This window comes from Kitasatospora sp. LaBMicrA B282 (assembly GCF_050325825.1).
Lineage (GTDB): Bacteria > Actinomycetota > Actinomycetes > Streptomycetales > Streptomycetaceae > Kitasatospora.
On the sequence record NZ_JBNQTI010000024.1, the window covers coordinates 1 to 57671 of the forward strand.

General features: G+C 75.9%; 25 protein-coding genes and 2 pseudogenes (1 of these 27 running past the window's edge). 11 read left to right on the top strand and 16 right to left on the bottom strand.

The features are described 5' to 3' along the window. From ACQRUO_RS09690 to ACQRUO_RS09720, 7 genes and pseudogenes are all read right to left on the bottom strand, one after another. A pseudogene (locus ACQRUO_RS09690) lies at nucleotides 1-1411 on the bottom strand (type I polyketide synthase); the annotation flags it as partial. A gap of 148 nt (nucleotides 1412-1559) precedes the next feature. After that, nucleotides 1560-2753 carry a 4-hydroxybenzoate 3-monooxygenase gene (locus ACQRUO_RS09695; RefSeq protein WP_428315359.1) on the bottom strand — a complete coding sequence of 398 codons (1194 nt, stop codon included), beginning with the start codon at nucleotides 2751-2753 and terminating at the stop codon, nucleotides 1560-1562. Further along, entirely contained in the window at nucleotides 2750-5095 is a 2346-nt protein-coding gene (locus ACQRUO_RS09700) for a beta-glucosidase family protein (protein ID WP_428315360.1), read from the bottom strand. Before ACQRUO_RS09700 ends, ACQRUO_RS09695 begins: the two co-directional genes overlap by 4 nt. Continuing rightward, nucleotides 5092-7239 carry an aminodeoxychorismate synthase gene (gene pabB, locus ACQRUO_RS09705; protein ID WP_428315361.1) on the bottom strand — a complete coding sequence of 716 codons (2148 nt, stop codon included), beginning with the start codon at nucleotides 7237-7239 and terminating at the stop codon, nucleotides 5092-5094. Before pabB ends, ACQRUO_RS09700 begins: the two co-directional genes overlap by 4 nt. Further along, nucleotides 7236-8894, bottom strand: coding sequence for an FAD-dependent oxidoreductase (locus tag ACQRUO_RS09710; RefSeq protein WP_428315362.1), 1659 nt, complete (start codon nucleotides 8892-8894; stop codon nucleotides 7236-7238). Before ACQRUO_RS09710 ends, pabB begins: the two co-directional genes overlap by 4 nt. Further along, nucleotides 8891-10240, bottom strand: a complete 1350-nt coding sequence (locus tag ACQRUO_RS09715) for a macrolide family glycosyltransferase (protein ID WP_428315363.1) — start codon at nucleotides 10238-10240, stop codon at nucleotides 8891-8893. Before ACQRUO_RS09715 ends, ACQRUO_RS09710 begins: the two co-directional genes overlap by 4 nt. Nucleotides 10241-10274: 34 nt before the next feature. Then, nucleotides 10275-22715 (bottom strand): SDR family NAD(P)-dependent oxidoreductase, encoded by a 12441-nt coding sequence (locus tag ACQRUO_RS09720; protein WP_428315364.1) that lies wholly within the window; start codon nucleotides 22713-22715, stop codon nucleotides 10275-10277. Between the two features lie 272 nt (nucleotides 22716-22987). Here ACQRUO_RS09720 and ACQRUO_RS09725 point away from each other — a divergent pair, with 272 nt between their 5' ends. Then, the gene (locus ACQRUO_RS09725) at nucleotides 22988-24211 is read left to right on the top strand and encodes a cytochrome P450 family protein (RefSeq protein WP_428315365.1); all 1224 of its coding nucleotides are present in this window, start codon (nucleotides 22988-22990) and stop codon (nucleotides 24209-24211) included. Between the two features lie 149 nt (nucleotides 24212-24360). Here ACQRUO_RS09725 and ACQRUO_RS09730 read toward each other — a convergent pair whose 3' ends face one another. Next, nucleotides 24361-30081 carry a type I polyketide synthase gene (locus ACQRUO_RS09730; protein WP_428315392.1) on the bottom strand — a complete coding sequence of 1907 codons (5721 nt, stop codon included), beginning with the start codon at nucleotides 30079-30081 and terminating at the stop codon, nucleotides 24361-24363. 119 nt (nucleotides 30082-30200) lie between these two features. After that, complete coding sequence (gene zapE, locus ACQRUO_RS09735; RefSeq protein ID WP_428315366.1) at nucleotides 30201-31229, bottom strand: cell division protein ZapE; 1029 nt, start codon at nucleotides 31227-31229, stop codon at nucleotides 30201-30203. A 169-nt stretch (nucleotides 31230-31398) separates the two neighbouring features. On the opposite strand from zapE, the gene ACQRUO_RS09740 reads away from it, so the two are divergent. Further along, nucleotides 31399-32178 (top strand): aminotransferase class IV, encoded by a 780-nt coding sequence (locus tag ACQRUO_RS09740; RefSeq protein WP_428315367.1) that lies wholly within the window; start codon nucleotides 31399-31401, stop codon nucleotides 32176-32178. A 75-nt stretch (nucleotides 32179-32253) separates the two neighbouring features. Here ACQRUO_RS09740 and paaK read toward each other — a convergent pair whose 3' ends face one another. Further along, nucleotides 32254-33591, bottom strand: coding sequence for a phenylacetate--CoA ligase PaaK (gene paaK, locus ACQRUO_RS09745; protein ID WP_428315368.1), 1338 nt, complete (start codon nucleotides 33589-33591; stop codon nucleotides 32254-32256). 398 nt (nucleotides 33592-33989) lie between these two features. Between paaK and ACQRUO_RS09750 the strand changes: the two genes are divergently transcribed. From ACQRUO_RS09750 to ACQRUO_RS09770, 5 genes are all read left to right on the top strand, one after another. Then, the gene (locus tag ACQRUO_RS09750) at nucleotides 33990-34856 is read left to right on the top strand and encodes a DUF4132 domain-containing protein (protein WP_428315369.1); all 867 of its coding nucleotides are present in this window, start codon (nucleotides 33990-33992) and stop codon (nucleotides 34854-34856) included. Continuing rightward, the gene (locus tag ACQRUO_RS09755; RefSeq protein ID WP_428315370.1) at nucleotides 34853-39877 is read left to right on the top strand and encodes a DNA-binding protein; all 5025 of its coding nucleotides are present in this window, start codon (nucleotides 34853-34855) and stop codon (nucleotides 39875-39877) included. Before ACQRUO_RS09750 ends, ACQRUO_RS09755 begins: the two co-directional genes overlap by 4 nt. 127 nt (nucleotides 39878-40004) lie before the next feature. Continuing rightward, entirely contained in the window at nucleotides 40005-41192 is a 1188-nt protein-coding gene (locus tag ACQRUO_RS09760; RefSeq protein WP_428315371.1) for an ATP-binding protein, read from the top strand. Between the two features lie 155 nt (nucleotides 41193-41347). After that, nucleotides 41348-45088 (top strand): vWA domain-containing protein, encoded by a 3741-nt coding sequence (locus tag ACQRUO_RS09765; protein ID WP_428315393.1) that lies wholly within the window; start codon nucleotides 41348-41350, stop codon nucleotides 45086-45088. Between the two features lie 11 nt (nucleotides 45089-45099). Continuing rightward, complete coding sequence (locus ACQRUO_RS09770) at nucleotides 45100-47163, top strand: hypothetical protein (protein ID WP_428315372.1); 2064 nt, start codon at nucleotides 45100-45102, stop codon at nucleotides 47161-47163. A gap of 110 nt (nucleotides 47164-47273) precedes the next feature. On the opposite strand, the pseudogene ACQRUO_RS09775 reads toward ACQRUO_RS09770, so the two are convergent. Beyond that, nucleotides 47274-47987 (bottom strand): annotated as a pseudogene (locus ACQRUO_RS09775) (Gfo/Idh/MocA family protein); the annotation flags it as partial. A gap of 245 nt (nucleotides 47988-48232) precedes the next feature. Here ACQRUO_RS09775 and ACQRUO_RS09780 point away from each other — a divergent pair. Next, a complete protein-coding gene (locus ACQRUO_RS09780; protein WP_428315373.1) occupies nucleotides 48233-49450 on the top strand; it encodes a hypothetical protein in 1218 nt (405 codons plus the stop codon). 115 nt (nucleotides 49451-49565) lie between these two features. Continuing rightward, nucleotides 49566-50615, top strand: a complete 1050-nt coding sequence (locus ACQRUO_RS09785) for an alcohol dehydrogenase catalytic domain-containing protein (protein WP_428315374.1) — start codon at nucleotides 49566-49568, stop codon at nucleotides 50613-50615. A 72-nt stretch (nucleotides 50616-50687) separates the two neighbouring features. On the opposite strand, the gene ACQRUO_RS09790 is transcribed toward ACQRUO_RS09785, so the two are convergent. The 5 genes from ACQRUO_RS09790 to ACQRUO_RS09810 form a co-directional block, all read right to left on the bottom strand. Next, a complete protein-coding gene (locus ACQRUO_RS09790; protein ID WP_428315394.1) occupies nucleotides 50688-51890 on the bottom strand; it encodes a cytochrome P450 in 1203 nt (400 codons plus the stop codon). A 97-nt stretch (nucleotides 51891-51987) separates the two neighbouring features. Then, entirely contained in the window at nucleotides 51988-53103 is a 1116-nt protein-coding gene (locus tag ACQRUO_RS09795; protein WP_428315375.1) for a type III polyketide synthase, read from the bottom strand. Nucleotides 53104-53457: 354 nt separating this feature from the next. After that, nucleotides 53458-54294, bottom strand: a complete 837-nt coding sequence (locus ACQRUO_RS09800; protein WP_428315376.1) for an EamA family transporter — start codon at nucleotides 54292-54294, stop codon at nucleotides 53458-53460. Between the two features lie 226 nt (nucleotides 54295-54520). Next, nucleotides 54521-55744 carry an RNA polymerase sigma factor gene (locus ACQRUO_RS09805; protein ID WP_428315377.1) on the bottom strand — a complete coding sequence of 408 codons (1224 nt, stop codon included), beginning with the start codon at nucleotides 55742-55744 and terminating at the stop codon, nucleotides 54521-54523. Continuing rightward, nucleotides 55741-56112 carry a YciI family protein gene (locus ACQRUO_RS09810; protein ID WP_428315378.1) on the bottom strand — a complete coding sequence of 124 codons (372 nt, stop codon included), beginning with the start codon at nucleotides 56110-56112 and terminating at the stop codon, nucleotides 55741-55743. Before ACQRUO_RS09810 ends, ACQRUO_RS09805 begins: the two co-directional genes overlap by 4 nt. Before the next feature lie 363 nt (nucleotides 56113-56475). On the opposite strand from ACQRUO_RS09810, the gene ACQRUO_RS09815 reads away from it, so the two are divergent. Then, nucleotides 56476-57123, top strand: a complete 648-nt coding sequence (locus ACQRUO_RS09815; RefSeq protein WP_428315379.1) for an Rv1733c family protein — start codon at nucleotides 56476-56478, stop codon at nucleotides 57121-57123. Nucleotides 57124-57284: 161 nt separating this feature from the next. After that, nucleotides 57285-57671: the 5' portion of a low temperature requirement protein A gene (locus ACQRUO_RS09820; RefSeq protein ID WP_428315380.1), read on the top strand. 783 nt of this gene lie beyond the right edge of the window; 387 of the gene's 1170 nt are visible here — the first part of the coding sequence; its start codon is at nucleotides 57285-57287; its stop codon lies off the right edge, out of view.

Below are 57671 nucleotides of genomic sequence, written 5' to 3' on the forward strand. Positions count from 1 at the left end.
GACTGCGCGCCGACAGCGGCAGCGCCACCAGCGGCGCGGCCGCCCGTTCGGCGCGCGCCCCGGGCGGCCCCGCCTCCGGTGCCTGCTCCAGCACCAGGTGCGCGTTGGTCCCGCTGATCCCGAAGGAGGAGACCGCGGCCCGGCGCGGTCGCCCGGTGCTCGGCCAGGCGGTCCGCTCGGTCAGCAGCCGCACCGCGCCCGCCGACCAGTCGACCTGCTCGGTCGGCCGGTCCACGTGCAGGGTCCGGGGCAGCACGCCGTGCCGCAGCGCCTGCACCATCTTGATGACGCCCGCCGCGCCGGCCGCGGCCTGGGTGTGCCCGAGGTTGGACTTGACCGAGCCGAGCCAGAGCGGGGCCGCCGCGCCGCGCTCCGAGCCGTAGGTGGCGAGCAGTGCGTGGGCCTCGATCGGGTCGCCCAGGGTGGTGCCGGTGCCGTGCGCCTCGACGGCGTCGACCTCGGCCGCGGTCAGCCCGGCCTGGGCCAGCGCCTGGCGGATCACCCGCTGCTGGGCGGGGCCGTTGGGCACGGTGAGGCCGCTGCTCGCGCCGTCCTGGTTGACCGCCGAGCCGCGGATCACCGCCAGCACCGGGTGCCCGTTGGCCTGCGCGTCGGAGAGCCGCTCCAGCAACAGCAGGCCCGCCCCCTCGCCCCAGCCGGTGCCGTCGGCGGCGGCCGCGAACGGCTTGCAGCGGCCGTCGGCGGCCAGCCCGCGCTGCTGGCTGAAGTCGACGAAGAGGTCCAGGGTGGACATCACGGTGACGCCGCCGGCCAGCGCCAGGGTGCACTCGCCCTGGCGCAGCGCCTGGGCGGCCAGGTGGAGGGTGACCAGCGAGGAGGAGCAGGCGGTGTCCACGGTGACCGCCGGCCCCTCCAGGCCCAGGGTGTAGGAGATCCGGCCGGAGGCCACGCTGCCCGCGTTGCCACTGCCGGCGTACACCTCGACGCCCTCGGGCAGCACGGACAGGCGCGAGGCGTACTCGTGGTGCATGACGCCGACGTACACGCCGGTGCGGGTGCCGCGCAGCGTGACCGGGTCGATGCCGGCCCGTTCGACGGCCTCCCAGGCGGTCTCCAGCAGCAGCCGCTGCTGCGGGTCCATCGCCAGCGCCTCGCGCGGCGGGATGCCGAAGAAGGCCGCGTCGAACTCGCCCGCCCCCGCCAGGAAGCCGCCCTCGCGGACGTAGCTGGTGCCCTGGTGGTCCGGGTCCGGGTGGTAGGCGGCCGCGGTGTCCCAGCCACGGTCGGTGGGGAACGGGCCGACCGCGTCCCGGCCGTCGAGCACCAGCTGCCACAGCTCCTCGGGGGTGCGCACGCCCCCGGGGTAGCGGCAGCTCATCGCCACCACCGCGATCGGCTCGGCGGTCTCGGCCGCCTGCAACCGCTGCTTGGTCTGGTGCAGTTCGGCCGTCACCCAGCGGAGGTGGTCGAGCAGCTTCTCTTCGTCGGTCATGACGTCCGAACTCCAGTCGATCAAGGTCGTTCGAGGCTCAAGGTCGTTCGAGGCTCTGGGTCGTTCGAGGCTCTGGGTCCATCAGGGGAACGGCCGGCGGGCGGGCTCAGCGGCGGGCCAGGCCGGTGTACTGCTCGGCGAAGGCGGTGGCCTCGGCGGTGGAGGAGAGCAGCCGTTCGAACCGCGCGCCGCGCAGCCGGCGGTCGAAGGCGGACTCCTGCGGGGTGGGGTGCAGCAGGGCGGTCATCGCGGCGGAGAACTCCTGGCCCTGCCAGGCCCGGCGCAGCGCGGTGGCCGAGTAGCCGTCCAGCAGCTCGCGGCGGCCGTGCGCGTACCAGCCGTCCAGGGCCTCGGCGAGCAGCCGGGCGTCGGCGACGGCCAGGTTGAGGCCCTTGGCGGCGCTCGGCGGCACGATGTGGGCCGCGTCGCCGACCAGGAAGAGCCGGCGGTACTGCATGGGTTCGGCGACGAAGCTGCGCAGCGGCACCAGCACGCGCTCCAGGATCGGGCCGGTCGGCAGGGTGCCCGCGCCGCCGGTGAGCCGGCGGTCCAGCTCCTGCCGGATCTCCGCGTCGGTGCGGTGGTCGACGCCCTCGCCGGGCGGCACCGACAGGTAGAGCCGGCTGACGGTGGGCGACCGCATGCTCTGCAGCGCGAAGCCGCGGTCGCTGACGGCGTAGATCAGCTCGGGCGACAGCGGCGGGGCGGCGGCCAGCACGCCGAGCCAGGCCACCGGGTGGTCGAGCCGGTGGCCGGTCAGCTCGCCGGCCGGCACCGCGGGGCGGCTGACCCCGTGGAAGCCGTCGCAGCCGGCGACGAAGTCGCAGGCGATCTCGGTGAGCCGGCCGTCCAGGGTGCAGCGCACCAGGGCGCCGTCGGGCCGCAGTTCGGCGATCCGCACGTCCTCGACGCCGAAGTACAGGCTCTGCTCGGCGGTGTGCGCGGCCAGCAGGTCCTTCACCACCTCCTGCTGGCCGTACATCCACACCGAGGCGCCGCACAGTTCGGCGAACGGCATCCGGTGCGCGGAGCCGTCCGGCAGCCGCCACCGGAAGCCGTGGTGCTCCAGCCCCTCGCGGTCCAGCCGGGCGCCGACCCCGGCCGTCCGCAGGGTCTGCACGGTGCCCTGCTCCAGCAGGCCGGCGCGCACCCGCCGCGCCACGTGCTCCCGGGAGCGCCGTTCCAGGACCACCGACTCGATGCCGCTCAGCCGCAGCAGCCGGGCCAGCAGCAGGCCGGCCGGGCCGGCCCCGATGATGCAGACCGGGGTCCGGCGCGGCGCGGCGGCGGCCGTGCTCACGGCCGTACCTCGCCGGTGGCGGCCACCGTGACCGCCGCGGTCAGCCGCAGGTCGGCGGAGGAGGCGCCGACCTGCACGGTGCGGCGGCCCGGGCCGACCGTCCAGCTGCGGGTGCCCGCGTCCCAGTACTCGAAGCAGCGGGGCGGCAGCTCGACCCGGACCCGGGCGCTCTCGCCGGGCGCCAGGGTGGCCGTGGTGTAGCCGGCCAGCGCCCGCGGGGCCTGCTCGGCGCCGACCTCGGGGCTCGCGCCGAGGTAGACCTGGGCGATCTCCCGCCCGGCCCGCGCGCCGGTGTTGCGGACGGTGAACTCGACCCGCAGGCTCCGGCCGTCGGCGGTCAGCTCCAGGTCCCGGTAGCCGAAGTCGGTGTAGCTGAGGCCGTGGCCGAAGGGGTGGCGCGGCCGGTGGCCGGTCCGGTCGTGCCAGCGGTAGCCGACCAGGATCCCCTCGCGGTACTCCACCCGCCCGTCGGCGCCCGGGTAGCGCAGCGGGTCGCCGGCGACCGCGTGGTGGTCGGCGTCCGCGGGGAAGGACTGGGTGAGCTTGCCGCTCGGGTTGACGTCGCCGAACAGCAGCGCGGCGGTGGCCTCGGCGCCCATCTCGCCCGGGTACCAGACGTCGAGGACGCCGGCGACCAGGTCGTGCCAGGGCATCAGCACCGAGGAGCCGGTGTTGAGCACCACCACGGTGTTCGGGTTGGCCCTGGCCACCTCGGTGACCAGGGTGTCCTGCAGGCCGGGCAGGCCGAGCGCGGGGCGGTCGATCAGCTCGGCGAGCTCGTCGTAGACGAAGACCAGCGCGGCCTCGGCGCCGCGGGCCGCCTCGACGGCTGCCGCGATGTCCTCCTCGGCCTGCTGCGGGGTGACCCAGCCGAGGGTGAGGTGGACCGGGTTGGCCGGCATCGGCAGCGCCGAGAGCACCAGCTCGTAGGCGCCCGGCTCCAGGTCGACGGTCAGGCCGGCGGTGTCGCCGAAGGAGCTGCCGGCGAAGACCCGCGGGTGGCCCTCCAGGTCGATCGCCGCGTAGCCGCCCAGCGCGGTGACCGCGATCCGGTAGCGGCCGGGGGTCGCCACGGTCAGCACGCCCCGGTAGAAGTAGTCCGGCTCGGTGGACGGGCCGGCCGGCACCGCACCCTCGCGGAACGGCGGCTGCAGCGCGTCGGCCGGGATCGGGCGCCCGGCCGGGTCCTCGCCGACCCGGTAGGCGACCCGGTCGGCGCCCAGGCGCTCGCGCAGCACCTCCAGCGGCGTGCGGGAGCTCTCCGGCACCACCAGCGCGCTGCCCACCCCGGCGCTCTTCGGCACCTCGGCGGCGTGCCCGATCACCGCCAGCCCCCGGCCGGTCAGCCGCTGCTCGCTCAGCGGCAGCACGCCGCGCGGGTTGTGCAGCAGCACCGAGCCGGCCTGCGCCACCTCCAGGGCCAGCGCCCGGCCGCGCTCCGGGTCGCGCTCGACGGCCGGGCGCGCGGCGCCGTCCAGCCGGCCGAACCGGGCCAGTTGGCCGAGGATCCGGGCGACCGAGCGGTCCAGCACCTTCTCCTCGATCCGGCCCTCGGCGATCGCCCGGGCCAGCGGCTCGCCCAGGTGCTTGCCGTCGGGCATCTCCTGGTCGAGGCCGCGCTCGATCGCCGCGGTGTCGTGCACGGCGTCCCAGTCGGACATCACCCAGCCCTCGAAGCCCCACTCCTCGCGCAGCAGGGTGGTGAGCAGCGGCCGGTTCTGGCAGCTGAAGTCGCCGTTGACGCTGTTGGTGGCGCCCATCAGGGCGCCGGCCCCAGCGGCCACCACCGCGGCGAAGGCGGGCAGTTCGAGCTCCCGCAGGGTGCGCTCGTCGACCCGCACGTCGACGGCCATCCGGTTCTCCTCCTGGTTGTTCGCGGCGAAGTGCTTGGGCATCGCGATGACGCCCTGCGCCTGGATGCCGCGCACCACGGCGGTGCCGATCGCGGTGACCAGCAGCGGATCCTCGCCGTACAGCTCGAAGTTGCGCCCGCCGTAGGGCTGGCGGAGCACGTTGAGCATGGGACCGATGAGCACGTCCTGTCGCTTGGCGAGCGCCTCGTGGCCGAGGAACTCGCCGTAGCGGTAAGCGAGTTCGTCGTCGAAGGCGCAGGAGAGCGCGATCGGGGCGGGCAGCGCGGTGGTGGTCCTGCGCTTCATCCGCACCCCGGCGGGGCCGTCCGTCATCCGCACCGGCGGAATGCCCAGCCGCGGCACCCCGGGCAGGTAACCCGACTGGCCCAGCCGCTCCGGGTCGTCGCCGCCGTGCACGAAGGAGAGCTTCTCCTCCAGCGTCATCGCGGCGATCAGGGCCGTCACGTCGACGGGCGTCTGCGGGCTCATGCGAGGTCACTTCCGTTCGTGGCGGCGGGCAGGACGGCCTGGAGTTCGGGGGTGCGCAGCGCCCGGGCCGGCGCGTCGGCCTTGAGGAGCATCTCGTCGTACTCCTCGTCGGGGTCGGAGTCGAGCACGATCGCCCCACCGGCGCCCAGCTGCCAGCGGTCGCCGGTGCGGACCATGGTGCGGATGACGATGTTCAGGTCGGCGCTGCCGTTGCAGGCCAGGAAGCCGATCGAGCCGGCGTAGATGCCGCGGGCCCGCTGCTCCAGCGAGTCGATGATCTGCAGCGTGCGCAGCTTGGGCGCGCCGGTCATCGAACCGCCCGGGAAGCAGGCGCGCACGCAGTCGACGGTGTCGTGGCCCGCCTTCAGCGTGCCGCGGATGGTGGAGACCAGCTGGTGCACGGTGGCGTAGCTCTCCGCGGCCATCAGCACCGGCACCTCGACGCTGCCCAACTCACAGACCCGGCCGAGGTCGTTGCGCAGCAGGTCGACGATCATCAGGTTCTCGGCCCGGGTCTTGGGACTGGCGACCAGTTCGAGGCGGATCGCGGCGTCGGCGGCGGGTGTGTCGCCGCGCGGAGCGGTGCCCTTGATCGGCTTGGCCTCGGCCACCCGGTCGCGGGTGATCTTCAGGAAGCGCTCCGGCGAGGAGCATGCCACGGTGACCCCGTCCAGCCGCAGGTAGGCCGCGTAGGGGGCCGGGTTGATCCGGCGCAGCCGCCGGTAGGTGCTCCAACTCCCCTCGGTGGCGGGCACCTCGGCGACGTTGGTCAGGCAGATCTCGTAGCTCTCGCCCTGCCGCAGGTACTCCTGGCCGGCCCGCACCTCGGCCGTGTAGCGCTCGCGCTGCTTGGCCAGGAACGGCTCGACCGAGCCCGCGCCGACCGGCGCCGCGGCGGTGGTCGGGGCCCCGGCGGCCGGGGCGGGCAGTTCGGCCAGGGCGGCGGCGGTCTCCGCCAGCCACCGGTCGGCCGCTTTGCCAGTAGCCGGGTCGGCGGCCAGCGCCAGCAGGTACGTGCGGTCCCGCTCGTGGTCGACCGCCACGAAGCGGTCGGCGAACAGCCAGACGGCGTCCGGGGTTTCGGCGGTGTGCAGGTTCCGGGAGCCGCAGTCGGCCTTCAGCTCGTAGCCGAAGTAGCCGACGTAGCCGCCGGTGAAGTCGAAGGGCAGCGCCGGGGCGTCGACCACCCGGCGGGCCAACTCCCGCTTCAGGTAGTCGAAGACCGACTCGGCGTGGGTGGTCGGGCTGGCGCCGTCGACCATCACCACCTGCTCGCCGACCCGGTAACGCACCGTCTCGGCCAGCGGGCCGCTCGCGTCGCCGAGGAAGGAGAACCGGGACAGGCCCGGCTCGACCCGGGCGCTGTCCAGCCAGAAGGCCTGCGCCGCGCCGGCGTACAGCCGCTCGAAGGCGGCCTCGGTGTCCACCGCGCGGTCCAGTTCGCGCAGGTGCACGGTGTAGTGGACCCGGTCGGCCACCGGCTCGGCGGCGATCGGAGTCGGTTCCGGTCGGGTGCTGGGCCGGCCGGCGCGCTGCGGCGGGACCACGGGTCGGCCGCCGTGGGCGCGGGTCAGGTCGCGGAAGTTCGCCATCATCCGCAGCCCGAACTCGGTCTCGATCGACTCCGGGTGGAACTGCACGCCCCACCGTGGCAGCCGGCGGTGCCGCATCGCCATGATCACGCCGTCCTCGGCCCGGGCGGTGGCCACCAGCTCGGCCGGCAGCGGCTCGGCGACGCAGAGCGAGTGGTAGCGGACGGCACCGAACTCCCGCGGGATGCCGGCGAAGAACGCGTCGCCGTCGTGCGTCACCCGGGCCAGCCGGCCGTGCCGGGGCTCCGGCGCGGGCACCACGCTGCCGCCCGCGGAGATCGCCAGCCCCTGGTGCCCGAGGCAGACCCCGAGCACCGGCAGCTCGCACTGGTCCAGCGCCCGGGCCGAGAGCCCGAAGTCGCGGGCCCGGGCGGGGTGGCCGGGGCCGGGCGAGATCACGATGTTGTCGAACCGGTCCAGGTCGGGCAGCTGTGCCTCGTCATGGGTGACCACGACCGGCTCGGCGCCGTTCACCTGCCCGAGCAGGTGGAACAGGTTGTACGTGTAGGAGTCGTAGTTGTCTATCAGCAGGGTCCGCACGGTCTCACTCACTTCACGCTGGGAACCGGGGACCGGCCGCTGGGCGCCGCGGGGCGCCGGTCGAGCGGGTCGGACCGGTCGAGCCGATGGGGCTGGTCGAGCCGCTGGAACTGGTCGAGCCGATGCAGCTGGTCGAGGTGGTCGAGGCAGTCCTGCGGGCGGTCGACTGCGGTGAGCTGCGCGAGATGGCCGTCGGGGCGCACCAGGGCGAGCAGCGGATCCGGGCCGAGGCTGCGGCGCAGCCGCCCGCGTCCGGCCGCGCCGAGCGTGCCGAGGTCGTGGGTGGCGACCCGGTCCGCCAGGGTGCGGCGGGCGTGGTCGACGGTGCCGCGCCAGTCCGCCGGGCACCGCTCGCCCGGCCAGAGCAGGGCCAGGTGCTCCGCCTGGTCCAGCAGCGGTTCGGCCGGCTCCCGGCGGGTGGCGTGGCAGAGCGGCACCCGGTCGCCGACCGCCGGGCGGCGGCGCAGCGGCACCCGCCAGAGCGGCCCGTCGAGCGGGGCGTGGCTCAGCGCGAGCTGGCTCATCAGCGGCGCGGCCACCGCGCGCAGGAAGCCGGAGCGCTCGGCGGCGCTGATCGCCGCGTCCCGCTCGGCGGCGGCCTGCGGGCTCGGCGGTGCGGACAGCTCCATCTCGGTCCGGATCACGGCCCGGACCTGCTCGACCGCCTGCCGCCGCTCGGTGTCGTAGCCGTCCAGCAGGGCCTGGTCCCACCGCCCGCGGACCACGCCGGCCAGCTTCCAGCCCAGGTTCAACGCGTCCTGCAGGCCGAGGTTGAGGCCCTGGCCGCCGAGCGGCACCACGCTGTGCGCGGCGTCCCCGGCCAGCAGCACCCGACCGGCGCGGAACCGCTCGGCGACGCCCGGGCGCGGGTGGTAGGTGCGGGTCCACAGCGGTGCGCCCAGCCGGTACGGCAGGCTGGCCCGGTCCTCGACCATCGCCTGCCAGTCGGCGAGCGGGCGCGCCGACCAGTCCGCCTCGCCGGGCGGCACGATGGTGGCGAGGCGGCAGATCCCGTCGGGCAGGTGGACCAGCGGCAGCAGGCCGGTGGGCCCGTAGTGGTACTCCACCCCGGAGACCGCGGGCCCCTCGATCGGGAAGTCGCCGAGCGCGATGCCCACCGGGAACGGCAGCCCGGGGTAGCCGATGCCGAGCAGGCGGCGGGTCGCGCTGCCCGCGCCGTCGGCGCCGACCAGCCACTGCGGCGTCACCTCCTCGACCCGGCCGTCCCGGTGGCGCAGGGTGGCCCGGGGCAGCGGGCCGGTGTTGTCGAGGCCGATCAGCTCGGTGCCGCACTCGACCCGGCCGCCCAGCTCGGCGAGCCGGTCCCAGAGCAGGTCCTCCAGCTCGCGCTGGACGATGCCGAGGCCGAACGGGTAGGGCGTGTCCAGGCCGCCCAGCGGCACGGTGCCCAGCCGCCGGCCGCCGGCGAAGAAGCTGACGTCGTGCGCCGGCCGGCCGCGGGCCACCAGCTCGGCCGTGATGCCGGTCTTCTCCAGCAGCTCCAGCACCCGCGGCCAGATCATCACCGCGCGCGAGTGCGGGTCGCTCTCTGCCAGGGACGGCTTGCTGTCGACCAGCCGGACCGGCACCCCCTGCTGCACCAGGTCGCAGGCGAGCAGCGAGCCGACCGCTCCGCCGCCCACGATCAGGACCTCCGCCGTGCTCATCTCGCCACCTCTCGTCCCGCCCGGTCCCGGGCTGCCGTGTCGCGGGCCGCCGTGTCACGGGCCGTCAGCTCTCCGGCCGTCACCGCTCGGGCCGCCGTGTCACGCCCCGCCGCCTCTCGGGCCGGCCGTCCCGGGTGCCCGTGGATCCGTCCCGGGTGCCCCAGGTGCTCCTCGATCGCCTCGGCGGCCGCTGCGGCGCCGCCCGCGGCGCGCAGCTCGCGGCGCATCCGGGCCAGTCGGTCGGCGATCCGGGGATCCCGGCCGACCGTGCGCACCGCCGCCAGCAGGGCGGCGGGCGTGATCGCCGCCGGGTCGAGCCGTTGCCCCAGGGTCAACTCGACCACTCGGTCCGCGATCAGTTCCTGCTCGACCATCTGCGGCACCACCACCATCGGCGTGCCCAGCGCGAGCGCCTCCATGGTGCTGCCCATGCCGCCGTGCGAGACGAAGGCCGCCGCCTGGGCCAGCACCGACAGCTGCGGCACGCTCCGGTGCACCTCGACGTTGGCGGGCAGGGTGCCCAGGGACGCCGGGTCGGTCCGCGCCCCGATCGACATCACCACCGCGAACTCGCTGCCCTCGAAGGCCGCCAGGCAGCTGCGGTAGAACTCGGTCGCCCGGTTGAAGACGGTGCCCAGCGAGACCAGCACCACCGGGCGGTCGTCCGCCGGGCGCTGCCAGCTGCCCTGCGCCTCCCGGCCGCCCAGGCTGGGGCCGACGAAGCGGTAGTGCGGACCGAACGCGGCCTGCTCGGGCTGGAAGGAGCGCGGCAGGAAAGCCAGGTTGAGCTCCTCCTCGAAGTCCATGAACTCCGCGGCGGAGGTGCCCGCCAGCCCGACCTCGGCCAGGAACGCGCCCAGTCGCCGGTCGAATTGGGCACTGTTGGCGGCGTGCGCCGCGGACCGCCCGGTGCGCGCCAGCATCGCGTCCATCAGCGCGTAGCCGCGGCTGGAGGCGAGGCTGGGGAAGAACTGCACCGCCCGGCACCCCCAGCGGCGGGCCAGCGCGCGACCGGCGAACGGCACCGTGTTGTCGTAGACCACCAGGTCCGGTCGGCCGCCGGCGAACTGCCGCTCGGCCAGGGCGATCCGCTCCGCGCTGCCGTGCAGGAAGAACAGCGGCAGCGCGCTCGGGTCGTTGTCGGCGAACGCGCGCGGCGAGCCGCCGGCCGCGGCGGCCAGGTCGTAGCGGCACACCTCCGCGCCCAGCCGGCGCAGCGGCTCGGCGAACTCCCCGGTGGTGAAGTACGTGACCCGGTGGCCACGCGCGACCAGTTCCTCGACGATGCCGAGGGTCGGCGAGACGTGGCCGTGGGCGGCCACGCTGAAGAAAGCGATATGAGCCATCAGTTGTCCTCCGGGAGTCGGCCGGACCGGCCGGTCAGATCCCGATCTCCCCGTCGAGGATGTCGAACAGCTCCTCGTCGGTGACGTCGTCGTCGACATCGGGTTTCGTCGGGCTGCCGCCCAGCTGGGCCAGCAGCGCGCGCAGCCGCTGCTCGGCGTACCGGCCGGTCGCCGAGTCGGCGGCGGCCACGCGCAGGTGTGCCTCCAGTTCGTCGAGCCCGCGGATCACCGGCTGCGCCGGCACGTCGGGCGCCTCGCCGAGCCCCTCGTCGAGGTGCCCGGCCAGGGCCGCGGGGGTGGGGAAGTCGAAGACCAGGGTGGGCGAGAGGCGTAGGCCGGTCTCGGCACCGAGTCGGTTGCGCAGCTCGATCGCCGCGAGCGAGTCCAGGCCCAGTTCGCGGAAGGACCGTTCGCCGGACACCTGCTCGCCGCCGCGGTGCCCCAGCACGGCGGCCGTGGCGGCGAGCACCAGGTCGGTGAGCAGCCGGCGGCGGTGCGCCGGGTCGGCGCCGGCGAGACGCTGCAGGAGCGGGGGGCCGTCGGCCGGGGGCTGCGGCTGTGCCGAACGGTCCGGGCTGGCGGCCGGCGCGGCCGGGTGAGTCGGCTCGGTCGGGTGAGTCGGCGCGGTCGGGTGAGTCGGGGTCGGTGCCGACTGCCGGACGGCCACCAGGGTGGCTGCGCCCGGCGCGTCCAGCGCGCGGTCGAGCAGGGCCAGCGCCTCCTCGTTGGACATCGGCACGGTGCCCTGGCGGGCCATCCGGGCCAGCGCCGCCGCCCCGACCCGGCCTACCATGCCCCGCTGCTCGGCCCACGGCCCCCACTGCAGCGCCAGGGCCGGCCGGCCGAGCGTGCGGCGGTACTCCGCGAAGGCGTCCAGGAAGCCGTTGGCCGCCGCGTAGTTGGCCTGCGCGGGGCTGCCGTGCACACCGGCCGCCGAGGAGAAGAGCACGAAGGCCGCCAGGTCCGCCCCGGCGGTCGCCTCGTGCAGGGCGAGCACCCCGGCGGCCTTCACCCGCAGGACGCGGGCGAACTGCTCCCGGTCGAGCGAGGTGAGAGGTGCGTCGTCCACCAGGCCCGCGGTGTGGAAGACCGCCGTCAGCGGCCGGTCCGGGCCGAGCCCCGCCACCAGCGCCACCAGCGCCGCGCGGTCGGTGACATCGCAGGCCGCCAGGGTGACCCGGGCACCGAGCGCCCGAAGCCGCTCGGCGATCGGGGCGTGCCGCGGGTCGTCGGCACCTCGGCTGAGCAGCACCAGATCGCGTGCGTTGTGGTGCCGGACCAAGTGCTCGGCCAGCACTGCACCGAGCCCGCCGGTCCCGCCGGTGATCAGCACCACGCCGGCGCCCAGCGGCGAACCCGCGGAGGGGCGGGCGGCGGCGGGGAGCGGTGGGGTGGGGGCGGGCTCCGCGGGGAGAGCCAGGACGGGGTCGGCCGGGAGGACAGGAGCGGGCTCCGCCGGGATGCCCGGAGTGGCCTCGGCTGGGAGAGCGGGGGCGAGCTCCCCCGGGACCGCGGGAGCAGCCTCCGCCGGCACCAGGTGCGGGGTCAGCAGCCGCCCCTCGTGCACCACGACCTCGCGCGCCGCCAGTGGCAGCGCCGCGGCGAGCGCGGCCGGCGATGCCGCGTGGTCGTCGTCCAGCTCGACCACCTGGATCCGGCCCGGGTGCTCGGACTGCGCGGTGCGCAGCATCGCCCGGACTGCGCCCGCCGTGGTGCCCGGCGTCGCGGGCACCACCAGGGTGAGCCGGGCGGTGGGATACAGCTCGCCGCCGATCCACTCCCGCAGCAGGCTCGCCACCCGCCAGACGGCGTCGAGCGCGTGCTCGACCGGCTCCTCGGTGCCGGGGCCCGTCCCCGATCCGCCGTCGTCCGCCTGGGGGGTGGGCGCCACCACATCGCCGCCCGCCCAGGGCCCGTCGTCCAGGTCCAGCAGTTGGACCACCGCCGCGGGCGGCTGCGCCGCGCCGAGCACGGCGGCCAGGTCGCGGTGCCGCTCGACCACCAGCCCGGCGGCGGCCAGCGGCGCGGCCAACGCGGGCCCGGCGGCGCCGAGCAGGGCGACGGGGCCGTCCAGCGGCACGGTCGCGGGGTCCGCCGGGGCCAGGGCCGGCGCGAGCAGCGCCGCTCGGGGGTCGGCCGGGCCCCCCAGCTCCGCCGGGCGCACCTGGCGCAGGGTCAGCGACTCCACCACCGCGACGGTCGCGCCGGTCGGGTCCGAGACGTGCAGGGCCAGTTCGTCGGGCCCGGTCCGGTGCAGCCGTACCCGAACCGTGGCGGCACCGGGCCGGTGGACGGTGACGCCCTGCCAGACGAAGGGCAGCCGGCCTGCGGTGTCCGAGGAGCCGGGCGAGTCGACGAAACCGGTGTGCAGGGCTGCGTCGAAGAGGGCCGGGTGGAAGCGGAAACGTTCCGGCTCCTGCGCTGCGGCCGCCTCCGCCGCCGGTGGGAAGGCCACCTCGGCGAAGACCTCGTCACCGCGCCGCCAGGCGGCCCGCAGGCCCTGGAAGGCCGGGCCGTAGGCGAATCCCATGCCCGCGGCCCGCTGGTACACGGCTGCGGGGTCCACCGGCTCGGCGCCCGCCGGCGGCCAGCTCGCCACTGCGGCGGGCGGCTCGGGCCGCTCCGCGCCGAGGATCCCGGCGGCGTGCGCGGTCCAGTCATCCGCCGTACCCGCCACACCGGCCGGGCGCCCGAAGACGGTCACCGTGCGCCGCCCGTCCTCGTCCGCCGGCCGGACCACGACCTGGAGGTCCACCGCCGCCTCGGCGGCCACCCGCAGCGGCGCCAGCACGGTGAGCTCCGCCAGCCTCGGGCTGCCCGCCTCCTGCCCTGCGTGCAGCGCCATGTCGACGAACCCGGTGCCGGGCAGGATCACGGTGCCGTTCACCACGTGGTCAGCCAGCCAGGGGTGGGTGCGCACCGAGAGCCGCGCGCTGAACAGCAGTTCGTCGGCGTCGGCGCGGCGGATCGCCGTCCCGATCAGCGGGTGGGCGTCCGGGGCCTGGGGCAGACCGGCCGGGCGGGGCCGCGGCCAGTGGCGGTCCGGGCGGAACGGGTAGCCGGGCAGGCCCGCGGCGACCGGGCCGGGGCCGAAGCAGGCGGCCCAGTCGACCTCGATGCCCCAGCAGAACAGGTCACCGAGCGCGGCAGCGAGGGTGCGCGGCTCGTCGCGGTCGCGGCGGAGCAGCGCAGTCGCGGCGATGTCGTCCAGGCCGCCCTTGGCCAGGGCGGTGAGCACCGCGTCCGGACCGAGCTCGACGAAGCAGCTGACGCCGAACTCCTGCGCGGCGCGCAGGCCGTCGTGGAAGCGGACGGCCTGCCGGACGTGACGCACCCAGTAGTCGGGCTGCGTCAACTCCTCCGCGAGCTCGCCGGTGACGTTGGAGACCACCGGGATGCTGGGCTCGTGGAACGTCAACTCCGCGATGGCCGAGCGGAACTCGGCGAGCATCGGGTCCATCAACGGCGAGTGGAACGCGTGGCTGACCGAGAGCCGCTTCACCCGGTGACCCGCCGCACGAGCCTGCTGCTCGACCTCCTCGACCGCCGCCTCACCGCCCGACAGCACCACCGACCGCGGCCCGTTCACCGCCGCCAGACCCACCGCACCGGCGTGCCCGGCCAGCAGCGCCTCCGCCTCCTCCGGCGAAGCCGCCACCGCCAGCATCGCCCCACCCGCCGGCAACGCATCCATCAACCGACCCCGCGCCACCACCAACCGCGCCGCATCCACCAACGAGAACACCCCCGCGACATGCGCCGCCGCAACCTCACCGATCGAGTGACCCAGCAACACATCCGGCCGCACACCCCACGACTCGAGCAACCGGAACTGCGCCACCTCCAAAGCAAACAACCCCGCCTGCGCCCACACCGTCCGGTCGAGAAGTTCCGCCTCCTCGCCGAACACCACCCCACGCACGGACCCACCCAAGTGCCGGTCCAACTCCACACACACCACATCGAAAGCATCCCTGAACACCGGGAACACCTCGTACAACCCCCGCCCCATCCCCACCCGCTGCGACCCCTGCCCCGTGAACAGGAACCCCAGCTTCCCCGGCTTCCCACCCTGACGACCAGTCACATCGACCAGACCAGCGAGAAGTTCCTCCCGACTCGCCGCAGTCACGACCGCCCGGTGGGCGAAGTGCGTGACCCGCCCCGCCAGGCTCCGGGCCACCGCCGCCGGAGTGAGGTCGGCCCGTTCCGCCAGGTGTGTGCGCAAGCGGTCGGCCCGCGCCCGCAGGGCGGCCTCGTTCCGCGCCGAGAGCAGCACGGGCACCACGGGCAGCGCAGGCAGCACGGGCAACACCGCCGCCCCCTCGCCGCCCACCCCCGCGACCGCCGGATCAGGCGCCTCCTCCAGGATCACGTGCGCATTGGTCCCGCTGATCCCAAACGACGACACCCCCGCCCGCCGCGGCACCCCACCCGCCGGCCACGGCCGCTCCTCCGTCAGCAACCCCACCGCCCCCGCCGACCAGTCGACGTGCGGCGACGGCGCATCCACGTGCAGCGTCCGCGGCAACACACCGTGCCGCAACGCCGACACCATCTTGATCACACCCGCCACACCCGCAGCCGCCTGCGTATGCCCCAGATTCGACTTCACCGACCCCAACCACAACGGCCGACCAGCCTCCCGCCCCTGCCCGTACGTCGCCAACAACGCCTGCGCCTCGATCGGATCCCCCAACGCCGTCCCCGTCCCGTGCGCCTCCACCACGTCGATCTGACCAGCCGTCAACTCAGCCTGTGCCAACGCCGCCCGGATCACCCGCTGCTGCGCCGGCCCGTTCGGCGCCGACAACCCGTTCGACGCCCCGTCCTGATTCACCGCCGACCCCCGCACCACCGCCAACACCTCATGACCCCACCGCCGCGCCTCCGACAACCGCTCCACCAACAACAACCCCACCCCCTCCCCCCACCCCGTACCGTCAGCACCCGCCGCGAACGCCCGACACCGCCCGTCCCCCGACAACCCCCGCTGCCGCGCGAAGTCCACGAAGGCGTTCGGAGTCGACATCACGGTCACCCCGCCGACCACGGCCAGCGTGCACTCGCCGCGGCGCAGCGACTCCGCGGCCAGGTGCAGCGCCACCAGCGACGAGGAACACGCCGTGTCCAGCGTCAGCGCCGGCCCCTCGAACCCGTAGAAGTACGACAACCGCCCGGACGCGACGCTCAGCGCGCCGCCGGTGCCGAGGTGGCCCTCCAGGTTCTCCGCGGACTGCGCGACCAGCGCGGTGTAGTCCTGGCCGTTCGACCCGACGAAGACGCCGGTCCGGCTGCCGCGCAGCTCGCCGGGCAGCAGGCCGGCGGACTCGAAGAGCTCCCAGGAGGTCTCCAGCAGCAGCCGCTGCTGTGGATCCATCGCCAACGCCTCCCGCGGCGAGATCCCGAAGAACTCCGCGTCGAACTCCCCCACCCCGGCCAGGAACGCGCCGCCGGAGGTGTAGGTGGTGCCGGGCACGCCGGGGTCGGCGTCGAACAGGTTCGCCAGGTCCCAGCCGCGGTCGGCCGGGAACGGCCCCACCGCGTCCACCCCGTCCGCCACCAGCCGCCACAGCTCGTCCGCCGACCGCACCCCACCCGGGAAGCGGCAGGCCATCCCGACGATCACCACCGGATCGGCCGCGTCCACCGGTGCGGCACCCTCCGTGGCGGGGGTCGGGGCCGCTGCCGCACCGAACAGCTCCTGCTGCAGGAAGTCCGCCAGCACCGTCGGGCTCGGGTAGTCGAAGGCCAGTGAGGCGGGCAGCCGCAGCCCCGAGGCGGCGGCCAGCCGGTTGCGCAGTTCGACCGAGGCGAGCGAGTCGAAGCCCAGCGCGCGGAACGGCTTCTGCGGGTCGATGTCCGCGCCGGACCGGTGCATCAGCAGCTCGGCGGCCTGACCACGGACCAACTCCAGCAGCGCGGCCCGCTGTTCGGCCGCCGGGCGGCCGGCCAGCCGCAGCGCCGGGCCGGTCGGCTCGGCGGCGGCCGAGGGCCTGAGCAGGGCGCGCAGCAGCGGGCGCCGGGCCGCTGCTGCGTGGGCCTGCGCATAGCGCTCCCAGTCGATGTCGGCGGCCAGCACGGCCGCCGCGCCGTGCCGCAGCGCGGCGTCGAGCGCCCGCAGGGCGACCGGCGCCCGCATCGGGCGGAAGCCGGTGCGCCGCAGCCGCTCGCGCACCACCGGGTCGCCGGCGGCCATCCCCGCGCCGTCCCAGGCACCCCAGGCCACCGCGGTGGCCGGCAGCCCGGCGCGGCGGCGCTGCTCGGCGAGCGCGTCCAGGGCCGCGTTGGCCATCGCGTAGTTCGCCTGGCCCGCGGCGCCGACCACACCGGCCAGCGAGGAGAAGAGCACGAAGGCGGTCAGCGGCAGGTCGCGGGTCAGCCGGTCCAGGTGGCGGGCGCCGTCGGTCTTGGCGGCGAGCACCCGGTGCAACCGCTCGGCGGTCTGGGTGCCGAGCACGCCGTCGTCCAGTACCCCGGCGGTGTGCACCACGGCGGTCAGCGGAAGTTCGGACGGGATCCCGGCGAGCAGCCCGGCGACCGCCCGCTCGTCGCCGACGTCGCAGGCCGCGACGGTCACCCGGGCGCCGAGGCCTTCCAGCTCGGCGGTCAACTCCGCCGCGCCCGGGGCCTGCGGGCCGCGCCGGCTGGTGAGCAGCAGGTGGTGGGCGCCGCGCTCGGCCAGCCACCGGGCCACCTGGGCGCCCAGCGCCCCGGTGCCGCCGGTGATCAGGACGGTTCCGGTCGGGGTCCACGGCTGCGGACCGTCCGGCGCTGCGTCCGGCGCGGTCTGCGGCGCTGTGGCCTCCGCGAGGTCGGTGACCCGGACCAGGCGGCGGGCGTAGGCCCCGGCGGGGCGCAGGGCGACCTCGTCCTCGCCCGGACGGCCGTCCGGCACGGCAGCGCCGGCCAGCAGGGCGGCCAGGGTCCGGGCACCGGCCTGGTCCAGCCGCTCGGGCAGGTCCACCAGCCCGCCCCAGCCGGCGGCCGCCTCCAGGGCGGCCACCCGGCCGAGTCCCCAGAGCTGCGCCTGCTCGGTGCTGACCGGTTCCTCGTCGCCGACCGCGACCGCGCCGCGGGTGGCCAGCCAGACCGGGGGTGCGTCCGCCAGGTCGCCCAGGGCCTGGAGCAGTACCAGGGCCGTGACCGGCACCGCCGCACCGCGCAGCAGCGCGAGCACACCGGTCGGCGGCTCCGCGGCGCTGTCCGACGCCGCAGCCAGACTCGCGGCGAGGCGCGCCGCCAGGGTGGCGCGGTCGGCTGCGCCGCCCGTGACCGCCAGGTGCGCGGCCCGGTCGCCGAGCGCGGCGCGGCAGTCCGCGGTGAGTGCGTCCTCGATGTCGGTGACCAGCAGCCAGGTGCCGAGCTCCGCCGGCTCGGGCAGCGCGGCGAGCGGCTCCCAGGCGATCCGGTAGAGCAGGTCCGCGGCCGGGGTCGGGCTCGCGGCGGCTCCCTTCATCGGCGTCGCCGGCCAGTAGCGCGCACGCTGGAACGGGTAGCCGGGCAGCGTGACCCGGCGGGCGCCGGTGCCTGCGTACCAGGCCGACCAGTCGACCTCGGTGCCCCAGCGGAACAGGTCGCCGAGGGCGGCGGCGAGGGTGTGCTGCTCCTCGCGGTCGCGGCGCAGCAGGGACACCGCTCGCGAGCCCTCGCAGGCCTCCCCGGCCAGCGCGGTGAGCACCGCGTCCGGACCGAGTTCCACGAAGTGGCCGACGCCGAACTCCTGCGCGGCGCGCAGGCCGTCGTGGAAGCGGACGGCCTGCCGGACGTGGCGCACCCAGTAGTCGGGTCGGGTCAGCTGCTGGGCGAGCTCGCCGGTGACGTTGGAGATCACTGGGAGCTCTGGTTGATTGAACGTCAATTCTGCGACCACAGCGTGGAATTCGCTGAGCATCGGTTCCATCAGTGGCGAGTGGAAGGCGTGGCTGACCGACAGGCGCTTGACCCGGTGACCTGCTTCACGAGCCTGCTGCTCGATCTCCTCGACGGCATGTGCAGCACCGGACAGGACCACCGAGCGGGGGCCGTTCACCGCCGCCAGACCCACCGAACCGGTCCGCCCGACCAGCAGCCCGTCGGCTTCCTCGACAGTGGCCGCCACCGCGAGCATCGCGCCACCCGCCGGCAGCGCGTCCATCAAGCGCCCACGCGCCGCCACCAACCGCGCCGCATCCACCAACGAGAACACCCCCGCGACATGCGCTGCGGCGACCTCACCGATCGAGTGACCCAGCAACACATCCGGCCGCACACCCCAGGACTCCAACAGCCGGAACTGCGCCACCTCCAAGGCAAACAGCCCCGCCTGCGCCCACACCGTCCGATCCAGCAACGCCGCATCCTCGCCGAACACCACCCCACGCACAGACCCACCCAAGTACCGGTCCAACTCCACACACACCACATCGAAGGCATCCCTGAACACCGGAAACGCCTCGTACAACCCCCGCCCCATCCCCACCCGCTGCGACCCCTGCCCCGTGAACAGGAACGCCGTCCGTGTACCAGGGACCACCCCGCTACCGGCCACGGTCCCCGAGCCGAGGTCGGTGAGCCCGCGCAGCAGCTCCGCCCGGTCGCTCGCGCCGATCGCGGCCCGGTGCTCCAGGGCCGAGCGCCCGGTGGCGAGGGTGAACGCGACGTCCGCCGGGGCGAGTTCGGGGCGCTCGGCCAGGAAGTCGTGCAAGGCGGTGGCCTGAGCCCGCACGGCGGCCGGTGTGCGAGCCGAGAGCAGGACGGGCAGCAACGCCAAAGGCCTCTCCGCGACCAGCTCCGCGACCACGGGATCGGGCGCTTCCTCCAGGATCACGTGCGCATTGGTCCCGCTGATCCCAAACGACGACACCCCCGCCCGCCGCGGCACCCCACCCGCCGACCACGCCCGCTCCTCCGTCAGCAACGCCACCGCCCCCGCCGACCAGTCGACGTGCGGCGACGGCGCATCCACGTGCAGCGTCCGCGGCAACACACCGTGCCGCAACGCCGACACCATCTTGATCACACCCGCCACACCCGCCGCCGCCTGCGTATGCCCCAGATTCGACTTCACCGACCCCAACCACAACGGCCGACCAGCCTCCCGACCCTGCCCGTACGTCGCCAACAACGCCTGCGCCTCGATCGGATCCCCCAACGCCGTCCCCGTCCCATGCGCCTCCACCACATCCACCTCGGCCGCCGACAACCCCGCACCCGCCAACGCCGCCCGGATCACCCGCTGCTGCGCCGGACCGTTCGGCGCCGACAACCCGTTCGACGCCCCGTCCTGATTCACCGCCGACCCCCGCACCACCGCCAACACCTCATGCCCCCACCGCCGCGCCTCCGACAACCGCTCCACCAACAACAACCCCACCCCCTCCCCCCACCCCGTACCGTCAGCACCCGCCGCGAACGCCCGACACCGCCCGTCCCCCGACAACCCCCGCTGCCGCGAGAAGTCCACGAACGAGGTGGGCGTGGCCATCACCGCGACGCCACCCGCCAGCGCCAGCGAGCACTCACCGCGCCGCAGCGACTCCACCGCCAGGTGCAGCGCCACCAACGACGAGGAACACGCCGTGTCCACCGTCAGCGCCGGCCCCTCGAACCCGTAGAAGTACGACAACCGCCCGGACAGCACGCTGCCGGCCAGGCCGGTGCTGAGGTAGCCCTCGACCCCCGGCTCCTCGGTGAGGCGCAGTGCGTAGTCGTGGTACATCTGGCCGGCGAAGACGCCGGTGCGGGTGCCGCGCAGGGTGGCCGGGTCGATACCGGCGGACTCGAAGAGCTCCCAGGAGGTCTCCAGCAGCAGCCGCTGCTGCGGATCCATCGCCAACGCCTCCCGCGGCGAGATCCCGAAGAACTCCGCGTCGAACTCCCCCACCCCGTCCAGGAATCCGCCCTGGGTGGCGTAGCTGGTGCCGGCCAGGTCGGGGTCGGCGTCGAAGAGGTTGGCCAGGTCCCAGCCGCGGTCGGCCGGGAACGGCCCCACCGCGTCCACCCCGTCCGCCACCAGCCGCCACAGCTCGTCCGCCGACCGCACCCCACCCGGGTAACGGCAGGCCATCCCGACGATCACCACCGGATCGTCGTCGGTCCGGACCGCGGCCTGTTCGGGCCCGGCCGGCCGGTCGCCGTCGACGCGGTCGAAGAGCAGGTCCCGGACGCAGGCCGCCACGGCCGCCGGGGTCGGGTGGTCGAAGGCGAGCGAGGCCGGCAGCGGCAGTCCGGTCGCGCGCTGCACCAGGGTGCGCAGGCGCACGGCGGCCACCGAGTCGAAGCCGAGCGCGCGGAAGGAGCGGCGCGGGTCGAGCGGCTCGGTGTCCGCGCGGCCCCGGACCTCGGCGCAGGCCGCGGCGACCAGGGCCAGCAGACGCCGTTCGCGCTCGCGGTCGGGCAGGTCGCGCAGCTCGTGCCGTAGCCGGTCGGCCTGCGCGGGGTCGGGCACCCCGGTGCCGCCTGGCGTCAGGGCGGGCGCGTCGGCGTCCAGCACCCGTACGGCGGGGGCGGCTTCGAGCAGCGCCGCGTCCAGCGCGTCGCAGAGCGCGCGGGCCGGGAAGTCCGGCGCGGCGCCGAGCGAGACGGCGGTCCGCCCAGCCGCGCGCGCCGCGTGGGCCAGCGCGTCGAAGGGGGCCGGGTCGGTGGCGAGCAGCACGAGGGCCTGGCCGTCGACCACGGCGGCGGGCAACGGTTCGCCGGCGACGGGCTCGCGGAGTTCGACGGTCACCTCGGCGCAGCCGTGTGCGGCGGCGAGGTGGGCGGCGAGTGCCTCGGCGACCGTGGCGCAGCCGGGTTGGGCGCGCAGCAGGACGGCGGTGGCGTGCAGCGGGCTGCGGTCGTCGGGCGGGAGGGTCGCGGGCAGCGGGACCGCAGCAGCGTCGACCTCGGAGGCGTCGGCGGCGACGACGGCAACGGCGCGCAGTCGGCCGTGATGGGTGCCGGTGGTGGCCAGCAGCCGGGAGCCGGCGGTGCCGACCTGTCGCCGGATGATCTTGCCGGAGGCGGTCCGCGGGATCCGGTCGGTGCGGTGCAGCTCGGCCGGCACCTTGAAGTGGGCCAGCCGCTCGCGCAGCCGGGTCACCAGCTCGGCGACCGGCAGCGGCCGCCCGGGCTTCGGCACCAGGTAGGCGACCGGCACCTCGCCGAGGGTGTCGTGCGGGCGGCCCAGCACGGCGGCGTCGGCGACGGCGGGGTGCTCGCGCAGCACGTCCTCGATCTCGGCGGGGTGCATGTTCTCGCCGCCGCGGATGATCAGTTCCTTCAGCCGGCCGGTGATGGTCAGGAAGCCGTCGGCGTCCTGGCGGCCGAGGTCGCCGGTCCGGTACCAGGAATCGCGGAAGGCCTCGGCGGTCCGCTCCGGCGCGCGGTGGTAGCCGGTCATCAGGCTGGGGCTGTCGACCCAGATCTCGCCCTCGGCATCGGCCGGCAGCTCGCGGCCGGTGGCCGGGTCGGTGATCCGGACCGTGACGCCGGGTACCGGGCGACCGCAGGAACCCGGCACCCGGGGGCCGTCCGGCCGGTTGCAGGTGATCACCCCGGTGGTCTCGGTGCTGCCGTAGCTGTCGACGAGTTCGACGCCGAACGCCGCCTGGAAGCGCGCGCCGAGCGCGGCGCCGGTGACCGCGCCGGCCACCAGGAAGGCCCGCAGGCCGCGCAGGTCCAACTGGTCCGCGGCCAGGTCGAGCAGGAAGTGGCACATCGTCGGCACGGCGGCCACCACCGTGTGGGTGCCGCCGCGCAGTTCCTCGACCACCCGGTCGGGCGCCAGGTCGGGGACGATCCGGACGGCGGCGCCGGCGGTCAGCACGCCGAGGACGCAGAGGTTGAACGCGAAGCTGTGGTGCAGCGGCAGCGGCCAGAGCAGCCGGTCGGCGGGGCCGAGGTCGAGCACGGCGGCGTAGCCGTTGGCGGCCGACCACATGCCGGCGTACTGGGTGGAGACCACGCCCTTGGGCGCAGCGGTGGTGCCGGAGGTGTAGAGCATCCAGGCCGGCTCGTCGAGCCCCAGACCGTCCCGCGCGGCCATTCCCGGTTCGCTGCCGGACAATCTCCGGTAAGCGTGTACCGAATGGCTTTCGGTCACCGTTTCCGGGGCGTCCGCGAGAATGACGAAGTGGCGCCCGGCGGGCAGTTCGCCGAGTTCCGCCAACCGCTCGAAGTGCGCCTTTTCGACAATCACCAGCGCGGCTTCGGAGTCGTCGATCACAAAGGCTAGCTCGGGACCGCTCGAATATGGACTGAGCGGTACTCCGACGAGTTCCGCCCGGGTCACGGCCAGACAGGTCTCGACCATTTCGACCCGATTGCCGAGGCAGACCACGGCACGACTGCCGGGGGCGATGCCGAGCTCCGCGAAGTGGCCCGCCAGCCGGGCCGTGGACCGCGCCAGCTCCCCGTAACCGACGGATCGTCGCTGGTCGGCGTAGGCCGGCGCGTCGGGCCGCTGCCCGGCGTGCAGCCGCAGCGTGTCCGCGACCGTCCGGACCGGAACCATGGAACCCCGCAACCCCGTGCCCCCGCTCGAGTAACAACGCCGATACACCCGGTGACTCCGGGGACGCGACCCGAGGAATGGCCTCGTGAGCAGATCCCCCGGGCCGGCGGCGCGTGCAGCCGACGATCTGTCAACGGTGATCACGATAGGCCCGGAAACTCGAAGATCAATGGTGTCCGAACCGGCGGACGGGCCCACCGCTTGCCGGGCCGGGGCATTATGACGGAGACTCGGAAGATCTTCAGCCTCCGCTGCCGACCGAGGAGTTCCGCGTGTCCCTGCCCATGATGGACGAGGAGTTCTTGACCAATCCCTATCCGGCCTACCGGGCGCTGCAGGAGCAGGGGCCGGTGCACCGGATGCTGCTGCCCAGCGGGCTCCGGGTCTGGGCCGTGGTCGGCTACGAGGAGTCCCGGAGCGCGCTCTCCCACCCGTCGCTCTCCAAGGACATCGACGCCTCCGTGCAGCTCGGCTACTTCGACCGGGAGATGTCGACGGGCGGCACCCCGCGGCTGGAGCACGGCTCGGTCGGCCGGCACATGCTCAACATGGACCCGCCGGACCACACCCGGCTGCGCAAGCTGGTGAACAAAGCGCTCACCGCGCGCAGCGTGAAGAAGCTGGAGCCGGTCATCGAGGCGATCAGCACCGAGCTGCTGGACGCCGCCGAGCAGCGGGCCGCCGCCGAGGGCGGGGTGGTCGACCTGGTCGAGGAGTACACCGCCCAGTTCCCGGTCCGGGTGCTGGGCCACCTGCTCGGCATCGGCCCGGAGCACTTCCCGGTGCTTGTCTCGCTGACCGCCGCGATCATGTCCGACGACAACGAGAACGCCGGCGCCAACATGGCCGAGTTCGGCCGGCACCTCGGGGAGCTGATCGGGCGCAAGCGCGCGGAGCCGGCCGACGACCTGGTCAGCGCGCTGATCCAGGCCCGGGACGAGGAGGAGCGGCTCTCCGACGTCGAACTGGTCTCCACCCTCTTCCTGATGGTGGTGGCCGGCTACGAGACCACGGTCAACATGATCGGCCACGCACTGCGCGCGCTCTTCAACCACCCCGAGCAGCTGGCGGCGCTGCGCCGGGACCCGGGCCTGATCGCCGCCGCCAACGAGGAGTTCCTGCGCTACGAGGGCCCTGGCAACCGCGCCACCCTGCGGTTCGCCACCGAACCGTTCGAGCTGGGCGGGGTGCAGGTCGGCACCGGCGAGTACGTCTCGGTGCTGCTGGGCGCGGCGAACCGGGACGGCGCGCAGTTCGGCTGCCCGCACGCGCTCGACGTGACCCGCTCCACCGCCGGGCACCTCGGCTTCGGCCACGGCATCCACTACTGCGTGGGCGCCCCGCTGGCCCGCCTGGAGATGGAGGTGGCGCTGCGCCACCTGCTCGGCCGCTTCCCGGACCTGGAACTCGCGGTGCCGGACGCCGACCTGCGGTGGCGCCGGAGCTTCATGATGCAGGGCCTGGAACGCCTGCCGGTCCGCCTGCACAAGGGCTGACCCACGGGGGCGGGTCCGTGGGATCGCGCCGGACGGTCGCCGCCGGGGTGCGCACCTCGACCACGCCCGCTGATCCACGCGATCCGAACAACCCGCCCCGAACCCGTCGGCCCCCGGTCACTGCCGGGGGCCGACGGCGTTCCTCCTGCTCAGGCCTTGCCGAACTCCTGCTGGATGAAGGCGAAGATGTCGTCCGCCGAGGCCGAGCCGAGGTCCTCCGCAGCGCCGACCGCGCCACTCCCGACCGCGCCACCGCCCACCGCGCCGCTGCCCGCCGCCGGGCCCGCGCAGAGCTCGGCGAGCGCGCGCAACCGCTCCGCCAGCGTCGCACGGACCTCGGCGTCCGCATCCCCGCCCGCGCCCCCGTCCCCGGCGGCCCCGCCCGCCCCGCCCGCCGTGAAGGCGCGCAGCGTGGCCTCGAAGGCGTCCAGCTCACCGAGCACCGCCGGCGCCGCCTCCTCGACCACCAGCTGCGCCATCAGGTACTCGGTCAGCGCCGCCGGCGTCGGGTGGTCGAAGACCAGCGTGGTGGGCAGGGTGAGCCCGACCGCGGCACCGAGCCGGTTGCGCAGCTGCACCGCGGTGAGCGAGTCGAGGCCCAGGTCGAAGAAGCCGCGGCCCTCCGCCACCGCCGACCCGCCGGCCAGCCCGAGCACCCCTGCCGCCTGACTGCGCACCAGGTCCGCCAGGAACCGCCGCCGTTCGCCCTCCGGCAACGCACCGAGCTGCTGCACCAGCGGCACCTCCGCCGGCCCGGCCGCCCCGGCCGGCCCCGCCGACCCAGCCGTCCGCGGCGCGACCGCCGGCAGCAGGCCGCGGAAGAGCGGCGGCACCGCGCCGCCGGGCGCCTGGGCGCGCAGCGCCGCCAGGTCGACCCGGAACGGCACCAGCACCGCCTCGTCCCGGCCCAGCGCGGTGTCGAAGAGCGCCAGCCCCTCCTCGGTGGTGAGCGCCCGCAGCCCGTCGCGTTCGATCCGGGCCAGGCTCGCCGGGTCCAGGTGGCCGGTCATGCCGCTGGCCTCGGCCCACAGGCCCCAGGCGAGCGAGACGGCCGGCCGGCCCGCGGCCCGGCGGCGCTGCGCCAGCGCGTCCAGCACCGCGTTCGCCGCCGCGTAGTTGCCCTGGCCCGGTGCGCCGAACAGGGCGGCGGCGGAGGAGAAGAGCACGAAGGCGGTGAGCGGCAGGTCGCGGGTCAACTCGTCCAGGTGCAGGGCCGCGTCGGCCTTCGGCCGCAGCACGGTGTCGAACCGTGCCGGGGTGAGCGACTGCACGATCCCGTCGTCGAGCACCGCGGCGGTGTGCACCACCGCGGTGAGCGGGTGCTCGGCCGGCACCGCGGCGAGCAGGGCGGCCAGCGCGGCCCGGTCGGCCACGTCGCAGGCGGCGACCGTCGCGGTGGCGCCCAGCGCGGCCAGCTCCGCGACCAGGTCGGCCGCCCCGCCGCGGCGGCTGACCAGCAGCAGCCGGCGCACCCCGTGCTCGGTGACCAGCCGCCGGGCCACCGCCCGGCCGAGCGTGCCGGTGCCGCCGGTCACCAGCACGGTGCCGGCCGCATCGAAGGCCGGGGCCGGGGCCGCCGCCTCCGCTCGCGCCGCCGCCCGGGCCAGCCGGGGCACCGACAGCTTCCCCGCACGCAGCGCCAGCTGCGCTTCGTCGGCCACCAGTTCGGCCAGCAGTTCGGCCACCGGTGCGGCCGCCGGCGCGGTGCCGAGCGCCGCCGTCGAGGCCGGGGTGCCGTCGGTGTCGAGCAGCACGAAGCGGCCCGGGTTCTCCGACTGGGCGGAACGGACCAGGCCCCAGACGGCGGCCTGGTCGAGCTCCGGCGCCGGGTCGCCGGGAAGCGCGACGGCACCCCGGGTGAGCAGCACCAGCCGACTCGGCGCCGACTGCGGTGCGGCGAGCCAGGCCTGGAGCAGGTCCCGGACGGCGGCGGTGGCCTCGCGGACCGTGCCCGGTTCGACGGCCGCCAGCACCAGCTGTGGCGCCGCCGCACCCGCGGCCAGGTCCGCCGCCAGCTGCTCGAACCCGTCCCAGCGCCGGGCGCCGTCCGGCGCCGGGGTGCCGGCGCCGAGCGCGCCCCAGGTGGTGGGAGCCGCCGCGGCGGTCCGGCCCGCACCGGTGCCGGCCGCCCGCTCCCAGTCCAGGCGGAAGAGCGAGTCGGCCGACCGGGCGCCGGCCGCCAACCGGTCCGCCCGCACCGGGCGCAGCACCAGCGAGGCGACCGCCGCCACCGGCAGGCCCAGCCGGTCGGCGACCTGGAGGCGGACCGTCTCGGGTCCGGCCGGGGCGAGGCTGACCCGCAGGGCGGTGCTGCCGGTGCGGTGCAGGGTGACGCCGTGCCAGGCGAACGGCAGCCGGCCGTGGTCGATGCCGCCGTCCGGGGTGCCGAGGGCGCCGAGCGGGATGGCCTGCAGGGCGGCGTCCAGCAGCGCCGGATGGATGCCGAAGTCGGCGGCGTCGCCGTGCAGGGCTTCCGGCAGTTCGAGCTCGGCGAAGACCTCGTCGCCGCGCCGCCAGGCGGCCCGCAGGCCCTGGAAGGCCGGCCCGTACTCGAAGCCGGCGGCGGCGAACCGCGGGTAGTGGTCGGCGAGGTCGAGCGCGCTCGCCCCGTCCGGCGGCCAACTCCCCAGCGGCGGCACCGCGGTCGGGACGGCCGGGGCGAGCACGCCGGTGGCGTGCCGGGTCCACTCGGCGTCATCGGCGGGGGTCGCCGGCTGGTCCCCGCGGGCGTGCACCTGGAGGTGGCGGCGCCCGGCGGCGTCCGGGGCCCCGACGGTCAGCTGGAGCTGCACCGCGCCCTGTGCGGGCAGCAGCAGGGGGGCCTCCAGCAGCAGTTCGGCGACCTGCGGGCAGTCCAGCGCCCGGCCGGCGTGCAGGGCGAGGTCGAGGAAGGCGGTGCCGGGGAGCAGAGCCTGACCGGCGAGCGCGTGGTCGGCGAGCCAGCCGTGGCCGGCCCGGGAGAGCCGTCCGGTGAACAGGAAGCCGTCCGTCCCGGGCAGGGGCACGGCCGCGCCGAGCAGCGGGTGGTCCGCGCTGCGCAGGCCGAGCGAGCCGGCGTCACCCCGGCCGGTGCGGGGCCGCGGCCACAGGTGGACCCGCTGGAAGGGGTAGCAGGGCAGCTCCACCGGCTGCGCCGGGCGGTCGCCGAGCAGCTCGGTCCAGGCCGGCGCCAGGCCGTGCACCCAGGCCTGGGCGAGCGAGCCGAGCAGCTGCCGCGGGCCGCCGGCCGAGCGGCGCAGCGACTCACCGAGGAAGACCTGGCCGCCCGCCGCCTCGCAGGTCTCGCGCAGGCCGACCTGGAGCACCGGGTGCGGGCTGATCTCCAGGAAGTGCACGAACCCGGCGGCTACCAGCGCCCGGGTGGCCGGTTCGAACCGCACGGTCTCGCGCATGTTCCGGTACCAGTACTCGCCGTCCAGCCGGTCGCCGGCCAGCAGTTCGCCGGTGACGGTGGAGTAGAACGGCACGGGCGCGGCCGTCGGCGCGAGGTCGGCGAAGGCGGCCAGCATCCGCTCGCGCACCTCGGCCATCCGCGGGGTGTGCCCGGGGGTGTCCACGCCGGGGATCCGCCGGCACCAGATCCCGTCGTCCTGCAGCGCCCGGTGCAGTTCCGCCAGCGCCTCGGCGTCGCCCGCCACCACGGCCGAGCGGGGGCCGTTGACCGCGGAGACCGCCAGGACCTCGGCCCACGGTGCCACCCGCTGCTCGACCTCGGCGGCCGGCAGCGCGACCGAGAGCATGCCGCTGGTGCCGGAGAGTTCGAGCTGCGCCCGGCTGCGCAGCGCCACGATCCGGGCCCCGTCGGCGAGCGTCAGCGCGCCGGCCACCACGGCCGCGGCGATCTCGCCCTGGCTGTGCCCGACCACCGCGGCGGGCCGCACCCCGCAGGCCTGCCAGAGGTCGGCCAGGCCCAACATGACGGCGAACAGCGCGGGCTGGAGCACGTCCACCCGGTCCAGCGCGGGGGTGCCCGGCGCACCGCGCAGCACCTCGGTGACCGAGAAGTCGAGGTAGGGCGCGAGCGCCTGCTCGCAGGCCGCCACCCGGGCGGCGAACACCGGTGAGCCGTCCAGGAGTTCGAGCGCCATGCCGGTCCACTGCGAGCCTTGCCCGGGGAAGACGAAGACCGGCCGCGGCTCGGCGGCGAGCACGCTTCCGGTGACCACGGCCTCGCTCGGCCGGTCCGCGGCCAGCGCGTCCAGCTCGGCGAGCAGCGCCGGGCGGTCGGCGCCGAGCAGCACGGCCCGGTGCTCGAAGGCGGCCCGGGCGCGCGGCAGTTCGGCGGCCAGGTCGCGCGGGTCCAGCCCGGGGTCGTCGGCCAGGCGCTCGCGCAGCTGGGCGGCCCGGGCCCGCAGGGCGGCGGGCGAGCGGCCGGAGAGCAGCAGCGGTACGAGGGGCAGTTCGAGCCCGGGCGGCACCGACGCGGGCACCGGCGGCACCGACACAGACACCGGCGACACCGCCGCGGGTGCCGGTGCGTCCAGGGGCGCGGCCACCGGTGCGGCGGCGGGGGCCTGCTCCAGGATCGCGTGCGCGTTGGTGCCGCTGATCCCGAAGGAGGAGACCGCGGCGCGGCGCGGCCGGCCGGTCTCGGGCCACGGTCTGGCCTCGTCGAGCAGCCGGACCGCGCCGGTGGACCAATCGACGTGCGGGGTCGGCTCGGCGCAGTGCAGCGATTTGGGCAGGATGCCGTGCCGCATCGCCAGCACCATCTTGATCACCCCGCCGACGCCGGCGGCGGCCTGGCTGTGGCCGATGTTGGACTTCAGCGAGCCGAGCCAGAGGTACTGGTCGGCGGCCCGCTCCTGCCCGTAGGTGGCGAGCAGCGACTGCGCCTCGATCGGGTCGCCCAGCGAGGTGCCGGTGCCGTGCGCCTCGACCGCGTCGATCTCGTCGGAGCGCAGCCGGGCGTTGGCCAGCGCGGCCCGGATCACCCGCTGCTGGGAGGGGCCGTTGGGCGCTGTCAGGCCGTTGGAGGCACCGTCCTGGTTGACCGCCGAGCCGCGCAGCACCGCCAGCACCGGGTGCCCGTGGGCCTGCGCGTCGGAGAGCCGCTCCAGCAGCAGCATGCCCACGCCCTCGCCCCAGCCGGTGCCGTCGGCGGCGGCGGCGAAGGCCTTGCAGCGGCCGTCGGGGGCCAGCGAGCGCTGCCGGCTGAACTCGACGAAGGAGGCCGGGGTGGACATCACGGTGGCGCCGCCGGCCAGCGCCAGGGTGCACTCGCCGCGGCGCAGCGCCTCGGCGGCCAGGTGCAGGGTGACCAGCGAGGAGGAGCAGGCGGTGTCCACGGTCAGCGCCGGGCCCTCGAAGCCGAAGGTGTAGGCGATCCGGCCGGAGGCGATGCTGCCGGCGCTGCCGTTGATGACGTAGCCGGCGAGCTCCTCCTGACCCTCCAGCAGGCCCGCGTAGTCGTGGTACATCACCGAGGCGAAGACGCCGGTGCGGCTGCCGCGCAGCGTGGTCGCGTCGATGCCGGCGCGCTCGACCGCCTCCCAGGCGGTCTCCATCAGCAGTCGCTGCTGCGGGTCCATCGCGAAGGCCTCGCGCCGGTTGATCCCGAAGAACTCGGCGTCGAAGTGGGTGACCCCGCGCAGGAAGCCGCCCTCGCGGACGTAGGCGGTGCCGGGGTGGTCCGGGTCGGGGTGGTAGAGGCCCTCGGTGTCCCAGCCGCGGTCCTGCGGGAACGGGGAGATCGCGTCGGTGCCGTCGGCGACCAGCTGCCACAGCTGCTCGGGCGAGGCGACCCCACCGGGATAGCGGCAGCTCATCCCGATGATCGCGATCGGCTCGTGGGCGGCGTCCTCGGCCTCCTGCACCTGCTGCCGGACGCTGCGCAGTTCGGCCGTCGCACGCTTGAGGTAGTCGCGCAGCTTCTCTTCAGCCGCCATCGCGGGTTGCTCCTTCTACGGGAACGGAAGTGGGCACGGCGAACCGGCGGCCGGCCGGTCGCGGTCCGGTCGCCGTGCCGAGGGGGGTCGGCGGCGCCGGGTCAGCCGGCGGAGCCGGGCAGCAGCCGCAGGCGGCTGGCCGTCCGGTTGACGTCGATCGGCAGGGCCTCGCCCTGCAGGCACTCGGCGAGCGGGGCGTCGCCGGCCAGGTAGAGCCGCGCGTCGCGGTCGCAGAGCACGTCGACCAGGTTGGCGAAGCGCTGCGCGGCGTCGCGGTGGCCGGCGGTCAGCCGGGGCAGGCCGGCCAGCACCCAGGTGTCGAAGCGGTCGGCCAGGCCCAGGTAGTCGATGGTGGAGGTGCGTTCCTCGCACAGGTCGGCGAAGTCGAACCAGACCAGCCGGTCGCGGATCGCCCGGGCGCCGACGTAGCGGCCGCCGAGGTCGACCTTCTGCCGCTCGCCGTCGGTCGGCGGCTCCAGCCCGGCGTCGCGCAGTTGCTGCTCGGTGCCCGGGCTCAGGTAGCGCCCGCGCTCGAACTCCGAGCGCGGTGCGGCGGTGCCCTGCGCCCGGTAGTCCTGCGGGCCGGCCACCTCCAGCACGTCGAGCGAGGCCTGCAGCAGCTTGATGGTCGGCTCGAACATGTGGTGGTAGAGCGGGTTCGGCAGCAGGCCGGCCGGCGGGTAGTTCGAGGTGGTGACCAGGGTGACCTTCTGGTCGACGAGCGAGGTGATGACCCGGCCCATCATCATGGCGTCGCCCGGGTCGTGCACGTGGAACTCGTCGAAGAACAGCACCCGGCAGTCGCTGAGCAGTTCGGCCACCGCGCGGTCGCAGGCGTTGCGGTCCTTGCGGTACTTGGCGTAGACCGCGTGGAACTCCCGGAAGAACTCGTGGAAGTGCACCCGGCGCTTCTGCTTCACCGCCAGCGCCTCGAAGAAGACCCCGGTCAGCCAGCTCTTGCCCCGCCCCACCGGCCCCCAGACGTAGAGCCCGCGGGCCGGCTTGCCGCCGAACAGGCGCCGCCGCGCCGTGAGCTCCTCGCTCAGCCGGATGAGCCGGGCCGCTGCCGCGCGCTGCGAGTCGTCGAGGACGAACCCCGCCGCCGCGGCGGCGCGCTCGAACTGGTCCATCACCTGTCTGCATCCCCCGTTCGGACCGGACGCCCGCGCCGGAGTCGCTCCTCCGGCCGGGCACCGCGATCGTGTCAGCTACCCCGTGCGCTGCGCCCACGCCTCCACCGCGCCGGTCGTGAGGATCCCCACGACCGCCACGACCGCCGCGGGTGGAACACTGAGCGGCATGGAAGACCTTGACGGAGCACAGCCGGGCCTGGACGAGGTCACGGCGCTCGCCCTGACCGGCTACGGCCATTTCACCACCATGCGGGTAGAGAACGGCTCGGTTCGTGGACTGACCCGGCACCTCGCCCGGCTGGAGCGCGACTGCCGCACGGTCTTCGGCGCCGCACTGGACCTGGACCTGGTCCGCCGGGAGCTGCGGCGGGCCGCGGCCGGCTCCAGCGGGACCGTGGTGGTCCGGGTGACCGTCTTCGACCCGGACTTGAGCCTGGCCCATCCGGCCGGGGAGGCCCGGCCGCAGCTGCTGGTCACCACCCGCCCGGCCCCGCCGGTCCCGCAGGGCCCGTTCCGGGTGCAGCCGGTGCGCCACCTGCGCCAGGTCCCCCGGGTGAAGCACACCGGCCTGTTCGACGGCCTGTACCTGCGCCGGGCGGCCCAACTCGCCGGCTACGACGACGTGCTGTTCACCCCCGACGGCCGCGAGGTCGCCGAGGGGGCCACCTGGAACGTGGGCTTCTTCGACGGCCGGCAGGTCCTCTGGCCGCAGGCCGAACAGCTGCCCGGCATCACCATGGCACTGCTCGCCGAGGCCCCCGGCCACCTGACCCGCCCGGTACTGCTCGACGAACTGCCCACGATGCAGGCCGCGTTCGCCACCAACGCGGCGGTCGGGGTGCGCCCGATCGCCGCCGTCGGCGCGGTGGAGTTCCCGGCCGAACACCCGGTCCTGGACCGGCTGCGCGCCCAGTACGCCGCGATCACCCCGGAACCGGTGGGCTGACCACGGTGGCCCGCCGGCTGCCCCGAACGGGCAGCCGGGCTGACGTCGGCGCCGGACCACCACGCGCCGCTACCCCTACCGCTCGCGCAGGTCCCGGACCCGCCGGATCTTGCCGACCGAGCGCTCCAGGGTCTCCGGCTCGACCACCGCCACCTCCACGCTCACCCCGATGCCGTCCTTGACCCCCTGGGCGATCGCCCGGGCCGCGGCCTCGCGCTGCCCGGGGCCGGCGGTGGCGCGCGCCTCGACCTGCACGGTCAGGTGGTCGAGCCGGCCGCGGGTGGTCAGCCGGAGCTGGAAGTGCGGGGCCACCCCGGGGGTGCGGAGCACGATCTCCTCGATCTGGCTGGGGAAGAGGTTGACCCCGCGCAGGATGATCATGTCGTCGCAGCGCCCGGTGATCTTCTCGATCCGGCGGAAGACGGGCCGGGCGGTGCCGGGCAGCAGCCGGGTCAGGTCCCGGGTGCGGTAGCGGATGACCGGCAGCGCCTCCTTGGTCAGCGAGGTGAGCACCAGCTCGCCCTGCTCGCCGTCGGGCAGCACCTGGTCGGTGAGCGGGTCGACCACCTCGGGGTAGAAGTGGTCCTCCCAGACGTGCAGGCCGTCCTTGGTCTCCACGCACTCCTGGGCGACCCCCGGGCCGATCACCTCGGACAGGCCGTATATGTCGACGGCGTGGATGTCCATCCGCTCCTCGATCTCGCGGCGCATCTCCTCCGTCCACGGCTCGGCCCCGAAGATGCCCACCCGCAGCGAGGTGCCGCGCGGGTCGACGCCCTGGCGCTCGAACTCGTCCAGCAGGGTGAGCAGGTAGGACGGGGTGACCATGATGACCTCGGGCTCGAAGTCCTGGATCAGCTGCACCTGGCGGGCCGTCATGCCGCCCGAGGCGGGGATCACCACGCACCCGGCCCGCTCGGCGCCGTAGTGGGCGCCGAGGCCGCCGGTGAACAGCCCGTACCCGTAGCTGACGTGCACCTTCTGCCCGGCGCGCCCGCCGGCGGCCCGGATCGAGCGGGCCATCACGTCCGCCCACGTGTCCAGGTCGCGCTCGGTGTAGCCGACCACCACCGGGCGGCCGGTGGTCCCGCTGGAGGCGTGCAGCCGGCGGACCCGGTCCATCGGGACGGCGAACATGCCGAAGGGGTAGGTGTCGCGCAGGTCCGCCTTGGTGGTGCAGGGGAACCTCGCCAGGTCCGCCAGGCTGCGGCAGTCGGCGGGGGTGACCCCGGCCGCGTCGAACTTCCGCCGGTACAGCTCCACGTGCTGGTAGGCGTGGCGCAGCGTGGCCTGCAACCGGGCCAGTTGCAGCTCCTGCAGCTCCGCCCGGGAGAGCCGCTCCCCCGCGTCGAGCAGCTCGGCGGGCAACGGCTCGCCCAGGCGCTGCGGCCGACTGCCGGAGGTCTGCATCATGCGGTCCACCACCCTGGATCCGGACTGGTACCGACCGAACATTCGGTCTGCACGCGGCAAGGTCCAGTAATCCAGCATCCCCACCCCAAGTCAAGGCCCCGGCCCGCGCCACGCGGAGCACCGCCCGCGCGCCCGCTCCTTGACGCGCCCAGCCGCGCCGCCCGCCCCACGCCTGTGATCTCCGCCATACGCCGCCCCCGCCCCCGCCTGGTGCGTACAGCGAGCACCCCCGCCCCGCCGCCCGGTCCGACCCCAGGTCGCAGCGGGTCACCACGGCTGGGCCGTCCGTTGTCCGTGCCGGGCGCTAGCTTTCCCACCATCACCGCGAGCGGGGTGTCCGGACCCCCGATCTGCCGCGGGGTTTCTGACGACGTGTCTAGCACGAGGTGGGGCCGGAAATGGGTTGGCTGGCGGCGGGCGACGGGTACGAGGTCGCCCTGGTGGAGGGGCGGGTGACGGCGCGGTCCACGCGCGGTCGCGGCGGCGGCAGGGTTCTGAAGTCGGTGCCCAAGGCGGTCCGGGAGCACCCCGAGACGGAGCGGCTGCGGCGGTTCGCGAGCTGGCTGGAGGGCCACGCCGCGTCCTGCCGGGCGCAGGTGGACGCCTGGATGGTGTCCTCGCTGCCGGTGCCGACCGGGCTGCTGGCCCGGGTCTGGCCGGACGAGGCGTGGCAGGCGGCGCTGCGCGACCTGGCGGTGGTCGGCGAGGGGGCCGAGGAGGTCGGGTTCCTGCGGGACGCGACCCCCGACGGCGAACTGCGCCTGGTCGACCTGGACGGCGAGACGGTGCGGATCTCCCCCGCCACGGTCACCCTGCCGCACCCGGTGCTGCTCGAGGACCTGGACGAGCTGCGGGAGTTCGCCGCCGAGCTGGGGGTGGTCCAGGGGGTGGACCAGATCCACCGGGCGACCTGGCACAAGCCCGCCGAGCTGCCCGAGAAGGCCACCGAGGTACGGGAGTTCGCCGGTGGCCGGTTCGCCTCGCGGTTCGGCCTGGCCGCCCGGGCGAGTTCGCTCGGCTACCGGGTCTCCGGCGGCTACGCGACCGGTCGGGTGCGCGACGCCGGGCGGACCCTGGAACCCGCGGTGTGGATCGGCGAGCCGTACTACGACGGCGTCGCGGAGACCGGCGCGCTCTGCTGGCGGGACGCCGACGGCCGGCTGCTGACGCTGCGCGAGGTCGGTCCGGTCGCCTGGTCGGAGGGGATGCGGATGGCCGCGGCGCTGTACGCGGGCCGCACGGTCGAGGAGGGCAAGGGCGCATGAGCACGCGCAGCGAGCAGGAACAGCAGGGGGACACCATGATGACCGAGGAGCAGGCCGCGGAACTGCTGCGGGCCGGGGCGGTCCTGCCGCCGGGCACCCGCGGCGCCGGCGAGCGCGCCGTGCCGCTGACCACCCGCGGCTACCGCCACCCGGGCCTGGACGGGCGGGTCGTGGTCCGCCTGGTGCCGGGCGAGCTGGGTGCGGCCGAGGACCTGGTCGCGGGCTTCCTCGGGCTGGAGCCGGACGGCGAGCCGGTGACGGTCGGGCTCGGCCTGCGCCAGGCGCTGGGCTTCCCCGAGTGGGTGCTGGCGCACCACCCGGCGGACGGCCACCACGCACTGGCCGTGGTCCCCGAGCTGGAGCGGATCGCCCGGCAGGCCACCGCCAAGCCGAAGAACGCCCTGGAGGCCTACCAGGCCCTCGGCGAGCGGCTGGCCGCGGCCGTGCCGCACTTCCTGCCGACCTTCTACGAGCAGGCCGCCCGGGTCTTCCTCGGCGTCGAGAACGCCTCCTACGCCGCCCAGTTGTTCGCCCGGGCCCGCAAGGCGGAGGCCCAGCACGGCCTGGCGGTGGACGAGCAGCGCCTGGACGCGGTCTTCCTGGAGTTCGCGCTGGCCGGCGCACTGCCCGTCAAGGTGCTCTCCGGGTACGCCAAGGAGCTGAGCACCCGGGTGCCGGCCGCCGAGGCCTTCGACCGGTTCCGCCGGCTCTGCGTGCGCCGCACCGCCGGTGGCCTGGAGCCGTCCGCGGTGATGGCCACCGACCTGCGCCGGCTGGCCCGGGCCGCCGGCGCCGACCCGCTGACCGCCGAGGGCGACTACCTGGCCGAGCTGCTCGACCTGCCCGCCACGCTGCGCGCCGGCGCCGGCTGGTGGCAGCGCCACCGCGAGGCGCTCGTCGACCTGGCCCGGCGCGAGGAGGCCGTGCGCGGCCGGCTGCTCGACCTGATGCCGACCACCGGCGACGAGGCGGCGCCGGCACTCTGGCTGGCCGTCCTCACCGAGGCCGGCGCCACCGCGGGCCTGCACGACGACGCGCTGCCCGCGGCGCAGCGCCCGGCCGACGGCACCGCCGGCTGGTTCACCCGCTTCCTGACCTGGCGCGGCACCCGCCACTGGCGCGGACAGCCGCGGATCGCCGCGCTCTACCCGCTGGTCGAGCACCTGGCGGAGCGGCTGCGCAGCGAGCACACGGCGGCCGGCAGCGCCGTGCCGGTCCCCGAGAGCGACGTCGACCTGCTGGACCAGCTGCTCGCCCTCGGGGTGCCGGTGGCCGACCCGGGCGAGCACGCCGCGCTGCACCTGGACGGCTGGGCGCAGCACCACCAGCAGCCCGGCCGGTCCGCCGACCAGCGCGCCACGCACCAGGCCACCCCGCAGGCCGACCAGCGCCCCGACCCGCAGCGCGACCTGCTGGCGCTGGCCGCCGATCCCCGCTTCCACACCGCCTTCCGGCTCGGCGCCGACCGGCTCGGCAACAACGACTCCGGCCGGCACGCCTTCGCGGTGCTGATCGACTCGCCCGGCGGCCGGCCGCTGCTCGCCGCCTGGATGGCCGCGGTCGCCCGGGCCTCCGGCGCGGCCGGTCTGCCCGAGCTGAGCAACGCCTACCAGCGGCTGTCCTGGCTGCCCGGCGAGGTGCTGGCGCTGGCCGAGGAGGAGGTGCGGGCGGTCGCCGGCACCGACCTGTCCGGCCTGCTGGCCCGCGCCCTGCGCGCCGGTCTGCTGGACGAACTGGGCTGGCCCGCCTGGGATCGGGCCGCCGCCGAGCTGGTCGCACCCAAGGACATCGAGCAGATCGTGGTCGCCGACGCCTGGCCGCACCTGATCGCGGCCGGTGCCGGCCAGGCCCGGGTGCTGGACGCCGAGGGCACCGTGCTCAGCCACGACCTGCGGATCCCGGCCGGCGACCCGACCGAGCACGGCTTCCACTACGTGGACGGCTCGCTGCTGGTCCAGTGGCGCTCACGGGCCAACAGCAGCCGCCACCTCGGCTACTGGCACACCAAGGCCGACCAGGTCTTCACCATGCCGGAGGCCACCTCCTGCCGCGGCAAGCGCACCTACTGGCTGGGTGCGCTGAACAGCCACGGCCTGCCGCTGCCGAGCGGCGGCCGCACCGGCGGCCACGGCGTCGTGCACGCGGGCGACACCGCGCTGCCCGCCGAGCGCGAGGTGATCGGCGACGGGCGCGGGTACTGGGTGCGGCTGCTCGTCGAGGGCGCCGAGCGGCCCGAGTGGCACGACTACGACCCGGCCACCGACACCGTCGGCCGCCCCTGCGCACCGGCCTTCCTGGCCGACGCGCTGCGCACCGCCCCGGCGGGCAGCGTGCTGGAGGACGGCTGGGTCCGCCCGGCCCCGGACCCGCTGCCGGCCACCGCCGGGGAGCCGGTCGGCGGGGTGCTCGGCTGGCGGCTGCTCCACCTGCCGGACGGCTCGCACCGCGGCGAGGACCAGGCCGGACGCAGCGTCACCGTGCCCGCCCGCCGCGGCAAGCCGCTGCACCTGCTGGAGTTCCCCGGCGCCGCCCGGCCGCAGGCCGTGGTCTGGGACGGCAGCTACAGCATCCGGCTGGTCGACCAGGACGGCGTCACCACCGCCACCGCCCGCACCGACAACACGCCCGGCACCTTCGCCGAGGGCACCCCGATCCTGCCGCCGCTGCGCTACTGGCACTACCTGCGCCCGCGCGACCCGCAGGGCTCGGCCGCGCTGCGCGGGCTGACCGAGGAGACGGCCGCCGCCCTGCTCAAGGCGGCCGCCGCGGTCCACCCCGACCACCCGGAGCAGCTGACGGCCGCGGTCGCGGCGCTGCTGCCGCAGGTCACCGACCCGGCGCTGCTCGCCGGCATCGCCGGGGTGATCCGCTTCGCGACCGGACCGCAGCAGCAACTGGACGCCGTGGTCGAGCGGTTGGAGCGGGTGCTGGCCGGCACCGAGGAGCCGGCCGCGGAGGTGCCCGGCCCCGGGGACGAGGAGCTCGGTTGGGCGCTCTGCGGGCTCGGCGCGGTCGAGCGCTGGTGGGGCAGCGGGCAGCAGACCCGGCACGCCGCGGAGCAGCTCTGGTTCCTGGCCCGCGCCGCGCACCCCGACACCGCGGCCGCGGCGCCGGGGACCGTGCACCTGGACGCCGTCGAGGCGCCGGTCCGCCGGCTGGACTGGACGGCGGTGCCGGAGCTGGCCGACGCGGTCGCGCTGCGCGCGGTCGCGGCGACCAGCACGCCTGTGGACCGGGTCGCGCTGCGCGGCCTGTTCGAGGCGCTGGCCCGGATCGGCCTGACCACCGCCGCGGGCACCGCCCGCTGGCGCACCGTCCGGCTGCGGCTGCCGGCCGCCCACACCCCCGCCCGCACCGGCAACCGCCGGCAGCGCAACGAACACCGGCTGCTGGCGCTGGGCGACGGCGCGTTCCTGCTCTTCGTCGGCGACACCGCGCAGGACGACGGCGGCCTGGTGTCCAGCGCGCTCTTCCACGACCCGGCCGAGCGGTTCACCGTGCCCGCGCCCTACACCCTGCTCGGCTCGACCGCGCCGCAGCGCACGCTGCCGGACGACCGGGCGGCCGCGCTGCTGGCCTGCGCGGCCGAGCGCGAACCGGCCCCCTGGTTCCCGGCCGCGGCCGCCCGGTTCGCCGACCTCACCGGCGTCACCGCCACCATGGCCACGCTGCTGCTGGCCGGCCTGCCGCGGATCGAGGACTGGCAGCGCAACTTCCTGCCCGCCGAGACCCGGGCGCTGCTCGGGCTGAAGGTCGCGGACGCGGCCGCGGCCCGGGAGGAGCTGCGCCGCCTCGACACCACCACCTGCCGACGGTTCTTCGCCGCGCTGGTGCCCGCCGACCCGGCCCGGCTGTGGGACGAGGGGCCGGACGTCGAGGCGGCGGCGCTGCTCTGGAACGAGCTGGTGGGCCGGCGGGTCGCCGTCCCGGAGGACCTGCTGACGGAGGCGAACAAGACCCTGCGCACCGACTGGCCGACCCGGCAGGCGCTGGAGGCGGTGCTGGCGCCCGGCTCGTCCGCGGTGCTCACCGAGGACCTGGCCTGGCGGATCAAGGCCGACCGGGCCGCCCCGGTCGACGACAAGCGCACCGGCTTCACCGCGGCCACCCTGGTCGCGGCGATCACGACCGCCGGCTGGCTGGCCCACCGGCTGCCCGCCGGACACCCGCTGCGGGCCGCCCTGCCGGCGGCACTGGCCGCGGTCCGGGCCCGGCTGGCCAACCCCGAGCTGCTGCTCGACCTGAACCGCTACGTCAGCCTGTCCGGCTTCCGCAAGATCGCGGGCACGCCGACCGAGACCGGCGAGGGCTACGAGCGGTACGGCGCGGTGCTGCTGGCCACCCACGACGACCAGCCCGCCCCGGCGCTGCGCACCGCGCTGCTGGACGCGGCCGGCGAGGACCCGTACCTGCCGGTGCTGCGGGCCGACGCCGAGCCGTTCCCGGCCGAGACCGCGCTCAAGGCGGCCCGCTCGGCGGCCTTCGAGGCGCTGCTCGCCGACCCCGGCGACCCGGTGGCCGGCGAGCGCGGCCCGGACGGCACCTGGTGGCCGCAGGACCCGTCGCGCTCGGTGCCCGAGCTGGTCGGGGCCGTCGCCGAACGGCACGGGCTCGGTGCGGACGCCGCCGCGCTCTACCTGATGCTGCTGGCCATGCCCGACCCGACCGACCGCACCACCGCCCGCTGGACCGGCTGGCGACCGGCCCGGCTCAAGGCCGCCCGGGCCGAACTCGCGGCCACCGACCTGGTGGTGCAGGCCACCCGCAGCCGGGCCGGACGCACCCTGTTCCTGCCCGGCGGCTGGACCGAGGAGCGCAGCCCGCGGCTGCCGCTGGAGACCTGGAAGCTCCCGCTGCTGCGGGGTGACGGTCTGCCGGGTGGCGGCCTGCCCGGCGCGCAGGTGCCCGTGGAGCCGGCCGCGGCGCTCTACCGGCGGGCCTGGCAGCGGCTGCTGGACGGCGACCTGCCGCGCTTCGAGGAGCTGAAGGCGCCCAAGGCCCGCCGCGGCCGCCGTCGCTGACGGTCCGACCGGGTGGGGTGCCGTCGCCCGACCGCACCCCACCCGGGCGGCGCTGCCCGCTTCCCCTTGTCGACTTCGCCCTTCGATATCGACTTTTCGACTTTTCGACCCCAGAGGACGTGACCCCATGACCCCGACGACCGCCCGCACCGCGACCGCCCCCGAGGAGGGCGCGCCGGCCCGGCAGGTGCTGCCCGCCGAACAGCGGTACGCGACCGAGCTCGCCTTCCTCGCCGCCCACGACGAGGGCCCCCGCCCGCCCGGCTGGGCGCTCACCCCGAGTGCGGTGGTGACCTTCGTGTGCGGCAGCGGCGGCGATGCCCTGACCCTGCCGCCCAAGCGCCGCAAGGACGGCGCGCTGCCGGCCAAGCTGGTGATCGCCCGGAAGTTCGTCGGCGAGCGGGCACTGGTGGAGCGCTGCGTGGTCACCCTGGCCGGTGAGCGCGGGCTGCTGCTGGTCGGCGAGCCCGGCACCGCCAAGTCGATGCTCTCCGAGCTGCTGTCGGCCGCGGTCAGCGGGAGCAGCGAACTCACCGTGCAGGGCACCGCCGGCACGACCGAGGACGCCTTCCGCTACGGCTGGAACTACGCACTGCTGCTCGCCCAGGGCCCCACCCCGCAGGCCCTGGTCGCCTCGCCGGTGCTGACCGCGATGCGCAGCGGCAAGGTCGCCCGGATCGAGGAGGTGACCCGCTGCCTGCCGGAGGTGCAGGACGCCCTGGTGTCGATCCTCTCCGACCGCCGGGTGAGCGTCCCGGAGCTGGCCGGCACCCCGGACGCCACCATCGCCGCGGTGGCCGGCTTCACCGTGATCGCCACCGCGAACCTGCGCGACCGCGGCGTCTCGGAGATGTCCGCGGCGCTCAAGCGGCGGTTCAACTTCGAGACCGTGCACCCGATCGCCGACGCGGCCGCGGAGACCGAACTGGTCCGTACCCAGGCCACCGCCGCCGTGCAGCGGGCCGGCGCCGCCTTCGGCGTCGACGACGCGGTGCTGGACGTGCTGGTCACCGTCTTCCGCGACCTGCGCACCGGCCGTTCCACCGAGGGCTGGGACGTGGAGCGCCCCGGTACCGTGCTCTCCACCGCCGAGGCCGTCCAGGTGGCCGCCTCGCTCGGCCTGGCCCGGGCCTACCTGCCGGGCGGCGACGTCCTCGACCTGGTCCCCGGTCACCTGCTGGGCGCCGTCCGCAAGGACGACCCGGCCGACCACGGCCGGCTGCTCGGCTACTGGGACGGCCCGGTGCGGCGGCGCGCCGAGGACGGCTCCGCGCTCTGGCGCCGCCTCTGGGACCTGCGGGAGGACCTGCGGTGACCGACTCCCGTTCCCCGGCCGACCTGGCCGAACTGGCCCGCCCGACCGATCCGAGTGCCCCAGGTGCACCGACGGATGACCCAGCCGACCTGACCACCCCGGGCGACCCCGCCGGAATCCGGGACCCGGCCGACCGCCAGGATCCGCGGGCCGCGTTGGAGGCGCTCGCCGACTGCGCCCGGCCGTACCTGATCGGCGTGCGGCACCACAGCCCGGCGCTGGCCGCGGTGGTGCCGGACCTGCTGAAGCAGGCCGCCCCGGACGTGCTCTGCGTCGAGCTGCCGACCGACTTCCGGTCCTGGCTGCCGCACCTGGCTGACCCCGGCACCCTCGCCCCGGTCGCCCTGGCCGGCACGGACGCGGCCGGGCAGCTCGCGTTCTACCCGTTCGCCGACTTCTCCCCCGAACTCGCCGCCATCCGCTGGGCCCATGAGCACGGCGTCGAGGTGCTCTGCTGCGACCTGCCCCTGGGCGACCGCGGCTGGTCAGCCGGCGGAACGCCCCCGCCAGCGGGGGCGCCGGACACCGAGACAGCGTCGGCGCCCGGGCCCACGGCCGCCGAGGCCGCGGCCGGCCCACAACCCGCCAACACCCCGACCACACCCGCCACCACCACCCCCGCCACGGCCGGCCACCCCACACCGACATCCGCGCCCGCACTCACACCCACCCCCTCCACCCCCCGGTACGCCGACGCGCTGGGCGCGGCCGGCACCGGCCGGGACGGGGACGACCTCTGGGACCGTTCGGTCGAGGTCCGCGCCCCGGGCAGCACCCCGGAGGAGGTGCGGCGCGCCGCGCTGGCCGTCGGCTGGGCGCTGCGCCACGACGCGACCACGCGCGGCGGCGTGCCCGCCGACGACCTGGCACGCGAGGCCCACATGCGCCGGGTGATCGCCCGGGCCGCCGCCGGCGGCCGCCGGGTCGCCGCCGTCGTCGGGGCCTTCCACGGCCCGGCGCTGCTCGACAACGCAGCCGCTGCGACCGAGCCCTCAGCCGCCACCCCCAGCACGGACACCGCCCCCGGCACGGAAGGCGCCCCCGCCCCCACCGTCACCTCCCTGGTCCCCTACACCTTCGACCTGCTCGACGCCCGCTCCGGCTACCCCGCCGGCATCCGGGACCCGCGCTGGCAGCAGGCCGTCCTCGGCGCCCAGGGCGACCCGGACCGCCTGCACCAGGCCGCCGCCCGCGCGATCACCGAGCTGTGCCGGGAGCTGCGCGCGGCCGGCCACCCCGCCGGGACCGGGGAGGCGGCCGAGGCCCTGCGGCTGGCCGGCGACCTGGCCCGGCTGCGGGACCTGCCGGCGCCCGGCCGCGGCGAACTGCTGGAGGCGGTCACGGCCGTCCTCGGCCAGGGCGAACTGCACGGCCGCGGCCGGGCGTTGGCCCGCGCCGTGGAGACGGTGCTGGTGGGCACCGACCGCGGCCGGCTCGCGCCGGGCACGCCGCGCTCGGGCCTCGGCCCGTCCGTCGAGGCCGAGCTGACCGCCCTGCGGCTGCCCGGCCCCGACGACCCCGACTCCCGCGAGCTGCGGCTGGACCCGCTCCGCTCCCCGCTGGACCGGCGCCGCGAGGTGCTGCTGCAGCGGCTGGCGGTCTGCGGCATCGGCTACGGCAAGCCGCTCCCCGTCGCCGGCACCGGCGACGGCACCGCGCTCTCCACCCGCTGGCAGCTCTCCTGGACCCCGGCCACCGCCGCCCGGCTGGACCTGGCCGGGGTGCGCGGGGTCTCCGCCGAGCTCGCCGCCGCGGGCACCCTGCGGGAGGCTGCGCGCCGCCAGGCCGCCGACGGCGGGGCGACCTGCCGCCAGCTGCTGACCGGCCTGCGCGAGGCCGCGGGCTGCGACCTGCCCGACCTGGTCGCCGAGCGGCTCGACGAGGCCGCGGAACTGCTGCCGGCCACCGCGACCCTGCCCGAACTCCTCGACGCGCTCGACCTGCTGGAGGCGCTGCGGCTCGACCACCTGCCGGGTACCGGGCCCGCCGCCAAGGCGCTGGCGGCCGACCTGGCCGGCACCCTGCTGGACGCCGCAGTGCGCGGCCTGCCCGGCCTGGCCGGCAGCGACGACCCTGCGGACGCGGGCGCGCTGGTCGCCCTCGCCACCCGGGCCGGCGACCACCGGCTCGGCCTGCGCCTGGACGCCGCGCTCGACACCCTGGCCCGGACCGGTTCGCCGCTGATCCAGGGAGCCGCGCCGGCCGCCCGGGTGCTGCTCGACCTGGACCCGGCCGACCGGCTGGGCACCCGCGCCACCGGCTGGGTCGACGCGGCCGCGGACCCCGACGGCCGCCGTCGGCTGGCCCGGCAGCTGACCGGCCTGCTGACCGCCGGCGGCCCGCTGCTGCAGTACGCGCCGGACGCCCTCGACCCGTTGCTGGGCCGGATCGACGCGCTCTCCGACGACGGGTTCCTGTCCCGGCTGCCCGCGCTGCGGGCCGGCTTCGACGCGCTCAGCCCCGCCGGGCGCGGCCGGCTGCTGGACACCGTCGCCGAACGGCTCGGCGAGCGCCCCGACCTGACGCTCGCGGCGTCGCCCGCGCTGCTCGCGCTCTGGACCGCGGCCGACGCGGCGGCCGCCACCACCCTCGCCGCCCTCGGCCTGGGCACGCCGGCCGCACCGGATGCCGCAGCCGCCCCCGCCGCGCCGGCGGGCGAACCCACCCCTGGCTCCCCCGAGCCCACCTCTGGCTCCCCCGAGCGCTCCCCTGGGTCCCCCGAGCCCACCCCCGGCTCCGCGCCCGCCGCCGACCCGGCACCCGAGCCCACCGCCTCGCACCGCCTCCGCCCCGCCGACCGCTGGCGGCTGTTGCTCGGCCGCGAGCCGGAACGGCTGCCCGCGGGCGCCCGCCGCTACGCACAGGCGCTCGACGAGCTCTACGGCGCCGGCCGCGGCGAAGGCGCCGGCGACCTCGACCGCGGTGGTCGGGGTGGCGGGCAGGAGGCCTCGTTCCCCACCGCCCGCGAGTGGTCCGAGGAGCTGACGGCCCTGTTCGGCTCCGAGGTCCGCGAGGAGGTGCTGGCCGCCGCGGCCGACGCGGGCCGCACCGACGTGCTCACCCAGCTCGACCCGGCGTCCGTCCGCCCCTCGATGGAGCTGCTGACCTCGGTGCTGAACCTGGCCGGGGGCATGCCCGAGCAGCAGTTGACCCGGCTGCGCCCGCTGGTGCGCCGTCTGGTCGACGAGTTGGCCCGCGAACTCGCCACCCGGCTGCGCCCCGCGCTCACCGGCCTCGCCACCCCGCGGCCGACCCGGCGCCCGGGCGGGCGGATCGACCTGCCGCGCACCCTGCGGGCCAACCTGGCGCACACCCGGCGGCTGACGGACGGTCGCACCGTGGTGGTGCCCGAGCAGCCGGTGTTCAGCACCCGTTCCAGGCGGGAGGCGGACTGGCGGCTGATCCTGGTGGTCGACGTGTCCGGGTCGATGGAGGCCTCGGTGATCTGGTCCGCGCTGACCGCCGCCGTGCTGGGCGGGGTGCCGACGCTCAGCACCCACTTCCTGGCCTTCTCCACCCAGGTGGCCGACCTCACCGACCGGGTGAGCGACCCGCTCTCGCTGCTCCTCGAGGTCCGGGTCGGCGGCGGTACGCACATCGCCGCGGCGCTGGCGCACGCCCGCTCCCTGGTCACCGTGCCCAGCCGGACCCTCGTGGTGGTGGTGAGCGACTTCGAGGAGGGCTACCCGCTGGGCGGCCTGCTCGGCGAGGTCCGCTCGCTGGCCTCCTCCGGGGCACACCTGCTGGGCTGCGCGGCCCTGGACGACTCCGGCACCCCGCGGTACTCGGTGCCCGTCGCCCGCCAACTCGTCGCCGCCGGGATGCCGGTGGCCGCCCTCAGCCCCCTCGCGCTCGCCCGCTGGGTCGGCGACCGCCTCCGCGGCGAAACCCCATGACCGGAGACCCGATGACCGCTCCCGACGAACTCCGCCTGCCGCCCGTCGCCCCCGAGGTGGCGGCGGCCGCGGTGGAGGCGCTGACCACCCGGCTGCGCAAGAAGCTCGACGCCGCCGTCGAGCAGTACGCCGCCCTGCCGCTGCTGGCCGCACCGGACGAGGGCGCGGGCGCGGTGGCCGTGCGCTGCGGCGAGGACGCGCTGGTCACCCTGGCGCCCGGCCCCGGCGGCGCGGTCACCGAGGCTGCCCTGGCCCGGTGCAGTTGCCTGCTCGCGCCGCGCTGCCTGCACCGGGCGGCGGTGCTGGCCTGCTGCCCGATCGCCGACCCGCCGGCCGCGGACGCGACCGATGCCGAGGCTCCCGCGTCCCCGGAACCGGCCGACCCGGCCGGCCCGACCACCCCGACCGCCTCCGCCGAGCCGTCCGCATCGACCACCGCCACGCCCACCCCCGCCCCGCCCGCGCCCACCCCCGCCGGTCCCGTCGCACTCACCCCCGCCCAGCAGCAGGCGGCCGACGCGCTCTGGGCCGCGGCCGCCGCCGTGCTGGCCGCCGGGGTCCCCGGCGCCGGCGCCGTCCCGCAGGCCGAGTTGCTGCGCGCCGCGCACACCGCGCGACTGGCCGACCTGCACCGGGCCGAGGCCGCCGCCCTGCGGGTGGTCCGCGGCCTGCGCAGCGCCCGGGCCCGGTACAGCAGCCACCGCACCGCCGACCTGGCCGCCGCACTGCGCGAGTTGCTGCTGACCTGCGCGCTGCTGCGCTCCGGCCCGGCCGATCCGGCGGTGCTCGGCACCGCCCGCCGCGCCTACCGCCCGGGCGGCGCGCTGCGGGTCTTCGGGGTCTGCCGGGAACCGGTGCTGACCGCCACCGGGTACGGCGGCGTGGTGACCCACCTGGTCACCGAGGACGGCCGTTGGCTCTCGGTGGCCGACATCAAGCCGGGCGGTCCGGCCCGGGCCCGCTCCGCCGGGGACGCGCCGCTCGCCCTGGGTGCCGCCGGGCTGGACCACGCCAAGCTCTCCCGCTGCGGCCTGCTGATCTCGGGCGCCACCGTCTCGGGTGACGGCCGGCTGGGCGCCGGGCGCGCCGTGCGGGCCACGCCGCTGGCCGGACTGCCCTGGTCCACCGGTCCGCTCGCCGACCTGTTCGCCCGCCCGCTGGCCCAGGCCGCGGCCGAACGCCTGGCCGACGGCCCGCTCGGCGACCCGGACCAGACGGAACAGCTGCGCCGCCCGGTCGGCTGCGACCTGGTGGTGCTCGGCGCCGCCGCCGATGCCGTGCTGGCCCGTGAGCTGGATCCGGCGACCGGCGCGGCCCACGGCCCGCTGATCCGGCTGGTCGCCGCCAACGGGCATCCGGAGCTGGCCCACACCGCCAACCTCGCCCGGCTCGCCGGCCGGCCGGGCCTGCGGATCCGGGTGCTCGCCCGGGTCGACCCCGACCGGAGCGCCACCCTGCGCCCGCTGGCCGTCGCCCCGGTACCGGGCGCGGCCGCCACGCTGGTGCTGCCGGCGGAGTGGCAGGGGCGCGCCGACCTCGGCTACGACCTGCTCCAGGGCACCCACCTGCCACCGGCCGCCCCGGACCCGGCCGTGCCCGGCCCGGACGACGCAGCCGGCCCCGACCCCGACCCGCTGGCCGACGCCCCGCTCTGGCGGGTCCGCCGCCAGGTGGAGCTCGCGGTCACCGGCGGCCGACGCGCCGTCATCGAGTCGGCGCGCAACGGCAGTGCCGCCACGGACGCGGCCGCGCTGCGCCGCACCGGCTGCCACACCGCCGCCCGGCTCACCGCCGCCCTGGCCCCGGCCGCCGACCACCGCCGCCGCGACGTCTTCGGCCGCCTCGGCGCCGGCGACGACGACCACTACGCCGAACACTGGCTCGCCACCGCCGTCCTGTCACGGTGTCGCCGTCAGTTCCGACCCGAGACCACTCGTCCAGGAGCTCAGGTGCGCCCCGCCTTCGCCCGGATCCGGTCGACCGCGCCCGCGATGGCGACGGACTGCGCCGGCGGCACCAGGTGGGCCGGTTCGCCGGCCGCGGCACGGGCGACCTCGGCCACCATCAACTGGTAGGCGTCGCAGGCCGGGTAGCTCAGCTCCTCGACGCCCGACCCGTTCCGCACCCGGAGCCGGGCCGGCGCGGCCCCGGCGGTGAACGCGGCGCGGTCGAGCTCGATCCCGCCGGCCGTGCCGCGGAGTTCGAGCCGCTGGGCGGGGCGGTCCGCGAAGCCGACGTCGACCACGGCGGTACCGGCGCCGAAGCGCAGGCTCGCCGTGGTCCGGTGGTCCGCCTGGCCCGGTCGACCGACCAGGACAGCGGCGACCCGGTCGGGCGTCCGCCAGCCGAAGGCGCCGAGCACGGCGCCGACCGCGTGGCACCCGAGGTCGAGCAGCGCGCCGCCGCCGAGCGCCAGGTCCTGCCGGTAGTTGTGCGCCGCCGGCCGAACACCGGTGAACTGGGCGGTGACATCAAGGACGTCACCGATCCGGCCACCGTCGAGCAACTGCTCCAGCGCCCGGGTCCGCGGGTGCCAGCGGTTCCAGGAGGCCTCCACCAACAACCGTCCGCACCTGGTCGCCGCCCCGACCATCTCGGCGGCCTCGGCGACGGAGAGGCCCAGCGGCTTCTCGCACAGCACGTGCTTGCCCGCCTCCAGAGCCCGCAGCACCCAGGGGTGGTGCGCGCTGTTGTGCAGGCAGACGTAGACCACGTCGACCCGGGGATCCTCGATCACCCGGGCGTACTCCTGGTAGGCGGTCAGCGGTTCCAGCGCCGCGGCCCGGGCCGGGTCGCGGGCGGCGACGGCCTGCAGGACCGAGCCCGCGGTGCGGTGGACCGCGGGGGCGAGGTTGCTTCGGGCGATCGAGCCGGCGCCGATGAATCCCCAGCGGATCAAAGGCCCTCCCTTCCGCGTCTCGTTGGATGCTAGGCGCGGATCGGCGGCAACAGCAGCCCCGTTACACTCTTGTGATGTTTCGTCAACATCCGGTGGTTACAAACGAGTTGACGCACCTGGAGGCACGGCCCGCAGCCCCTCGGCTCCCCCGGGCGGGGGATGGGGATCGGTCTCGGGTGTGAGGCGGCGGGGCGGGACCGTCGAGCAGAGTGGGGTTCCTGGAGCGGAGCGGGAGGGGGAACCCCATGGACCGGACGGACCGGTTGGACCGAGCGGGTCGGCTCGCGGCCTACGGGGCGGCGCTGGTGATGACGCCCTACGCGCTGATCAAGGTCACCTGGGTGGTCGGCGCGATCGTCGGGCTGCTGCCGATCGGCGACGGGTTCAGCCTGCCCGGGTGGGTGGTGCTCAACACCACGACCGTCGGCATGGCGGGCATCGGGATCGCCATGGCCCTGGCCCTGGTACGGCCCTGGGGCATGCGGCTCCCGGGCCCGCTGGTGGCGTTCGTCGCGTGGGTCGGCTCGGGCTTCCTGGTCGCCATGCTGCCGTACGCCGTCCTGGACGCGCTGCTGGGCGGGTCGGACGGCGGGCCCCGGCAGGCCGGCCACGATCCGGTGATGCCGGGCTGGGAGGCCGGGCTGATCCAGCTCAGCTTCGTGGGGATGGGGCCAGGGCCTCTCTTACGGATCTTGTCGGATCAGCGCGCGGCGTTGGGCGCCCGGCTGGGCGTGCCGGCGGATCGTCCTCGTACTGGGTCGTACTTGGATGGTCCGCCGGTGCGTCCAGGCGGGATGCCCGGCGTCGCGCGCCCGGCAAGATCCGTAAGAGAGGCCCTGGGCCTGGCGATCGCCCTGCCCGCCTACCTCCGGCGGCGCTGGCCGGAGGCGTTCGCCGGTCGGGTCGGCGACGGCGGCACGGGCCGGCCGCGGCGGGTGTCCTGGGCCCTGGGTGCCGCGGCGGTGGTCGGTCTGGTCTGGCTCTCCTGGGCGGCCGGTGGAGCGGCGGGTGTCGCGCATCCGGCGGACCGGGTGACCGGGTGGCGCCTGCTGAACGGGGTGTGCGGGCTGTGGGCGCTCACCGCCTCCGCCGCCACCTGGGCGATCAGCCGCGGCCGCCCGGCCCGGCTCCCCCGCTGGGTGCCGCTGGCCTTCGGCTGGCTGGGCACCGGCTCGCTCTTCGCCTGGAGCGGCTGGAAGCTGCCGCTCACGCTGTACGTGGCGCTGGCCCACCCGGCGGGCGCCGCGCTGCCGGAGAACCTCGCGGTCGCGGCCGTGCTGCACACCGTCGCCGTGCCGGCCGCCGCCGTCATGCTGCCGGCGCTGGTCCGGGACCGGGGGGCGTCCCACCACTCCTTCCCCGCGGTCCAGTGCCCGACCCAACCGGCGAACCCGGGGGCGCCGGTGGTGAACCCGGACCCGGCGGCGAAGGCCGCCCGCAGCAGCACGAGGTCGTCCGGGTGAGCGTGCTCGGCATCCATGGCCACCATGGATAGCAGGTGCCACGGTCGGCACGGACGCCGGCCGGCCCTCCCGCCGGCACCGGCCCCCCTCGTGGAATGCGGAAAGAGGTCCTCCCATGGCTGCTCCCTCCCCTGCCGAGCCCGCCGCGGCTGCGCTGCGCGCGGTGCAGGTGACGACGCCGGGTGACGTACCGGTCCTGGTCGAGGTCGCGCCCCGGGAACCGGGCCCGGGCGCGGTGCGCATCGCGGTCGAGGCCTGCGGGGTCTGCCACTCCGACCTGCTGATCTCCGCCGGCTACCTGCCCGGCACCACCTTTCCGGTCACGCCCGGTCACGAGATCGCGGGCCGGATCGACGCCCTGGGAGCGGGCGTCGAGGGCTGGCAGCCGGGCGACCGGGTCGCGGTCGGCTGGTACGGCGGCAGCTGCGGCCGCTGTGACGCCTGCCGCGACGGCGATGCCGTGCTCTGCCCCGAGCTGGCCGTTCCCGGGGTGGCCTACCCCGGCGGCTACGCCGACTCGGTCGTGGTCCCCGCCGTCGCCCTCGCGGCCGTCCCCGACGAGCTGACCGCCGCCGAGGCCGCCCCGCTGGCCTGCGCCGGGGTGACGGTCTTCAACGCGCTGCGCCGCTCGGCGGCCCGCCCGGGCGACACGGTCGCGATCCTGGGCCTGGGCGGGCTGGGCCACCTGGGGGTGCAGTTCGCCCGGAAGATGGGTTTCCGCACGGTCGCCATCGCCCGCGGCCAGGAGAAGCAGGCGCTGGCCCACCAGCTCGGCGCCGACACCTACATCGACAGCACGGTGGGCGCCGTCGCCAAGGCCCTGCAGTCGCTCGGCGGTGCCAAGGTGGTGCTGGCCACCGTCACCAACGCCGATGCCATCTCCGCCACCATCGACGGCCTCGGCCGCCGCGGCGAGCTGGTCGTGGTCGGTGTGGCGGCCGAACCGCTCCAGGTCAACGCCCTGCAGTTGCTGGCCGGCGACCGCCGGATCTACGCCCACTCCTCCGGAGCGGCCGTGGACACCCAGGACACCCTGCGGTTCGCCGCCCAGACCGGGGTCCGGGCCTGGATCGAGGAGGCGCCGCTGGAGGACGCCGCGGACGCCGTCGCCAGGATGGCCGGCGGCAAGGCCCGCTTCCGGATGGTGCTCACCACCGGCCGCTGAGGCACCGCGCCGCGGGGACACCGCGCCGGAGGTCACCCCGCCGCGGGCCCACGGCGGGGACGACGCCGGGGCCTACCAGGCCACGGGCAGCGCCAGCGGGTAGCGCCAGATGGAGGCGGTGTTCCACGCCACCTCCGCTGCGGGAACGGCCAGGCGCAGCTCGGAGAACCGGGCCAGCAGGGTGCCGACGGCGACCTGCAGCACCATCCGGGCCAGGTGCGAGCCCAGGCAGTGGTGGCTGCCGTGGCCGAAGGTCAGGTGCGGGGCCGGGTCCGGCCGGTCGAAGTCGAGGACGTCCGGATCCGGGTAGACCGCGGGGTCGCGGTTGGCGGTGAGGTAGGAGACGTGCACCGCGTCCCCGGCCTTGATCAGCCGACCGCCGAGCTCCACGTCGACCAGGGCGACCCGCGGGATCCCGACGCCCTGCCGGAACGGGATGTGCCGCAGCAACTCCTCCAGGGCCTGCGGCAGTCGGTCCGGGCTCGCCCGGACCTGGGCGAGCTGGGCCGGATGGGTGAGCAGGGTGTAGACCACGTTGCCGATGTCGTAGGTGGTGGTGTCGTGGCCGGTGACGACGAGCAGCATGGCCAGCACGGCCAGTTCCTCGTCGGTGAGCGCCTTGCCGTCGATCCGGGCGGTGGCCAGCGAGCTGATCAGGTCGCTGCCGGGGCTGCGGCGGCGGGCGGCGGTCAGCGTGTCGAAGTAGCCGCGCAGGCTGGTCCTGGCGGCCACCGCGGTGGCCTCGTCCGCGGCGCGCATCGACATCATCGCGGTGGCCCAGCCGCGCAGCTGCGGGCGGTCCGGCTCGGGGATCTCCAGCAACTGACAGATGGTCATCAGCGGGAGGCGGTCGGCGAGGCAGGCCATCACGTCGCCGGGCGGGCCGTGCTCGGCCAGCTCGTCCAGCAGGGCGTCGACCGTCCGCCCGGTCCACGGCCGCAGCGCCTCCACCTGCACGGTGGTGAACGCTCCGGTGACCAGCCGGCGGACCCGGTTGAGGCCGGGCGGGTCCATCAGGTTGATCGCCTCCGGCTGGGCGATCGGGGCGGGGGTGATCCGCGGGAAGTCCCGCCCGATGAGCGCGGCGCGGCTGAACCGGCGGTCGGCGGTGACGGTGCGGACCTCGGCGTAGCCCGTCACCAGCCAGCAGTCGCCCTCGCCGTAGGGCATCCTGACCCGGGCGACCGGGGACTCGGCCTGCATCCGGGCCAGGAAGGGGTCGGGTTCCAGGGCCACGTCGTGGCGGAACGGGCAGGTCGGCAGGGGATTCTCGATGGTCACGGGTCCTCTCCTCTCGCATCGAACGGGATGTCCGCGGGTGGTCTCGGCGCGGCGGAGGCCGGCGCCCACCGCCGCGACCTGACGGCCGCCCTCAGCGCACCGCCCCCGCGGCGTCCGGCACCCGCTGCCCGACCAGCCGGTCACCGCCCTGCCGACCGCCGGAGCCGGTCCAACTCCCGACGGCCATCTCGGCGGTGATCCCGGGACCGAATCCGGCGAGCAGGCCGCGCTGCCCGTCCACCGCCGACCGCTCCTCGAACAGCCGGGCGGTCGCGTCCAGCACGACGGCGCTGGCGATGTTCCCGTACTCGGTCAGCGTGGCGCGGCTGAACCGGAACGCCGCGGCGGGCACCCCGAGCAGCCGGCTCAGGTCGTCCAGGATCCGCGGGCCGCCGGCGTGCACCAGGTAGAAGTCCAGTCCGCCCGCGTCCCAGCGGTGTTGCTCGGCCAGCGCGCGCAGCGCCGGGGTGAGCGGCGCCATGGTGTGCGGGACGCGCTTGTCGAGCCGGAAGTGGAACCCGGTGGACCGCACCGCGTAGGAGATCCACTCCTCGGTGTCCGGCACCAGGTAGGAGCCGTTGCGTTCCAGCCGGATCCCGGTGCCACCGCTGCCGCGCACCACGGCGGCCGCCAGGCCGTCGCCGAACAGGCCGTTGGACAGCAGCGAGCCGATGTCCAGGTCGGTGGGCTGGTAGCAGAGCGAGCAGAACTCGCAGGCGACGATCAGGACGTTGGCCCCGGGGTAGGCGGTGCAGAAGTCGTGGGCCCGGTTGACCGCCGCCCCGCCGGCCGCGCAGCCGAGTTGGGCGATCGGCAGCTGGCGGGTCTCCGGACGGAAGCCGAGCGTGTTGATCAGCCAGGCGGTCAGCGAGGGCATCAGGAAGCCGGTGCAGGAGACGTAGACGATCAGGTCGATCTGCCGCACCCCGAGCCCGGCGTTCGCCAGCGCCCGTTCGACCACCGCGGGAACCCGCGCCTTGGACTCGGCCTCGTAGCGGCGGGTCCGCTCCGCCAGCCCGGGATGCGCCAGCACCGCCTCGAGCGGCTGGACCAGGTGCCGCTTGCGCACCCCCGTGCGCTCGATCAGGCGCAGCGCGAGGCCGAGTTGCGGGTGGTGGGTGTGCAGCCGGGTGGCCAGGGCGAGGGTCTCCTCCAGGGTGACGACGTGTTCGGGCACCGCGATCGCAGGTCGGCACAAGACCGCCAACAGGTCCTCCCGGGGTTGCGCCCCGACGGGGCGGCGGACTGACGATCAAGGTACGACAGCCGCTGCGGGCCCCGGCCGCGGCGAGCGGGGCGGGCCCTCGGACGCCCCGGAGCACCGGCCGTTCGTGAGCTGGTCCGACTACCCGCCCGGGCCCGGCGGCCGGATCCCCCGAACGGGGAGTCCGCCGGGTTGACGCCCGTCAGGCGGCGCCCGCCCGCCGGCACTCGCCCGACCGGCGCACTGCGCCACCCCCGCCCGCTGCCGTGGGAGTGATGCTGACGAGCCGCCGCCGTGTCCCCGCCCCGCCAGATCGTCACTGACGATCCGACGGCCGACCGCACGACCGCCGCGCGGCTAGGCGTAGTAGCTCAGGCAGACCGCCCCCAGCGCGATCGCCGAGCAGGCGCCCAGGCGCGCGGCGGTCAGTCGCTCCCCCAGGAAGCGCCAGCCGATCAGGGTGGCGAAGACCACGCTGGTCTCCCGCAGCGCCGAGACCGGCCCCATCGGGCTCAGGCTGAAGGCCCACATCACCACGCCGTAGACCAGGATCTGCACCAGGCCGGCGAGCCCCGCGACCCGCACCTCGGCGGCCCGGCCGCGCAGTTCGAGCCGGCCGCGCAGCAGCAGGAAGGCGACCGGCATCAGCACCCCGTAGCTCAGGAAGATCCACACGGTGTACGCGTTGGAGTCACCGGCGTACCGCACCCCCACGCCGTCGGTGACGGTGTAGGTCGCGATCAACGCCCCCGTCAGCACCGCGAGTCCGAGCGCCCTGGTGCCGCCGTTGCCGCGGCCGATCACGGTGGCGATGATGCCGAGCGAGACCATGCCGACCCCCGCCGCCATCGCCCAGGTCAGCCGCTGCCCGGCGAAGACCGCGGCGCCGAGGCTGACCAGCAGGGGCACGCAGCCGCGGATCACCGGGTAGACCGAGCCGAGGTCGGCGACCTGGTAGGCCTTGACCAGGAAGATCGCGTAGAGCACCTGCACCGCCGCGGAGAAGCCGAGGTACGGCCAGCTCCCCGCGGCCGGGAGCGGCAGTACGAAGGCGAACGGCAGCGCCGTCGCGCTGGTGACGAAGCTCATCACGGTGACCAGCCAGAGCCGGTCGCTGCCGCTGCGCAGCAGCGCGTTCCAACTGGCGTGCAGCAGGGCCGCGAACAGCACCAGCCCGACGACGCTCACCGACATGCGGCTGCCCTGCCCGTCCCCGCCCCGCTCATCCCCGCCCACCCGTCCCGGCATGCACGTCCCGGCATGCACGTCCGAAGCCCGCTCCGGGCAACCCGACGCAGCCTACCGGTGAGTTCGTCGGATGATCCGTTCGGCGAACTCTCGCTTGGCGAACACCGGATGAACGCTCGCCGTCCGCCGGGAGACCACAACCAGCAGCCGGTCGACCCGGACTGACGTCACGTCAGGATCGCCCGGCCGCCCGCACCCGGCCGGCCCGGGACTCCAGGTAACGCCGCTCCGCGAGGCTGGCCGTGGCCCGTGCCGCCCGCCGGTAGTGCTCGTAGGCCCCGGCGAGGTCGCCGGTCCGCTCCAGCAGGTGCGCCCGGACCGACAGCAGCCGGTGGTGCCCGGCCAGGCGCCCGTCACCGTCGAGGGTGGCCAGCAGGGCGAGCCCGGCCGGCGGGCCGGCGGTCTCGGCGAGCGCGACCGCCCGGTTGAGGGTGACCATCGGGTTGGGTGCGATCCGCTCCAGGATCAGGTAGAGGGCGTGCACCTGGCGCCAGTCGGTCTCCCCGGCCGTGGCCGCGGCGGCGTGCGTGGCGGCGATGGCGGCCTGCACCTGGTAGGGCCCCAACGCCGGGGCGGCCAGGGCCGCCGCAGCCAGCGCCAAGCCCTCCTCGATCATCGCGCGGTCCCACCTCGTCCGGTCCTGCTCGTCCAACGGCACCAGGTCGCCGCTCGCCGTGGTCCGGGCCGCGCGGCGGGCGTGGGTCAGCAGCATCAGCGCGAGCAGCCCGGTCACCTCGCCGTCCCCGGGCAACTGGGCGTGCACCGCACGGGTCAGCCGGATCGCCTCGTGCGCGAGCTCGGCACGGTGCAGCTCGCCGCCGGAGGAGGCGGTGTAGCCCTCGTTGAAGATCAGGTAGAGCACGTGCAGCACGACCCGCAGCCGCTCCTCGCGCTCCGCGCCGTCCGGCAGGCCGAAGGTGCTGCCGGCGGCCTTGATCCGCTGCTTGGCCCGGCTGATCCTGGCCGCCATGGTGCCCTCCGGCACCAGGAACGCGCGGGCGACCTCGGCCGTGGTCAGACCGCCGACCGCCCGCAGCGTCAGCGCGGTCTGCGAGGCCGGGGTCAGCACCGGGTGGCAGCACAGGAAGAGCAGCAGCAGCGTGTCGTCGGTGTCCGGCACCTGCTCCGGCAGCACCTCGTCGGCCGTGGCCGCCTCGCGCTCGCGGCGCGCGTGGTCGCTGCGCAGCTGGTCGACGAGCCGCCGGGACGCGACGGTCGTCAACCAGGCGCGCGGGTGGTCCGGCACCCCCTCGACCGGCCACTGCACGGTGGCCGCGAGGACGGCCTCCTGCACGGCGTCCTCGCACCCCTCGAACCGGCCGTACCGGCGTACCAGGGTGCCGAGGACCTGCGGCGCCAGCTCGCGCAGCAGGTCCTCGAAGTCCGGTGCTGTCATGCCTCCAAGTGTCCGTCGGAGAACATCACCTGCCGCACCTCGACCCCCAGACCCTCGATCGCGGTGTCCGGGATCTGCGCCGCCAGCTCGATCGCCCGCTCCTTGTCCTCGCAGTCGACCAGGTAGAAGCCGCCCAGGTACTCCTTGGCCTCCAGGAAGGGGCCGTCGGTGACCACCTGCCGGCCGTTGCGCACGGACACCACGGCCGCCTGCGACGGGTCGACCAGCGCCTGCGTGGTGATCAGCTCGCCGGACTCCTTCAGCGCCTCGATGAACCTGCCGTGGCCGGCGCCGATCGCCGCCTTCTCCTCGTCGGTCAACGCGTCCAGCACGGCCGGGTTGATGTGCAGGCTGATCAGGAACTTCATCTCGTGCTCCTCGTGGTGGTGCGGGCCCGCGGTGGGCCCTTCGACCAGGTGGTCGGAGCCGCCGCCGTCGTCTTGACGTCCGCCACGAGAAAGTTCGCATGATTCTTTCGCGGTCGCACGCGATCTCCCGCCGGACCGTGTCGAGCTCCCCCCGGACCGTGTCGGGCTCCCGCCGGACCGGGTCGAGCGGCGTTCACCGGGCTCACTCCTACCACTCCCGCCCCCGCCGCTGGGGCCCGGCTCGGTGGTGGGCCGAGCGAGCCTCAAGCGGCCCCGGCCGCACCCGAGTGCTGCTCGGCACAGTGGCAAGGTGGCCCACCCCCGGGCCGCCCCGCCACCGCCCGTCCCCGAAGGAGCAGGCCGATGTCCCGCGCATCCCGCCATGCCCGACCCGACCTCCGGAACCGGCCCGCGGCCCGGCTGCTGCGGCTGGCGAACGGCCGCTGCGCCAGCCCACTGGCCCGCCCGCTGGACCGCGCCCGCGCCCGGCTGGTGGTGCTGGCCGGCGCCTGGCTGGTGGTCGCCGCGCTGCTGAGCGTCGGCGCCGGGCTGCTCGACCTGCACAGCGGGCAGCGCCGGGCGGACCTGACCACCCGGCACCTGCACCGGCTGGAGGGGGTGCTGCTGACCTCGGCGGTCGCACTGCCGGAGCCGTTCGGCCCGACCCTGGTCGACCGCAGCGGCTACCGGGCGAAGGTCTCCTGGACCTTCCCGGCCGGACAGCCGCACACCGCCGTGCTGCCCGTGCCGGCGCACGCCGCGGCGGGCAGCACCACCACCATCCTGGTCGCCGACCAGGGCCGGCCGGTCCCCGCCCCGCCGACCGGCACCGAGCTGGCCACCGACGCCGCGGTCACCGGACTGCTCACCCTGGGCGCCCTCACCCTGCTGATCGGCGCGGCGCTGCGGCTGCGGCTGAGCCTGCTGGACCGCCGGGCGGCGGCGAGCTGGCAGCGCGGCTGGGCGGAGGTCGAACCCATCTGGTCCGGCCGGAGCACGCACCGCCCGTAGCGCCCAGCGCCCCGGAGCACCCCCGTCCGCGACACGCACCGCCTCCGATCCGCGACACGCACCACCCGCACCGAGCACCCCCCGCGCCCCGCACCGCCCGCGACACGCCCACGGCAGGCGGCCTCCCGTGGCCCCCTCCCACACCACGGTGTGATTCCGCCATGACCGCTGACCAGTCCGCCGCCGCCGAAGCCGAACCGGCCGACGCGGAACGCCACGCCAGCTGGCTGGAGCTCTTCTTCGACCTGCTGTTCGTCGCGATCGTCGCCCAACTGGCGCACGGGCTGGTCGGGCACGCCACCGTCGGCCGGGTGCTGGCGGTGGCCGGGCTGTTCTGCCCGCTCTGGTGGTTCTGGGTGTCGTTCAGCTACTTCTCCGACGCCGAGGAGCGCGACACGCCCGCGCACCGGATCGGCGTGCTGGCGATGATGGCCGGCCTGGTCGTCTGCGGCGGCGGGATCGCCGGCGCCCTGCACGGCGACCCCGCGCTGTTCGCGCTGGGCTCGGGGCTGGCCCGGCTGACCCGCACCGTGCAGTGGGTGCTGACC

Bases quoted from the DNA above. Each gene is read 5' to 3' on its own strand.
- ACQRUO_RS09750 (WP_428315369.1), top strand. From the start codon at position 33,990: ATGGGTTGGCTGGCGGCGGGCGACGGGTACGAGGTCGCCCTGGTGGAG.
- ACQRUO_RS09720 (WP_428315364.1), bottom strand. From the start codon at position 22,715: ATGGTTCCGGTCCGGACGGTCGCGGACACGCTGCGGCTGCACGCCGGG.
- ACQRUO_RS09710 (WP_428315362.1), bottom strand. From the start codon at position 8,894: ATGAGCACGGCGGAGGTCCTGATCGTGGGCGGCGGAGCGGTCGGCTCG.
- ACQRUO_RS09755 (WP_428315370.1), top strand. From the start codon at position 34,853: ATGAGCACGCGCAGCGAGCAGGAACAGCAGGGGGACACCATGATGACC.
- zapE (WP_428315366.1), bottom strand. From the start codon at position 31,229: ATGGACCAGTTCGAGCGCGCCGCCGCGGCGGCGGGGTTCGTCCTCGAC.
- ACQRUO_RS09780 (WP_428315373.1), top strand. From the start codon at position 48,233: ATGGACCGGACGGACCGGTTGGACCGAGCGGGTCGGCTCGCGGCCTAC.
- ACQRUO_RS09700 (WP_428315360.1), bottom strand. From the start codon at position 5,095: ATGAGCCCGCAGACGCCCGTCGACGTGACGGCCCTGATCGCCGCGATG.
- ACQRUO_RS09785 (WP_428315374.1), top strand. From the start codon at position 49,566: ATGGCTGCTCCCTCCCCTGCCGAGCCCGCCGCGGCTGCGCTGCGCGCG.
- ACQRUO_RS09805 (WP_428315377.1), bottom strand. From the start codon at position 55,744: ATGACAGCACCGGACTTCGAGGACCTGCTGCGCGAGCTGGCGCCGCAG.
- ACQRUO_RS09800 (WP_428315376.1), bottom strand. From the start codon at position 54,294: ATGTCGGTGAGCGTCGTCGGGCTGGTGCTGTTCGCGGCCCTGCTGCAC.
- ACQRUO_RS09715 (WP_428315363.1), bottom strand. From the start codon at position 10,240: ATGGCTCATATCGCTTTCTTCAGCGTGGCCGCCCACGGCCACGTCTCG.
- ACQRUO_RS09740 (WP_428315367.1), top strand. From the start codon at position 31,399: ATGGAAGACCTTGACGGAGCACAGCCGGGCCTGGACGAGGTCACGGCG.
- paaK (WP_428315368.1), bottom strand. From the start codon at position 33,591: ATGATGCAGACCTCCGGCAGTCGGCCGCAGCGCCTGGGCGAGCCGTTG.
- ACQRUO_RS09815 (WP_428315379.1), top strand. From the start codon at position 56,476: ATGTCCCGCGCATCCCGCCATGCCCGACCCGACCTCCGGAACCGGCCC.
- ACQRUO_RS09810 (WP_428315378.1), bottom strand. From the start codon at position 56,112: ATGAAGTTCCTGATCAGCCTGCACATCAACCCGGCCGTGCTGGACGCG.
- ACQRUO_RS09760 (WP_428315371.1), top strand. From the start codon at position 40,005: ATGACCCCGACGACCGCCCGCACCGCGACCGCCCCCGAGGAGGGCGCG.
- ACQRUO_RS09770 (WP_428315372.1), top strand. From the start codon at position 45,100: ATGACCGCTCCCGACGAACTCCGCCTGCCGCCCGTCGCCCCCGAGGTG.